The organism is Kitasatospora sp. NPDC001225 (assembly GCF_053597855.1).
The window spans coordinates 1-57671 of record NZ_JBSFJC010000051.1 but is presented as its reverse complement, the minus strand read 5'-3'; the positions used below and the strand labels follow the sequence as shown (position 1 = coordinate 57671).

Below are 57671 nucleotides of genomic sequence, written 5' to 3'. Positions count from 1 at the left end.
AGGATCTCGTCCGCCAGCGCGGAGGCGCTCGGGTGGTCGAAGATCACCGTGGACGGCAGCCGCAGGCCGCACGCGGTGTTCAGGCGGTTGCGGAGCTCGACGGCGGTCAGCGAGTCGAAGCCCAGCTCCCGGAACGCCCGGCTCGCCACGATCTCGTCCACCGACTCGTGGCCCAGCACCGCGGCCGCGTGCGTCCGCACCAGTTCGGTGACCGTCCGGCGCCGCTCGGCCGCCGACAGCCCGGCCAGCTGGAGCTCGAAGTCACCGCGCCCGTCCTCGTCACGACGGACCGTCGTGTCCTCCTGGGCCTCGGGAATGGTGTCCAGCAGCGGGCGAGGCCGCGCGGCCGTGAAGACCGGCGCGAACTTCTCCCACTCGACGTCCGCGAGGGCGATGAAGGTCTCGTCGTCGGCCAGGATCTCGCCGAGCGCGGTCAGCGCCCGCTGGGTGTCGAGGAAGTTCATGCCCTGCCGCAGCAGGCGGTGCGGGGTGACGCGACCGGGCGCCTGGTCCATCGCCGCGTCCACGGCGTCCCAGTCGCGGGTGTTCCACACGCCCCACGCGATCGACGTCCCGGGCAGGCCACGGGCGCGACGGTCCTCGGCGAGCCCGTCCAGGAAGGAGTTGCCGGCCGCGTAGGCGGCGTGGTCGTTGCTGCCCCAGGTCGCCGAGATCGACGAGAAGAGGACGAACTCGTCGATGCCCAGGTGCGCCGTCGCCTCGTCCAGGTGGACGGCGCCGGCCGCCTTCGCGCCGACCGCGACGGCCAGCTCCTCCCGGCTGGTGTCCTCCACCCGGGCCAGGATCGGCGCGTTGGCGGAGTGCAGGACGGTGGAGAGGCCGGGGCCGGAGGCCTCGATCCACGCGACCATCGCCGTGACCTGCGCACGCTCCGTCAGGTCGCAGCTGACGACCTCGACGGCCGAACCGCCGTTCGCCACGGCGGCGGCCAGCGCCGCCACACCGTGCGCCGACGGGCCGGACCGGGAGGTCAGAACAACCCTCGGCGCGCGGTGCTCGGCAAGCCAGGGGCCGATGCAGACGCCGATCGAGCCGGTGCCACCGGTCAGCAGGACGGTGCCGCGCGGCGACCAGCCCGCCGACTCCACGCGCCGGGCCTCCGCCCGCACCAGACGGCGCAGGAACACACCCGACGGCCGTACGGCGACCTGGTCCTCACTGCCGTCCGCGAGGACGCCGACCAGACGAGCGGCCGCATCGGCGTCCACCACCGGCGGCAGGTCGACCAGACCGCCCCAACGGTCCGCGTGCTCCAGGCCCACGGCCCGGCCCAGACCCCAGACCTGCGTCTGCACCGGGCTCGTCGTCACCTCGCCGGCGGCGACCTGCACCGCGCCACGGGTCAGCACCCACAGCGGAGCGGTGACCCCGGCCCGACCCAACCTCTGGACCAGGTCGAGGGTGTCGGCGCTGCCCCGGGACAGCCACGCGAACTCGGCGTCCGGCGACTCGTCGAGCGCCAGGAGCGACACCACACCGCGCACGTCCCCGCCCGCTCCTGCGATGGCCTCGTCGAGGCCCGCGAGCGTCGTCCGCACCGCCTCGGCGCCACGCGCCGTCAGCGCCTCGGCGATCGTGGCCGCGTCGGGGGCGTCGCCGACCAGCAGCCAGGCGCCGGACAGGTCCGCCGGGCCGCTCGCGGCAGAGGGCTGCCAGGTGATGCGGTAGCGCCAGTCGTCCACCGACGGCTTCGCGCGCTCCACCGCCGGGGCCTCGGGCCAGTAGCGGCGCCGCTGGAACGCGTAGGTCGGCAGCGCGACGGTCGTACCGCCGCCGAGCACCGCCGCCCAGTCGACGGGGGCGCCCTGGACGTACGCCTCGGCGAGCGAGGTCAGCAGGCGCTGCGCGCCGCCCTCGTCGCGCCGCAAGGTGCCTGCGACCACCGGGGAACGGTCCTCCAGGCTGTCGGCGATCGCCGGGGTCAGCACCGGGTGCGGGGAGACCTCCAGGAACACGCCGTGGCCCGCGTCGCCGAGGATCCGCACGGCGCGGTCGAACTCCACCGTCTCGCGGAGCGACGCGTACCAGTAGGCGGGGTCCAGTTCGGGGCCCGCGAGCCATGCACCGGTCAGCGCGGAGATCATCGGGACCTGCGCCTCACGAGGCCGGATCCCGTCGAGGACGGTCAGGATCTCCTCCCGCAGCTCGTCCACGTGGGCGCTGTGGGACGCGTAGTCCACCGGGATCATCCGGGCACGCGGCGAATCCCCGCACGCCTCGGCGAGTTCACGCAGCGCGTCGGCGTCACCGGAGACGACCGTCGCCGACGGGCCGTTCACCGCCGCGATGGAAAGGCGGGTGCCGTACGGGGCGATCCGGGCGCGGACACCGTCCACCGGCTCCGCGATCGACAGCATCCCGCCACGACCGGCCAGCACCTTCAGGGTCTTGCTCCGCAGAGCCACCACCTTGGCGGCGTCATCGAGGGAGAGGATCCCCGCGACGGCCGCAGCGGCGATCTCGCCCTGCGAGTGACCCAGCACCGCGTCCGGAGCGACACCCGCCGCCTGCCATACCGCAGCGAGCGAGACCATCACGGCCCACAGCGCCGGCTGCACCACATCAGCGGCTTCGAAACCGTGCCGCCCCGCCAGCACATCGTCCAACTTCCAGTCCACGTACGGCGCGAGAGCCTCGGCACACTCCGCCAGCCGGGCCGCGAACACCGGCGAGGCCTCCGCCAGCTCACGCCCCATGCCGACCCACTGGCTGCCCTGACCGGGGAAGACGAACACCGTCCGCCCCACCCCGGCGGCAGCCACCGACCCCGTGACCACACCCGCCGCCGGCTGCCCGGTGGCGACAGCCGTCAGCCCCGCCGCCAGTTCATCCCGGTCCGCGCCGAGCACGACCGCCCGGTGCTCCAGCGCCGCACGCGTCGTCGCGAGCGACCACGCCACATCGCGGACCGACAACTCCGGCCGCTCCGCCACGTGTTCACGCAGCCGACCCGCCTGACCGGCCAGCGCCGCCACGCTGCGACCGGAGACCGGCCAGGCCACACCCGCCGCCCCGGTGAGCACCGGGCTCTCCTGGCCCGCCGGCTCAGCCGCCGCCTCGACGGCCGCCGGGGCCTCCTCCACGATCAGGTGGACGTTCGTCCCGCTCACGCCGAACGCCGACACACCCGCCCGACGCGGCCGCTCGCCCACCGGCCACGCCACCGGTTCGCTCAGCAGCCGCACGTTCCCGGACGTCCAGTCCACGTGCGAGGACGGCTCCTCGGCGAACAGCGTCCTCGGCAGCACCTCGTGCCGCAGCGCCATCACCATCTTGATCACACCCGCCACACCGGCCGCGCACTGCGAATGCCCGATGTTGGACTTCACCGACCCCAGCCACAACGGCCGGTCCTCGAACCGCTCCTGGCCGTACGTCGCCAGCAGCGCGCCCGCCTCGATCGGGTCGCCGAGCGAGGTGCCGGTGCCGTGGGCCTCCACCGCGTCGACGTCGGAGGGCGACAGCTGGGCGTTGGCCAGCGCCGCGCGGATCACCCGCCGCTGCGAGGGACCGTTCGGCGCGGACAGACCGTTGGACGCGCCGTCCTGGTTGGCCGCGCTGCCACGGATCACCGCCAGCACCTGGTGCCCGTTGCGCCGGGCGTCCGACAGGCGCTCCAACAGCACCATGCCCGCGCCCTCGCCCCAGCCGATCCCGTCGGCCTCCTCCGAGAACGCCTTCGACCGACCGCTGGACGCCATACCGCCCTGACGCCCGAACTCCATGAACGCACCCGGCGAGACCATCACCGCGACACCGCCGGCCAGCGCCATCGAGCACTCGCCCGACCGCAGCGCCAGGATCGCCTGGTGCATCGCCACCAGCGACGACGAGCACGCCGTGTCCACCGTCACCGCCGGACCGGTCAGACCCAGGCAGTACGAGATCCGGCCCGACGCCACGGACGACACCGTACCGATCAGCCGGTAGCCGTCCAGGCTGGCGTCCTCGACGGGCAGGCTGGCCTCGTAACCGGCGTGGCTCGCACCGACGAAGACGCCGGTCGCCGAGCCGTGCAGCGACCGCGGGTCGATCCCCGCACGCTCGATCGCCTCCCACGAGGTCTCCAGCAGCAGCCGCTGCTGCGGGTCCATCGCCAGCGCCTCACGCGGACTGATCCCGAAGAACCCCGCGTCGAAGTCGGCCACGTCGTAGACGAATCCGCCCTGCCGGCGGTATCCGCCCTGGTTGTCGAACGCCTCCCAGCCGCGGTCGGACGGGAACCCGCCCACCGCGTCGACGCCGTCGGCCACCAGGTTCCAGAACTCCTCGGGACCGACCGCCCCGCCCGGGTACCGGCACCCCATGCCCACGATCGCGATCGGCTCGCGGGCGCCGGACTCCAGCTCCTTGACCCGCTCACGGGTTTCGAAGTGCTCGGCGGCCAGCTTCCTCAAAGCGTCGAGCAGCTGCTTCTCATCGGCCATCGTGGGTCCTCCTCGACGTCGTCTTGATCTGAGCACCGGAGATCATCACGACGCCCCCAGTTCCTTGTTGATGAAGTCCAGAACCTCGTCGGCCGAGGCTTCGTTGAGCTGTCCGGCCACGGTCTGCCGGGTGGCTGCGGCGCCACCGTCCTCCACGCCGGCGCCGGGGGCGCCGCGCCGCATCCACCGGGACAGCAGGGTCTGCATGCGCTCGGTGATGTCCTGGCGCGCGTCGGCTCCCCCGTCGACGGAGTCCAGTTCGGCGGCCAGCCGCTCCAGGGTCTCCAGCACCGGATCGCCGTCGTCCGCTCCGCCGGTGCCGACCAGCTCACCTCGTACGTAGTCCGCCAGGGCGGTGGCGTTCGGGTGGTCGAAGACCATCGTGGAGGCCAGCTTGACACCGACCTCCTTGGAGAGGCGGTTCCGCAGCTCGACGGCTCCGACGGAGTCGAAACCCAGCTCCTTGAACGCGCGTTGCGGCAGCACGTCGTCCGCCGAGTCGTGGCCGAGGACCGCGGCCGCGTGGCCTCGCACCAGGTCGGTCAGGACCTGGCGCTGCTCAGCGGCCGGCATCCCGGCCAACCGGCTTGCCCACGCGCCGACTTCCTCGGTCGTCGTGGTGACGGCGGCCTCGGCGGCCAGGACCGCGCGGACCTCGGGAAGGTCCGCCAGCAGCCGGCTGGCCCGATGAAGGGTGTAGGTCGGCACGAACTGCGGCCAGTCGAAGCCGGCCACCACCATCGCGCCCTCACCGGCGTCCAGGACCTGGCCCAAGGCCAGCATGCCCCGACGTCCGTCGATGCCCTCCATGCCGAACTCGCGCAACCGCTCGCCACCCGAGCCGGCCGCCATGCCGACGCCGGCCCACAGGCCCCAGGCGACCGACGAAGCCACCAGACCACGGGAACGACGGTCCTCCACCAACGCGTCCAGATGCGCGTTCGCCGCCGCATAGCCAGCCAGAGCGCCGCTGCCCCACACACCCGCGCCCGACGAGAACAGCACGAACGCGTCCAGGTCCCGACCCGCCGTCAACTCGTCCAGCACCATGGCGCCGCCGACCTTCGCCGACAGCAGCCGCGACAGCTCGGCCACCGACAGCTGCTCCACCGGTGTCCGCCCGCCCGTCCCGGCCGAGTGGACCACCGACGACAGCGCCGGACCCGTCGCATCGATACGGTCCAGGACCTCCGCCACGGAGGCGCGGTCGGCGATGTCACACGACACCACCTCGACTGCCGCACCGCGAGCCGCGATCGAGGCCGCCAGCTCCGCCACACCGGCGGCACCAGGACCCGAACGGGACGTCAGCACGACCCGCGAGGCGCCGCGATCCGCCACCCACTGGGCGGTGATCGCACCGACGCCGCTCGTGCCACCCGTCACCAGGACCGAGCCGCGCGGCGACCACGCCTCACGGACGACCGGACGGCCTGCGCGCACCAACCGCCGCGCCACCACACCGCCCGCACGCACCGCCACCTGGTCCTCATCCCCGACCAGGACGGACGCCAGCCGCGCACCCGTACGCGCATCCACGGCAGCCGGCAAGTCGATCAGGCCGCCCCAGCGGCCCGCCAACTCCAGCGCCGCGACAGCGCCCAGACCCCAGACCTGCGCCTGCACCGGCCGCACCGCATCACCCGCGACGGCCCGCACCGCGCCCTGCGTGACCACCCACAGCGGGGCGGATATACCGAGCCGCCCAAGCTCCTGGACCAGCGCGAGCGTGTCAGCGCCACCACGCGACACCCACGGACCCGCCTCCTCCGGCGACTCGTCCAGCGCCAGCAGCGACACCACACCCCGCAGATCACCGAGCGCGGACACGGTCTGACCGATCCGGTCAGGACGATCCGCAGTGACGACATCGGCACCGTGATCCGCCAACGCCTGTGCCACGACGCCCGCGTCGGTGCCGTCCCCGACCAGCAGCCACGTCCCGGTCAGCACCCCGCCGGACTCGCCCACCGGCGCCCACGACACCCGGTACCGCCAGTCCGCGACCGCCGACCCGGCCAGGCCACGGCGCCGGTAGTCGGCCAGCGCCGGCAACACCTCGCCCAGCCGCTCACCGTCGATGTTCAACGCGGCCGCAAGGCCGTCGGCGTCCCCGCCCTCGACCGCCGCCCAGAACTCGGCGTCGACAGCGGAGACCTCGGCAACCTCGGCCACCGCCTCGGGCCAGTAGTGACGGTGCTGGAACGCGTACGTCGGCAGGTCCACCATCGAACCACCGCCCAGGAGCCCGGCCCAGTCGACGGGGAGCCCCCGCACATAGGCCTCGGCGAGCGAGGTCAGCAGGCGCTGGGCGCCGCCCTCGTCGCGCCGCAGGGTGCCCACGACGACCGGGGAGCGGTCCTCCAGGCTGTCGCCGATCGCCGGGGTCAGCACCGGGTGCGGCGAGACCTCCAGGAACACGCCGTGGCCCGCGTCGCCGAGGATCCGCACGGCGCGGTCGAACTCGACGGTCTCGCGGAGCGACGCGTACCAGTACGCCGGGTCCAGCTCGGGGCCCGCGAGCCACTCGCCGGTCAGCGCCGACACCATCGGGATACGAGCCTCGGTCGGAACGATGCCCTGGAGAACCGAGAGGATCTCCTCGCGCAGCTCGTCCACATGGGCGCTGTGCGACGCGTAGTCGACCGGGATCATCCGGGCACGCGGCGAATCCCCGCACGCCTCGGCGAGTTCACGCAGCGCGTCGGCGTCACCGGAGACGACCGTCGCCGACGGGCCGTTCACGGCCGCGATGGAAAGGCGGGTGCCGTACGAAGCGATTCGGGTACGGACGCCGTCCACCGGCTCGGCGATCGACAGCATCCCGCCGCGACCAGCCAGCGCCTTCAGGGTCTTGCTCCGCAGAGCCACGACCTTCGCGGCGTCATCGAGGGACAGGATCCCCGCGACGGCCGCAGCGGCGATCTCACCCTGCGAGTGACCGACCACAGCGTCCGGTGCGACACCGGCCGCCTCCCAGACGGCGGCGAGCGAGACCATCACGGCCCACAGCGCCGGCTGCACGACGTCAGCGGCCTCAAAGCCGTGCCGGCCCGCCAGCACATCGTCCAACTGCCAGTCCACATAGGGCGCCAGGGCCGCAGCACACTCGGCCAGCCGCGCCGCGAAGACCGGGGACGACTCCGCCAACTCGCGACCCATGCCGACCCACTGGCTCCCCTGGCCGGGGAAGACGAACACCGTCCGGTCCACCCCCGTGGCAGCCACCGAACCGGTCACCACACCCGCCGCCGGCTGCCCGGTGGCCACCGCCGCGAGACCCGCCGCGAGCTCACCCCGCTCGCCGCCGAGCACGACGGCCCGGTGCTCCAGCGCCGCACGCGTCGTCGCCAACGACCACGCGACGTCGCCGACCGACAACTCCGGCCGCGCCAGCACGTGTTCACGCAGTCGACCGGCCTGACCGGACAGCGCGGTCGCGCTACGACCGGATACCACCCACGCCTGGACCCCACTCTCCACCGCCGGGGCGGGAGCCGGGTCGCTCGCGTCGGTCGCGGCCGGGGCCTCTTCGATGATCACGTGCGCGTTGGTGCCGCTGATGCCGAAGGCCGAAACACCCGCCCGGCGCGGCCGCTCGCCCGCCGGCCACTGCACCGCGTCCCGCAGCAGCCGGACGTTGCCCGTCTCCCAATCGACGTGCGAGGACGGCTCGTCCGCGTGCAGGGTCTTCGGCAGCACACCGGCCCGCAACGCCAGCACCATCTTGATCACACCGGCCACACCGGCAGCCTGCTGGGCGTGCCCGATGTTGGACTTCACCGACCCCAGCCACAACGGCCGGTCCTCGAACCGCTCCTGGCCGTACGTCGCCAGCAGCGCACCGGCCTCGATCGGGTCACCCAGCTCCGTACCCGTCCCGTGCGCCTCGACCACGTCGACATCCGCTGCCGAGATCCGGGCGTTGGCCAACGCCGCACGGATCACCCGCCGTTGGGCAGGACCGTTCGGCGCCGTGAGACCGTTCGACGCGCCGTCCTGGTTGATCGCGCAGCCGCGCACCAGGCCCAGGACCCGACGGCCCTTGCGCTGCGCCTCGGAGAGCCGCTCCAGCACGAGCATGCCGGCGCCTTCACCGATGCCCATGCCGTCCGCGCCCTCGCCGAAGGCCTTGCAGCGGCCGTCGGAGGCGAGCGCCCGCAGGCGCGAGAAGCCGACGAACTCGCCGGGGTCGGCCATCACCGTCACACCGCCGGCGAGGGCGACGTCGCACTCGCCCGACCGCAGCGACTGCACCGCCTGGTGCAGCGCGACCAGGGACGAGGAGCACGCCGTGTCGACCGTCACCGCCGGGCCCACCAGGCCCAGGGAGTACGAGATCCGGCCGGAGAGCACGCTCAGCGCGTTGCCGGTGATCAGGTGGGCCTGGGCTCCCGCCTCGCCGCTCGCGGCGCCGATGTAGCCGGAGGAAGCCGCGCCGACGAAGACGCCGGTCGCGGAGCCGTGCAGCGACTTCGGGTCGATGCCGGCCCGCTCGACGGCCTCCCAGGAGGTCTCCAGCAGGAGGCGCTGCTGCGGGTCCATGGCGAGGGCCTCGCGCGGGCTGATGCCGAAGAACCCGGCGTCGAACTCCGCTGCCCCGCTGAGGAATCCGCCCTCGACCACGTAGGTCGAGCCCTCGGCGTCCGGGTCCGGGTCGAAGAGCGCGTCGACGTCCCAGCCGCGGTCGGCCGGGAAGGCGCCGATCGCGTCCCCGCCCGCCGCCAAGAGGTCCCACAGCTCCTCGGGCGTCCGGACACCGCCCGGGTAACGGCAGGCCATGCCGACGATCGCGATCGGGTCGGTCGACACCGCCGCCGCCGTCACGGTCTGGCCCTCGTCCGCGTCCGTGCCGAACAGCGCGGCCAGGATCTCGTCCGCCAGCGCCGAGGCGCTCGGGTGGTCGAAGATCACCGTGGACGGCAGCCGGACGCCCACGGCCGCGTTGAGACGGTTGCGGAGCTCGACGGCGGTCAGCGAGTCGAAGCCCAGCTCCCGGAACGCCCGGCTGGCCACGATCTCGTCCACGGAGTCGTGCCCCAGCACCGCGGCGGCCTGGGCCCGGACCAGTTCCACGACGGTCCGGCGCCGCTCGGCCACCGACAGGCCCGCCAGGCGCGCGGCGAACTCGCCGCGCTGCTCGTCGACCGTACGAGGGGCGGTGTCCTCCTGGGCCTCGGGGATGGTGTCCAGCAGCGGGCGCGGGCGGGCGGCCGTGAACACCGGCGCGAACTTCTCCCACTCGACGTCCGCGACCGCGATGAAGGTCTCGTCGTCCGCGAGGACCTCGGCGAGCGCGGTCAGCGCCCGCTGGGTGTCCAGGAAGTTCATGCCCTGCCGCAGCAGGCGGTGCGGGGTGACGCGGCCGGGAGCCTGGTCCATCGCCGCGTCCACGGCGTCCCAGTCGCGGGTGTTCCAGACACCCCAGGCGATCGAGGTCCCGGGCAGGCCACGGGCGCGACGGTCCTCGGCGAGCCCGTCCAGGAAGGAGTTGCCCGCCGCGTACGCGGCGTGGTCGTTGCTGCCCCAGGTCGCCGAGATCGACGAGAACATCACGAACTCGTCGATGCCCAGGTCCGCCGTCGCCTCGTCCAGGTGGACGGCGCCGGCCGCCTTCGCGCCGACCGCCAGGGCGAGCCCGTCGCGGTCGGTGTCCTCCAGCCGTGCGAGGAACGGGGTGTTCGCCGAGTGCAGGACGGTGGAGAGGCCGGGGCCGGAGGCCTCGATCCACGTCACCATGCCGGTCACCTGCTCGCGCACCGACAGGTCGCACGACACGACCTCGACGGCCGAACCAGCCTGCGCCAGCGTGGCCGCGAGCGCCGCCACCCCGGGCGCCGACGGGCCGGAGCGGGAGGTCAGAACCACCCTCGGCGCACCGTGCTCGGCCAGCCACGGACCGAGGACGACGCCGATCGCACCCGAGCCGCCGGTCAGCAGGACGGTGCCGCGCGGCGACCAGTCCTCCGACTCGACGCGCCGGGCCTCAGCGCGTACCAGCCGGCGCAGGAACACCCCGGACGGCCGCACCGCGACCTGGTCCTCACTGCCATCGGCGAACACGCTGACCAGACGAGCGGCGGCATCGGCGTCCAGCGCCGGCGGCAGGTCGACCAGACCGCCCCAACGGTCCGCGTGCTCCAGACCGACCGTACGGCCGAGACCCCAGACCTGCGTCTGCACCGGGCTCGTCGTCACCTCGTCCGGGCCGACGGCCACCGCGCCGCGGGTCAGCACCCACAGCGGAGCCGCGACCCCGGCCCGGCCCAACGCCTGCACCAGCTCGACGGTCTCCGCCAGCCCGCGCTGAACCAACGGGTGGTCGGCGAGCGGCGTCTCGTCCAGGGCCAGCAGCGACACCACACCGGCCACGCCCTCGGCCGGCACCGCGCCAAGCTGCTCCGGGCCGGCGGCCGTCACGACCTCGGCACCCTGACCGGCCAACGCCTCGGTGACCGTCGCCGCCTCGGGGCCGTCGCCGACGACCAACCAGATGCCGGACAGGTCCGCCGGGCCGCTCGCGGCGGCCGGCTGCCAGGTGATGCGGTAACGCCAGTCGTCCACCGACAGCTTCGCCCGCTCCAGCACCGGGGCCTCGGGCCAGTAGCGGCGCCGCTGGAACGCGTAGGTCGGCAGCGCGACAGCCGTCCCGGCGCCGAGCACCGCCGCCCAGTCGACGGGGGCGCCCTGGACATAGGCCTCGGCGAGCGAGGTCAGCAGGCGCTCGGCGCCGCCCTCCTCGCGCCGCAGCGTGCCGACCACGACCGGGGAGCGCTCCTCCAGGCTGTCACCGATCGCCGGGGTCAGCACCGGGTGCGGCGAGACCTCCAGGAACACACCGTGGCCTGCGTCGCCGAGAATCCGCACGGCGCGGTCGAACTCCACGGTCTCGCGGAGCGACGCGTACCAGTACGCCGGGTCCAGCTCCGGGCCGGACAGCCACGCGCCGGTCAGCGCCGAGACCATGGGGATGCGGGCCTCGGTCGGCGCGATGCCCTGGAGAACCGAGAGGATCTCCTCGCGCAGCTCGTCCACATGGGCGCTGTGCGACGCGTAGTCCACCGGGATCATCCGGGCACGCGGCGAATCCCCGCACGCGTCGGCGAGTTCACGCAGCGCGTCGGCGTCACCGGAGACGACCGTCGCCGACGGGCCGTTCACCGCCGCCACCGACAGGCGAGAGCCGTACGGAGCGATCCGCGCGCGGACACCCGCCACTGGCTCGGCGATCGACAGCATCCCACCACGACCAGCAAGGGCCTTCAGGGTCTTGCTCCGCAGAGCGACGACCTTGGCGGCGTCGTCCAAGGAGAGAATCCCCGCGACGGCCGCAGCGGCAATCTCACCCTGCGAGTGGCCGACCACGGCGTCAGGAGCGACACCGGCCGCCTCCCATACGGCGGCGAGCGAGACCATCACGGCCCACAGCGCCGGCTGCACGACGTCAGCAGCCTCGAAGCCGTGCCGGCCCGCCAGCACATCGTCCAACTGCCAGTCCACGTAAGGCGCGAGAGCCTCGGCGCACTCCGTCAGCTTGGCCGCGAAGACCGGGGACGACTCGGCCAGCTCACGCCCCATCCCGACCCACTGGCTCCCCTGCCCCGGGAAGACGAACACCGTCCGCCCCACACCGGCGGCAGCCACCGACCCCGTGACCACACCCGCCGCCGGCTGCCCGGTGGCAACGGCCATCAACCCCGCCGCCAGTTCATCCCGGTTCGCGCCAAGCACGACGGCCCGGCGCTCCAGCGCCGCACGCGTCGTCGCCAGCGACCACGCCACATCACTGACCGACAAATCCGGCCGCTCCGCCACGTGTTCACGCAGTCGACCGGCCTGACCCGCCAGCGCCGCAGCGCTCTGACCGGAGACCGGCCAGGCCGACGCCCCACCGGCGAACACCGGAAGCACCCGGGCCTCCCGCGCCTCGGGTTCGACGGCCGCCGGGGCCTCCTCCACGATCAGGTGGACGTTCGTCCCGCTCACGCCGAACGCCGACACACCCGCGCGACGCGGCCGCTCGCCCGCCGGCCACGCCACCGGTTCGCTCAGCAGCCGCACGTTCCCGGACGTCCAGTCCACGTGCGAGGACGGCTCCTCGGCGAACAGCGTCTTCGGCAGCACCTCGTGCCGCAGCGCCATCACCATCTTGATCACACCCGCCACACCGGCCGCGCACTGCGAGTGCCCGATGTTGGACTTCACCGACCCCAGCCACAACGGCCGGTCGGCGGCGCGGTCCTCGGCCTGCCCGTAGGTGGCCAGCAGCGCCTGCGCCTCGATCGGGTCACCGAGCGTCGTGCCGGTGCCGTGCGCCTCGACCACGTCCACGTCCGCCGCCGACAGCTGCGCGTTCGCCAGCGCCGCACGGATCACCCGCCGCTGCGACGGACCGTTCGGCGCCGCCAGACCGTTCGACGCACCGTCCTGGTTCGCCGCACTCCCCCGGATCACCGCCAGCACCTGGTGGCCATTGCGGCGGGCATCGGACAGGCGCTCCAACAGCACCATGCCCGCGCCCTCGCCCCAACCGATCCCGTCGGCCTCCTCCGAGAACGCCTTCGACCGACCGCTCGACGCCATACCGCCCTGACGCCCGAACTCCATGAACGCACCCGGCGACACCATCACCGCCACGCCGCCGGCCAGCGCCATCGAGCACTCACCGGCCCGCAGCGCCAGGATCGCCTGGTGCATCGCCACCAGCGACGACGAGCACGCCGTGTCCACCGTCACCGCCGGACCGGTCAGGCCCAGGCAGTACGAGATCCGGCCCGAGGCGACCGCCGACACCGCGCCGATCAGCCGGTAGCCGTCCAGGCTCTCGTCCTCGACGGGCAGCACCGAGCTGTACCCCGACGTGTTCGCTCCGATGAACACACCGGTCATCGACCCGTGCAGCGACTTGGGGTCGATCCCGCCGTGCTCGATGGCCTCCCAGGAGGTCTCCAGCAGCAGCCGCTGCTGCGGGTCCATGGCCAGCGCCTCGCGCGGGCTGATCCCGAAGAACCCCGCGTCGAACTCCGTCGCGTCGTAGACGAATCCGCCCTGTCGCCGGTACGTCTGCCCTCGGCCGAACGCCTCCTCGAAGGCCTCCCAGCCGCGATCGGCGGGGAAGGCGCCCACCGCGTCGACACCGCCGGCCACCAGGTCCCAGAACTCCTCGGGACCCGTCACACCGCCCGGGAACCGGCAGCCCGCACCCACGATCGCGATCGGCTCGCTCGACGCCGCAAGGAGCGCGCTGTTCTGCTGCCGGAGCCGCTCGGCTTCCTTGAGGGAGGTGCGAAGTGCTTCGACGAGCCTGTCGTTGGTCGTTTCCATGATCATGTGCTCCGAATCAACGAGGGCGTCAGGAGTCTTTGCCATCGAGGGCTATGCGAATGAGGTCTTCGGCGTCCATGCCGTCGATGGACTCCGTATCCGTTCGACTGTCCGCGCCGTTGTCCTGGGCCGGGTCGGCGAGTTGCAGCAGCAGGTCCAGCAGGCCGGCCTGCCGGATGCGGGCCAGCGGGATCGCCGAGATGGCCTCCCTGAGGGCCGGCTCGTCCGCGTCACCCTCCGGAGCGGCCTGCTCCGGCATGAACTCGCGCAGGATCTGCTCCGCGAGGGCGGTGGCGTTCGGGTGGTCGAAGACCATCGTGGAGGGCAGCCGGATACCGAGCGCCTTCGAGAGGCGGTTCCGCAGCTCGACCGCTCCGACGGAGTCGAAGCCCAGCTCCTTGAAGGCGCGTTGCGGCAGCACGTCGTCCGCCGAGTCGTAGCCGAGGACGACGGCCGCGTGACCGCGCACCAGGTCGGTCAGGACCTGGCGCTGTTCAGCGGCCGGCATTCCGGCCAACCGGCCCGCCCACTCGCTGACTTCCTCGGTCGTGGTGGTGCCGGCCTCGGCGGCCAGCACCTCCCGAACCTCGGGGAGGTCCGTCAGCAGACGGCTGGCCCGGTGAAGGGTATAGGTCGGCACGAACTGCGGCCAGTCGAAGCCGGCCACCACCATCGCACCCTCGCCCGCGTCCAGGACCTGGCCCAGCGCCAGCATGCCCCGGCGCCCGTCGATGCCCTCCATGCCGAACTCGCGCAACCGCTCACCACCGGAGCTCGCGGCCATGCCGACGCCGGCCCACAGGCCCCACGCGACCGAGGAGGCCACCAGGCCCCGGGAGCGGCGGTCCTCGACCAACGCGTCCAGGTGCGCGTTCGCCGCCGCGTAACCGCCCAGGCCACCGCTGCCCCACACACCCGCACCCGACGAGAACAGCACGAACGCGTCGAGATCCCGACCCGCCGTCAACTCGTCCAGCACCATGGCACCGCCGACCTTCGCCGACAGCAGCCAGGACAGGTCCGAAGGCTCGATCTCCTCGACCGGCCTACGGTCACCGACACCCGCCGAGTGGACCACCGACGACAACACCGGGCCCGCCGCATCGATACGGTCCAGGACCTCCGCCACAGAAGCGCGGTCGGCGATGTCACACGCCACCACGTCGACTGCCGCACCGCGAGCCGCGATCGAGGCCGCCAGCTCCGCCACACCGGCGGCACCAGGACCCGAACGGGACGTCAGCACGACCCGTGAGGCACCACGATCCGCCACCCACTGGGCGGTGATCGCACCGACACCGCTCGTACCGCCCGTCACCAGGACCGACCCACGTGGCGACCACGCCTCGCGGACGACCGGACGGCCGGCACGCACCAACCGCCGCGCCACCACCCCGCCCGCACGCACCGCCACCTGGTCCTCATCGCCGACCAGGACAGACGCCAGCCGCGCACCCGTACGCGCATCCACGGCAGCCGGAAGGTCGATCAGGCCGCCCCAGCGGCCCGCCAACTCCAGTGCCGCCACGGCTCCCAGACCCCACACCTGCGCCTGCACCGGCCGCACCACATCACCCGCGACCGCACCCACCGCACCCCGCGTGACCACCCACAGCGGAGCGGACACACCGAGCTGGCCAAGCTCCTGAACCAGCGCGACCGTCGCGGCCAGACCGCCGGGAACCAGCGGGAACGCTTCCTCCGGAGACTCGTCCAGCGCCAGCAGCGAGACCACACCCCGCAGGTCGGAGTGCGCGGCCACCGCAGCGGCGACACCGTCCGGAGTCGAGCGGACGACCCGCGCACCCGGAAGGTCCAGCGCCTCCGCGACCGCAGCCGCGTCGGTGCCGTCCCCGACCAGCAGCCAGGTCCCGGTCAGCACCGCGCCGGACTCGCCCACCGGCGCCCACGACACCCGGTACCGCCAGTCCGCGACCGCCGAGCCGGCCCGCTCACGGCGCCGCCAGTCGGTCAGCGCACCCAGCGCGGCATCCGCCGGGTCCACCCCGAGCAGATCGGCGAGCGCGGTGACATCACCACTCTCCACGGCGGTCCAGAAGCCCGCCTCCGCACCGGTGGCCACCGTGACGTCCGCGCGCTTGCGGTCCGCCTCCGGCCAGTAGTGGCGGTGGCGGAAGGCGTAGGTGGGCAGGTCCACCGTCGAACCGCGGCCGAGTACGGCGGCCCAGTCGACCGGGAGACCCTGCGCGTACACCTCGGCGAACGACGTCAGCAGACGCTGGGCGCCGCCTTCCTCCCGTCGCAGCGTGCCCGCGACGACCGGGGACAGCGCCTCCAGGGCGTCACCGATCGCCGGCGTCAGCACCGGATGCGGCGACACCTCCAGGAACACGCCGTGCCCGGACTCACCCAGCAGACGAACCGCCCGCTCGAACTCGACGGTCTCCCGCAGCGACGCGTACCAGTACGCCGGGTCCAGCTCGGAGCCGGCCAGCCACTCGCCCGTCAGCGCGGAGACCATGGGGATCCGGGCCTCACTCGGAGCGATGCCCTGGAGAACCGAGAGGATCTCCTCCCGCAGCTCGTCCACGTGCGCGCTGTGGGACGCGTAGTCCACCGGAATCATCCGCGCGCGCGGCGAATCCCCACAGGAGTCCGCCAGTTCACGCAGCGCGTCCGCATCACCGGAAACCACCGTCGCCGAGGGACCGTTCACGGCCGCCACCGACAGGCGGGAACCGTACGGGGCGATCCGCGCGCGGACGCCGTCCACCGGCTCCGCGATCGACAGCATCCCACCGCGACCAGCAAGGGCCTTCAGGGTCTTGCTCCGCAGAGCCACCACCTTGGCGGCGTCATCGAGGGACAGGATCCCCGCGACGGCGGCCGCCGCGATCTCGCCCTGCGAGTGACCGACCACGGCATCGGGAGCGACACCGGCCGCCTCCCAGACGGCGGCCAGCGAGACCATCACAGCCCACAGCGCGGGCTGCACCACGTCGGCGGCCTCGAAACCATGACGACCGGCCAGCACATCATCCAACTGCCAGTCCACATAAGGCGCCAGAGCCGCAGCACACTCCACCAGCCGCGCCGCGAACACCGGCGAAGACTCCGCCAGCTCACGCCCCATCCCGACCCACTGGCTCCCCTGCCCCGGGAAGACGAACACCGTCCGCCCCACCCCGGCAGCAGCCACCGAACCGGTCACCACGCCCGCCGCCGGCTGCCCCGTGGCCACCGCCGCCAGACGCTCCGCGAACTCGCCCCGCTCGCCGCCGAGCACGACGGCCCGGTGCTCCAGCGCCGCACGCGTCGTCGCCAGCGACCACGCCACATCACCGACCGACAACTCCGGCCGCGCCAGCACGTGTTCACGCAGCCGACCGGCCTGACCGGCCAGCGCCTCGGTGTCCCGTCCGGACAGCACCCACGCCGGGACACCGCCCGACAGCACCGGCACCACGCTCCCGCCGTCACTGTCGACGGGCGTCTCCGCCTCGGCCGGCGCCTCTTCGATGATCACGTGGGCGTTGGTGCCGCTGATCCCGAAGGCGGACACACCCGCCCGGCGCGGCCGCTCGCCCGCCGGCCACGCCACCTCGTCCTGCAGCAGCCGGACGTTGCCCGTCTCCCAATCCACGTGCGAGGACGGCTCATCCGCGTGCAGCGTCTTCGGCAGCACACCGGCTTGCAGCGCCAGCACCATCTTGATCACACCGGCCACGCCCGCGGCCTGCTGGGCGTGCCCGATGTTGGACTTCACCGAACCCAGCCACAACGGCCGGTCCTCGAACCGCTCCTGGCCATAGGTCGCCAGCAGCGCACCCGCCTCGATCGGGTCGCCCAGCTCCGTACCCGTCCCGTGCGCCTCGACCACGTCCACGTCCGCCGCCGACAGCTGCGCACTCGCCAACGCCGCCCGGATGACCCGCCGTTGGGCCGGGCCGTTCGGCGCCGTGAGACCGTTCGACGCACCGTCCTGGTTGATCGCGCTGCCGCGCACCACACCGAGCACCCGGTGCCCGTTGCGGCGGGCGTCCGACAGCCGCTCCAGTACCAGCATTCCGACGCCCTCGCCCATGCCCATGCCGTCCGCGCCCTCACCGAAGGCCTTGCAGCGGCCGTCGGCCGACAGCGCGCGCAGCCGCGAGAAGCTCACGAACTCGCCCGGGTCGGCCATCACCGTCACACCGCCGGCCAGCGCCACCGTGCACTCGCCCGACCGCAGCGCCTGCACCGCCTGGTGCATCGCCACCAGCGAGGAGGAGCACGCCGTGTCGACGGTCACCGCGGGCCCGTTCAGGCCCAGCGTGTACGACACCCGGCCGGACAGCACGCTGAGCGCGTTCCCGGTGATCAGGTGCGCCTGGGCCTCCGCTTCGTCGCCCAGCACCCCGATGTAGCCGGAGGCGGCCGCACCGATGAACACGCCGGTCGCGGAGCCGTGCAGCGACTTCGGGTCGATGCCGGCCCGCTCGACGGCCTCCCAGGAGGTCTCCAGCAGCAGCCGCTGCTGCGGGTCCATCGCCATCGCCTCGCGCGGGCTGATCCCGAAGAACCCCGCGTCGAACTCCCCGGCGCCGCCGAGGAATCCGCCCTCGATCACATAGGTCGAGCCCTCGGCGTCCGGGTCCGGGTCGAACAGGCCCTCGACGTCCCAGCCGCGGTCCGCCGGGAAGCCGCTGATCGCGTCCCCACCCGCGACCAGGAGGTCCCACAGCTCCTCGGGCGTCCGGACACCGCCCGGGTAACGGCAGGCCATGCCGACGATCGCGATCGAATCGGTCGAGGCCGGTTGCACCACCACCGGGGCGGTCTCCTCCGAGACGCTCCCGAACAGCGCGGCCAGGATCTCGTCGGCCAGCGCGGACGCGCTCGGGTGGTCGAAGATCACCGTGGACGGCAGCCGGACGCCCACGGCCGCGTTCAGGCGGTTGCGCAGGTCCACGGCGGTCAGCGAGTCGAAGCCCAGCTCCCGGAACGCCCTGCTGGCGACGATCTCGTCCGCCGACTCGTGGCCCAGCACCGCGGCCGCCTGCGTCCGCACCAGCTCCACGACGGTCCGGCGCCGCTCGGCGACCGACAGGCCCGCCAGGCGCGCGGCGAACTCGCTGCGCTGGTCGTCGACCGGACGGCCGGGGGCGGTGTCCTCCTGCGCCTCCGGAATGGTGTCCAGCAGCGGACGGGGACGCGCGGCCGTGAACACCGGCGCGAACTTCTCCCACTCGACGTCCGCGACCGCGATGAAGGTCTCGTCGTCGGCCAGGACCTCACCCAGCGCGGTCAACGCCCGCTGGGTGTCCAGGAAGTTCATGCCCTGCCGCAGCAGCCGGTGCGGGGTCACCCGGCCCGGCGCCTGGTCCATCACCGCGTCCACGGCGTCCCAGTCGCGGGTGTTCCACACACCCCACGCGATCGAGGTCCCCGGCAGGCCCCGACCGCGCCGGTCCTCCGCGAGCCCGTCCAGGAAGGAGTTCCCGGCGGCGTACGCGGCGTGGTCGTTGCTGCCCCAGGTCGCCGAGATCGACGAGAACATCACGAACTCGTCGATGCCCAGGTCGGCCGTGGCCTCGTCCAGATAGGTGGCGCCGGCCGCCTTCGCGCCCAGTGCCGCCGCCAGGCCTTCGTGATCCGTGTGCTCGACCCGCGAGAGGTACGGGGTGTTCGCCGAGTGCAGGACGGTCGACAGGCCGGGACCGGTGTTCTCGATCCACGCCACCATCGCCGCAACCTGCGTACGCTCCGTCAGGTCGCAGCTGACGACCTCGACGGCCGAACCGCCGTTCGCCACGGCGGCGGCCAGCGCCGCCACACCGTGCGCCGACGGGCCGGACCGGGAGGTCAGAACCACCCTCGGCGCGCGGTGCTCGGCAAGCCAGGGGCCGATGCAGACGCCGATCGAGCCGGTGCCACCGGTCAGCAGGACGGTGCCATGCGGCGACCAGCCCGCCGACTCGACGCGACGGGCCTCCGCCCGCACCAGACGGCGCAGGAGGACACCCGACGGCCGCACCGCGACCTGGTCCTCGCTGCCATCGGCGAACACGCCGACCAGCCGGGCCGCGGCATCGGCGTCCACCACCGGCGGCAGGTCGACCAGACCGCCCCAGCGGTCCGCGTGCTCCAGGCCCACGGCCCGGCCCAGACCCCAGACCTGCGTCTGGGTGGGGCTGGTCGTCACCTCGCCGGCCGCGGCCTGCACCGCACCGCGGGTCAGCACCCACAGCGGAGCGGTGACCCCGGCCCGGCCCAGCGCCTGGACCAGGTCGAGGGTGTCGGCGCTGCCGCGCGGGACCCACCCGAACTCGGCGTCCAGCGACTCGTCCAGCGCCAGCAGCGACACCACGCCCTGGACATCCGCACCGGCGACAGCCTCGTCGAGGCCCGCCAACGTCGTCCGCACCACCTCGGCGCCACAACTCGCCAGCGCCTCGGCCACCACACCGGCGTCCGCCGCGTCCCCGACCAGCAGCCAGGTACCGGACAGGACCGCCGGGCCGCTCCCGGTCGCCGGCTGCCAGGTGATCCGGTAGCGCCAGTCGTCCACCGACGCCCTGGCCCGCTGCGGGGTGCGCGGCTCCGGCCAGAACCGCTGGCGCTGGAAGGCGTACGTCGGCAGGCCGACGCTCTCGCCACCACCGAGCACCGTCGCCCAGTCCACCGGAGCGCCCTGGACGTAGGCCTCGGCGAAGGACGACAGCAGGCGCTCGGCCCCGCCGTCCTCGCGGCGCAGGGTGCCGACCACCACCGAGCCGTCGACGTCCTCGACCACGTCGCCCACCGCGCCGGTCAGCACCGCGTGCGGGGACACCTCCACGAACACCCCGTGCCCGGAGGCGCCCAGGATCCGGACCGCCCGCTCGAACTCGACGGTCTCGCGGAGCGAGGCGTACCAGTAGTCGGGGTCCATCTCCGGGCCCGACAACCATGCGCCCGTCAGCGCGGACACCATGGGGATCCGGGCGTCGGTCGGCGTGATGCCCTGGAGAACCGAGAGGATCTCCTCGCGCAGCTCGTCCACGTGCGCGCTGTGCGACGCGTAGTCCACCGGGATCATCCGGGCGCGCGGGGACTCCCCACAGGAGTCCGCGAGTTCACGCAGCGCGTCGGCGTCACCGGAGACGACCGTCGCCGACGGACCGTTCACTGCCGCCACCGACAGGCGGGCGCCGTACGGAGCGATCCTCGCCCGAACACCCTCCACCGGCTCGGCAATCGACAGCATCCCACCACGACCAGCAAGGGCCTTCAGGGTCTTGCTCCGCAGAGCGACGACCTTGGCGGCGTCGTCCAAGGAGAGAATCCCCGCGACGGCCGCAGCAGCGATCTCACCCTGCGAGTGGCCGACCACGGCGTCAGGAGCGACACCGGCCGCCTCCCATACGGCGGCGAGCGAGACCATCACGGCCCACAGCGCCGGCTGCACCACATCAGCAGCCTCAAAGCCGTGCCGGCCCGCCAGCACATCGTCCAACTGCCATTCCACGTAAGGCGCGAGAGCCTCGGCGCACTCCGCCAACTTCGCGGCGAAGACCGGCGAGGCCTCCGCCAACTCGCACCCCATGCCGACCCACTGGCTGCCCTGACCGGGGAAGACGAACACCGTCCGCCCCACCCCGCCAGGAGCCACCGAACCGGTCACCACACCGGACGCCGGCTGCCCCGTGGCCACCGCCACGAGACCCGCCGCGAGCTCACTCCGCTCGCCACCGAGCACGACCGCCCGGTGCTCCAGCGCCGCACGCGCCGTCGCCAGCGACCACGCCACATCGCCGACCGACAACTCCGGCCGCGCCAGGACGTGTTCACGCAGCCGACCGGCCTGACCGGCCAGCGCCGCGACGCTCTGGCCCGACACCGTCCACACCGAAGGCGCGGTCCCGAGGACCTCCGGCGCCGGCTGCTCCGCCGGGCGCTCGGCCTCGACCGCCGCGACCGGTGCTTCCTCGACGATCAGGTGGACGTTGGTGCCGCTCACGCCGAACGCCGACACACCCGCCCGGCGCGGGCGCCCACCCGCCGGCCACTCCACCGCCTCCTGGAGCAGACGGACGTTGCCCGTCTCCCAGTCCACGTGCGAGGACGGCTCGTCCGCGTGCAGCGTCTTCGGCAGCACCTCGTGCCGCAGCGCCATCACCATCTTGATCACACCCGCCACACCGGCGGCGCACTGCGAGTGCCCGATGTTGGACTTCACCGACCCCAGCCAGAGCGGCCGGTCGGCGGCACGGTCCTCGGCCTGCCCGTAGGTGGCCAGCAACGCCTGCGCCTCGATCGGGTCACCGAGCGTCGTGCCCGTCCCGTGCGCCTCGACCACGTCCACGTCCGCCGCCGACAGCTGCGCGTTCGCCAGCGCCGCACGGATCACCCGCCGCTGCGACGGACCGTTCGGCGCCGCCAGACCGTTCGACGCACCGTCCTGGTTCGCCGCACTGCCACGGATCACCGCCAGCACCTGGTGGCCGTTGCGCCGGGCGTCCGAGAGACGCTCCAGCAGCACCATGCCCGCGCCCTCGCCCCAGCCGATGCCGTCGGCCTCGTCCGAGAACGCCTTCGACCGGCCGCTGGAGGCCATGCCGCCCTGCTGGGCGAACTCCATGAAGGCGGCCGGGGAGACCATCACCGCCACGCCGCCGGCCAGCGCCATCGAGCATTCGCCGGCCCGCAGCGCCTGCACCGCCTGGTGCATCGCCACCAGCGAGGACGAGCAGGCCGTGTCCACCGTCAGAGCAGGACCGGTCAGGCCCAGGCAGTACGAGATCCGGCCGGAGTGGACAGCGGTCACGTTCCCGATCAGCCGGTAGCCGTCCAGGCTGGTGTCCTCGACGGGCAGGACCGAGCTGTACCCCGAGAAGTTGGCGCCGACGAAGACGCCGGTCGCGGAGCCGTGCAGCGACTTCGGGTCGATCCCGCCGTGCTCGATGGCCTCCCAGGAGGTCTCCAGCAGCAGCCGCTGCTGCGGGTCCATCGACAGGGCCTCGCGCGGGCTGATCCCGAAGAACCCGGCGTCGAACTCGGCCGCGTCATGGACGAATCCGCCCTGTCGCCGGTACTCCTGGCCCTTGCCGAACTCCTCCTCGTAGGCGTCCCACCCACGGTCGGTCGGGAAGCCGCCGATGGTGTCGGTGCCGGAGGCCACCATGCTCCAGAACTGCTCGGGGCCGACCGCCCCGCCCGGGTACCGGCATCCCATGCCGACGATCGCGATCGGCTCGCCGATCGCCGCGGCCACGACCTGGACCGCGCCGTCCCGCTGGACCGTCTGCTCGTCCGCGCCGACGAGTTCGCCGCGTACGTAGTCCGCGACGGCGGCGGCGTTCGGGTGGTCGAAGACCATCGTGGAGACGAGCCGGACACCGAGCACCTTCGACAGGCGGTTCCGCAGCTCGACCGCTCCGACGGAGTCGAAGCCCAGCTCCTTGAAGGCCCGTTGCGGCAGCACGTCGTCCGCCGACTCGTGGCCGAGGACGGCCGCCGCGTGACCGCGCACCAGGTCGGTCAGGACCTGGCGCTGCTCCGCGACCGGCATCCCGGCCAACCGGCTTGCCCACTCGCCGACTTCCTCGACGGTGGACTCGACGGCGGCCTCGGCGGCGGCCTCGGCGGCGAGGACCGCACGGACCTCGGGGAGGTCCGTCAGCAGACGGCTGGCCCGGTGAAGGGTGTAGGTCGGCACGAACTGCGGCCAGTCGAAGCCGGCCACCACCATCGCGCCCTCACCGGCGTCCAGGACCTGGCCCAGCGCCAGCATGCCCCGACGTCCGTCGATGCCCTCCATACCGAACTCGCGCAACCGCTCACCACCGGAGCTCGCGGCCATCCCGACGCCCGCCCACAGGCCCCAAGCGACCGAGGAGGCCACCAGACCACGGGAACGACGATCCTCCACCAACGCGTCCAGGTGCGCGTTCGCCGCCGCGTAACCACCCAGGCCACCGCTGCCCCACACACCCGCACCCGACGAGAACAGCACGAACGCGTCCAGGTCCCGGCCGGCCGTCAACTCGTCCAGCACCACAGCACCGCCGACCTTCGCCGACAGCAGCCAGGACAGGTCCGAAGGCTCGATCTCCTCGACCGGCCTACGGTCACCGACACCCGCCGAGTGGACCACCGACGACAACACCGGGCCCGCCGCATCGATACGGTCCAGGACCTCCGCCACAGAAGCGCGGTCGGCGATGTCACACGCCACCACCTCCACTGCCGATCCACGAGCCGCGATCGAGGCCGCCAACTCCGCCACACCGGCGGCACCCGGACCCGAACGGGACGTCAGCACGACCCGCGAAGCGCCACGATCCGCCACCCACTGGGCGGTGATCGCACCCACGCCACTCGTACCACCCGTCACCAGCACGGAACCACGCGGCGACCACGCCTCACGGACAACCGGACGGCCGGCGCGCACCAACCGCCGCGCCACCACCCCGCCCGCACGCACCGCGACCTGATCCTCGACACCCGCGAGAACCGACACCAGCCGCGCACCCGTACGTGCGTCCACGGAAGCCGGAAGGTCGATCAGCCCGCCCCAGCGGCCCGCCAACTCCAGCCCCGCCACGGCACCCAGACCCCAGACCTGCGCCTGGACCGGCCGCACCACATCACCCGAGACCGCACCCACCGCACCCTGCGTGACCACCCACAGCGGGGCCACAACCCCGGCACGATCGAGCGTCCGGATCAGCGCGAGCGTGTCAGCACCACCACGCGACACCCACGGGAACGCCTCCTGCGGCGACTCGTCCAGCGCCAGCAGCGACAGCACTCCGCTCAGGTCGGAGCACGCGGCCACCGCCTCACCCACGGTATCCACCGCAGTACGGACCACGGTTGCCCCGTGGGACTCCAGCGCCGCCGCGACCGCAGCGGCATCCGGGGACTCCCCCACCAGCAGCCACGTCCCGGTCAGCACCCCGCCGGACTCGCTCACCGGCGCCCACGACACCCGGTACCGCCAGTCCGCGACCGCCGCATCGGCCTGGCCCCGGCGCCGGTAGTCGGCCAGCGCCGGCAACACCTCGCCCAACCGGTCGCCGTCGATGTTCAACGCCGCCGCCAGGCCGTCGGCGTCCCCGCCCTCGACCGCCGCCCAGAACTCGGCATCGATGACGGAGCCCTCGGCAACCTCGGCCACCGCCTCGGGCCAGTAGTGACGGTGCTGGAACGCGTACGTCGGCAGATCCACCGTCGAACCACCGGCGAGGACCGACACCCAGTCCACCGTGGCGCCCTGGACATAGGCCTCGGCGAACGACGTCAGCAGGCGCTGCGCGCCGCCCTCGTCGCGCCGCAAGGTGCCCACCACGACCGGGGACAGCGTCTCCAGGGCGTCACCGATCGCCGGCGTCAGCACCGGATGCGGCGACACCTCCAGGAACACACCGTGCCCGGACTCACCCAGCAGACGAACCGCCCGCTCGAACTCGACGGTCTCCCGCAGCGACGCGTACCAGTAGGCCGGGTCCAGCTCGGAGCCCGCCAGCCACTCACCGGTCAGCGCGGAGATCATCGGGACCTGCGCCTCACGAGGCCGGATCCCCTCAAGGACGGAGAGGATCTCCTCGCGCAGCTCGTCCACATGGGCGCTGTGCGAGGCGTAGTCCACCGGAATCATCCGGGCGCGCGGCGAATCCCCGCACGCCTCGGCGAGTTCGCGCAGCGCATCGGCGTCACCGGAAACCACCGTCGCCGACGGACCGTTCACCGCCGCCACCGACAACCGGGCACCATACGGGGCGATCCGCGCGCGGACACCCGCCACCGGCTCCGCGATCGACAGCATCCCACCGCGACCGGCCAGAGCCTTCAGGGTCCGGCTGCGAAGAGCAACAACCTTCGCCGCATCCTCCAGCGAAAGAATCCCCGCGACAGCAGCCGCCGCGATCTCACCCTGCGAGTGACCGACCACAGCGTCCGGAGCGACACCAGCCGCCTCCCACACCGCAGCCAGCGAGACCATCACCGCCCACAACGCCGGCTGCACCACATCGGCGGCCTCGAACCCATGAAGCCCGGCCAGCACATCGTCCAACTGCCAGTCCACATAAGGCGCCAGAGCCACAGCACACTCCGCCAGCCGCGCCGCGAACACCGGCGAAGACTCCGCCAGCTCACGCCCCATCCCGACCCACTGGCTCCCCTGACCGGGGAAGACGAACACCGTCCGCCCCACCCCACCGGGAGCGAGTCCGCCGGTCACGACACCGGGCGCGGGCTGCCCCGTGGCCACCGCCGCGAGACCCGCCGCGAGCTCACTCCGCTCGCCGCCCAGCACCACCGCACGCTGCTCGAACACCGATCGCGTCGTCGCGAGCGACCACGCCACATCGCCGACCGACAACTCCGGCCGCGCCAGCACGTGTTCACGCAGTCGACCGGCCTGACCGGCCAGCGCCACCGCACTACGACCGGAGACCCGCCACACCGACGTCCCGCCGGTCAGCACCGGAAGCTCCGGGAGCTCCGGAAGCGCCGGGAGCTCCGGCCCAGGCTCGGGCGCCGCCTCGACGGCCGCCGGGGCCTCCTCCACGATCACGTGGACGTTGGTGCCGCTGATCCCGAAGGCCGACACGCCCGCCCGGCGCGGCCGCTCGCCCACCGGCCACTCCACCTGCTCCTGGAGCAGCCGGACGTTGCCCAGGTCCCAGTCCACGTGCGAGGACGGCTGCTCGGCGTGCAGGGTCTTCGGCAGTACGCCGTGCCGCAGCGCCATCACCATCTTGATCACACCGGCCACACCGGCAGCCTGCTGGGCGTGCCCGATGTTGGACTTCACCGACCCCAGCCACAGCGGCCGGTCCCCGGCGCGTCCCTGGCCGTAGGTGGCCAGCAGCGCGCCGGCCTCGATCGGGTCGCCGAGCGTGGTGCCGGTGCCGTGCGCCTCGACCGCGTCGACGTCGGACGCCGACAGCTGGGCATTGGCCAGCGCGGAGAGGATCACGCGCTGCTGCGAGGGGCCGTTGGGCGCGGACAGGCCGTTGGAGGCGCCGTCCTGGTTGACGGCGCTCCCGCGGAGCACGCCGAGCACCTGGTGCCCGTTGCGGCGGGCGTCCGACAGCCGTTCCAGCACCAGCATGCCGACGCCTTCGCCGATGCCCATGCCGTCCGCGCCCTCGCCGAAGGCCTTGCAGCGGCCGTCGGAGGAGAGCGCGCGCAGCCGCGAGAAGCCGACGAACTCGCCGGGGTCGGCCATCACGGTCACACCGCCGGCCAGTGCCACCGTGCACTCGCCCGACCGCAGCGCCTGGGTCGCCTGGTGCAGCGCGACCAGCGAGGAGGAGCACGCGGTGTCCACGGTCATCGCCGGGCCCACCAGGCCCAGCGCGTAGGCGATCCGGCCGGAGAGCACGCTCAGCGCGTTCCCGGTGATCAGGTGGGCCTGTACGCCGGCCTCGTCCCCGACCGCGCCGAAGTAGCCGGACGGGGCCGCGCCGATGAAGACGCCGGTCGCCGAGCCGTGCAGCGTCTGCGGGTCGATGCCCGCGCGCTCGACGGCCTCCCAGGAGGTCTCCAGCAGCAGGCGCTGCTGCGGGTCCATGGCGAGGGCCTCGCGCGGGCTGATGCCGAAGAACCCGGCGTCGAACTCCCCGGCGCCGCTGAGGAATCCGCCCTCCACGACGTAGGTCGAGCCCTCGGCGTCGGCGTCCGCGTCGAACAGCGCCTCGGCGTCCCAGCCGCGGTCGGCCGGGAAGCCGCTGATCGCGTCCCCGCCGGCGGCGATCAGGTCCCACAGCTCCTCGGGCGAGCGCACGCCGCCCGGGTAGCGGCAGGCCATGCCGACGATCGCGATCGGCTCCGAGGGCGCGGCGGCCACCGCGACCACCTGGCCGGGGCCCTCCGCCCCGAACAGCGCGCTCAGGATCTCCTCGGCCAGTACGGACGCGCTCGGGTGGTCGAAGACGACGGTGGACGGCAGGCGCAGGCCGCAGGCGGTGTTCAGGCGGTTGCGGAGCTCGACGGCGGTCAGCGAGTCGAAGCCCAGCTCGCGGAAGGCCCGCGTCGCGACGATCTCGTCCGCCGAGTCGTGGCCGAGGACCGCGGCGGCGTGCGAGCGCACCAGCTCCACGACGCTCCGGCGCCGCTCGGCCGCCGACAGGCCGGCCAGCCGCGAGGCGAACTCGCCGCGCTCGTCGGCGGCCGTCGTGGCGGCCGTCTCGGCCCGGGCCTCGGGGATGGTGTCCAGCAGCGGGCGCGGGCGCGCGGCCGTGAAGACCGGCGCGAACTTCTGCCACTCGACGTCCGCGAGGGCGATGAAGGTCTCGTCGTCGGCGAGGACCTCGCCGAGCGCCGTCAACGCCCGCTGGGTGTCGAGGAAGTTCATGCCCTGCCGCAGCAGGCGCTGGGGCGTCACCCGGCCGGGTGCCTGGTCCATCACCGCGTCGACGGCGTCCCAGTCGCGGGTGTTCCAGACGCCCCACGCGATCGAGGTGCCGGGCAGGCCGCGGGCCCGGCGGTCCTCCGCCAGCGCGTCGAGGAAGGCGTTGCCGGCGGCGTAGGCGCCGTGGTCGTTGCTGCCCCAGGTCGCCGAGATCGACGAGAAGAGCACGAACTCGTCGATGCCCAGGCCGGCCGTGGCCTCGTCCAGGTGGACGGCGCCGGCCGCCTTCGCGCCGAGCGCGGCGACCAGGCCTTCGCGGCTGGTGTCCTCCACCCGGGCCAGGTAGGGCGCGTTGGCGGAGTGCAGGACGGTGGACAGGCCGGGGCCGGAGGCCTCGATCCAGGCCACCAGGCCGGTCGCCTGGCCCCGGTCCGCCAGGTCGCAGCTGACGACCTCGACGGCCGATCCGCCGTTCGCCACGGCGGCGGCCAGTGCCGCCACCCCGGGCGCCGACGGGCCGGAGCGGGAGGTCAGAACGACCCTCGGCGCGCCGTGCTCGGCAAGCCACGGGCCGATGCAGACACCGATCGAGCCGGTGCCGCCGGTCAGCAGGACGGTGCCGCGCGGAGACCAGGCAGCCGACTCGACGCGACGGGCCTCGGCCCGCACCAGACGGCGCAGGAACACACCCGACGGCCGCACCGCGACCTGGTCCTCCCGGCCGTCCGCGAACACACCGACCAGACGAGCGGCGGCCTCGGCGTCCAGCACCGGCGGCAGGTCGACCAGGCCGCCCCAGCGGTCCGCGTGCTCCAGGCCCACGGCCCGGCCCAGACCCCAGACCTGGGCCTGCACCGGACTGGTCGTCACCTCGTCGGCGCCGACCGCCACCGCACCGCGGGTCAGCACCCACAGCGGGGCCGTGACACCGGTCTCGACCAGCACCCGGACCAGGTCGACCGTCCCGGCCAGACCGCCCGGAACCGACGGGTGCTCCGCCAGCGGCGTCTCGTCCAGGGCCAGCAGCGACACCACACCGGCCACGCCCTCGGCCAGTGCGGCGTCGACGTCCTCCGGTCCCGCGACGGTGGCGACGCTCGCACCGCGGGCCGTCAGCGCGTTCGCGACCGCCTCCCGGCCGGGACCGTCGCCGACCAGCAGCCAGGTGCCCGACGGCGTGGCGGCCCGCTTCGCGTCGGCCGCCTGCCAGACGATCCGGTAGCGCCAGTCGTCCACCGAGGTGTCCGGGCCGGCGGCCTGGACGGAGGCCACGGCGCCGAGCCAGTAGCGCCGGCGCTGGAAGGCGTAGGTGGGCAGGTCCACGACCGTGCCGCCGCCCAGGAGCGCGGCCCAGTCGACGGGGAGGCCCCGCACGTAGGCCTCGGCGAGCGAGGCCAGAAGACGCCCGGCGCCGCCCTCCTCGCGCCGCAGGGTGCCGACCACGGCCGAGCCCTCGACGTCCTCGACGACGTCGCCCACCGCGCCGGTCAGCACCGCGTGCGGGGAGACCTCCACGAACGCCCCGTGCCCGGACTCGGCGAGGATGCGGACCGCCCGCTCGAACTCGACGGTCTCGCGGAGCGAGGCGTACCAGTAGGTCGGGTCCAGCTCCGGACCGGACAGCCACGCGCCGGTCAGCGCGGAGACCATGGGGATGCGGGCCTCGGTCGGCGTGATGCCCTGGAGGACCGAGAGGATCTCCTCGCGCAGCTCGTCCACGTGGGCGCTGTGGGACGCGTAGTCCACCGGGATCATCCGAGCGCGCGGCGAATCCCCACAGGAGTCAGCCAGTTCACGCAGCGCGTCCGCGTCACCGGACACCACCGTCGCCGACGGGCCGTTCACGGCCGCGACCGACAGACGGGAACCGTACGGGGCGATCCGCGCCCGCACACCCGCCACCGGCTCCGCGATCGACAGCATCCCACCGCGACCGGCCAGGGCCTTCAGAGTCTTGCTCCGCAGAGCCACGACCTTCGCGGCATCGTCGAGGGAGAGAATCCCGGCCACAGCGGCGGCGGCAATCTCGCCCTGCGAGTGACCGACCACGGCGTCCGGAGCGACACCCGCCGCCTCCCAGACCGCAGCCAGCGAGACCATCACCGCCCACAGCGCCGGCTGCACCACATCAGCGGCCTCGAAACCATGACGCCCGGCCAGGACATCGTCCAACTGCCAGTCCACATAAGGCGCCAGAGCCTCGGCACACTCCGCCAGCCGGGCCGCGAACACCGGCGAAACCTCCGCCAGCTCACGCCCCATCCCGACCCACTGACTCCCCTGCCCCGGGAAGACGAACACCGTCCGCCCCACACCCGCGGCGTCCACCGAGCCCGTGACCACGCCGGGCGCGGGCTGCCCGGCGGCGACGGCCGTCAGCCCCGCGGCGAGTCCGTCCCGGTCCGCGCCGAGCACGACGGCCCGGTGCTCCAGCGCCGACCGCGTCGTGGCCAGCGACCACGCGACGTCGCCGACCGACAACTCCGGCCGCTCCGCCACGTGTTCACGCAGCCGACCCGCCTGACCGGCCAGCGCCGCGGCGCTCTGCCCCGACACCACCCACGCGGGAAGCCCCTCGCCGGACAGGACGCGCGGCGCGGCGCCCGCCACGACCTCCGGACGGCCCGAGCCCGCCGGCGCCTCCTCCAGGATCAGGTGCGCGTTGGTGCCGCTGACGCCGAACGCGGACACGCCCGCGCGGCGCGGCTGCTCGCCCGCCGGCCACGCCACCGCTTCGCTCAGCAGCCGGACGTTGCCCGAGGCCCAGTCCACGTGCGGCGACGGGTTCCCGACGAAGAGGGTCTTCGGCAGCACGCCGTGCTGCAGCGCCAGCACCATCTTGATCACACCGGCGACGCCGCTCGCGCAGCCGGAGTGGCCGATGTTGGACTTCACCGAGCCCAACCAGAGCGGCCGGTCGGCGGCGCGGTCCTCGGCCTGCCCGTAGGTGGCGAGCAGCGCCTGCGCCTCGATCGGGTCGCCCAGCGTGGTGCCCGTCCCGTGTGCCTCGACCACGTCCACGTCGGCCGCGGTCAGGCCGGCGTCGGCCAGCGCCGAGTGGATGACGCGGTACTGCGAGGGCCCGTTGGGGGCGGTGATGCCGTTGGAGGCGCCGTCCTGGTTGACGGCGCTGCCGCGGATCACGCCGAGCACCTGGTGGCCGTTGCGGCGGGCGTCGGAGAGGCGCTCCAGCGCGATGATGCCGGCGCCCTCGCCCCAGCCGATGCCGTCGGCCTCGGCGGCGAAGGACTTGCACCGGCCGTCGGCGGCCATGCCGCCCTGCTGGGAGAACTCGATGTACGCGTCGGGCATGACCAGCACCTCGACGCCGCCCGCCAGGGCGAGGGAGCACTCGCCCGAGCGCAGCGAGCGCACCGCGAGGTGGAGTGCCACGAGCGAGGAGGAGCAGGCGGTGTCGATCGTCACGGCGGGGCCGGTCAGGCCCAGCGTGTAGGAGATGCGTCCGGAGACGACGGCGGTCAGGCCGCCGGTCATCTTGTAGCCCTCGGCGCCGCTGCCGTTGCCGCCCACGCCCGAGCCGTACGCGGTGCCGCTGGCGCCGACGAACACGCCGGTGTCGGAGCCCTTCAGGGACATCGGGTCGATGCCGGCCCGCTCGACCGCCTCCCAGGCGGTCTCCAGCAGGATCCGCTGCTGCGGGTCCATCGCCAGGGCCTCGCGCGGGCTGATCCCGAAGAACCCGGGGTCGAAGTCGGCCACGTCGTAGAGGAATCCGCCGACCCGGGCGTACTCCTCGCCGGCGCGCGCGTCCGGGTTGCCGTAGGCGCGCTCCCACTCCGCCCAGCCGCGGTCGGTGGGGAAGCCGCCCATGGCGTCCGTCCCGGCGGAGAGCAGGTCCCAGAACCGGTCGGGGCCGGTGATGCCCCCGGCGTAGCGGCAGCCGAGGCCGACGACGGCGATCGGCTCGCGCTCGCCGGCTTCCAGTTCCTTGACGCGCTCGCGGGTCCGATACAGGTCGGCGGCGAGCTTCTTCAGAGTGTCGAGCAGCTGCTTGTCGCCGCCCGCCGCCTGCGCACCACCGGTCATCACGAAAGCCCCAATTCCTTGTTGATGAAGTCCAGGACCTCGCCGGCGTCGGCGTCGTCCAGTCGCCCGGCCAGCGTCTGCTGCTCCTGCTCGTCCTGCCGTGGTTGCTCGGTGTCGCCCAGCCAGCGGGAGAGCACGTTCCTCAGCCGCAGGGTCACGTCGCGCCGGGCGCCGCTGCCGCCGGGCACCGCCGCGAGCGCGGCCTCCAGGCGGTCGAGCCCGTCGAGCACCGGGTCGGTGCCGGGGGCGGCCCGGGTGTCGTCGGCGGGCGCGGCTCGCAGGCCGAGTTCGCCGTGCAGGTACTCGGCGAGTTCGGCGGGGGTCGGGTGGTCGAAGACGAGGGTGGCGGGCAGCCGCCGCCCGGTGGTGTCGGTGATCCGGTTGCGCAGGTCGACGGCCATCACGGAGTCGAAGCCGAGGTGGCGGAACGGCCGGCCCTTGGGCAGTGCTCCGGCGGTGTGGCCGAGGACGGCGGCGGCCTGGTCGCAGACGATCTCCACGAGTCGGCGCAGCTGCTCCGCGTGGGGCAGGCCGGCGAGTCGGTCGGCCAGGCCGGTGCCGTCCGGTGCGCCGCTCCCGGTGCCGGGGCCGGAGTCCGCGGGTTCCGGTCGGGTCCCGGCGTCGGGCAGGTCGGCGAGGAGGCGGCTGGGACGGCGCAGGGTGAACGTCGGGCCGAACACCGACCAGTCGATGTCCGCGACGGTGACGGCGTCCTCTCCCCCGTCCAGGGCCTGGCCGAGGGCGCGGACGGCGAGTTCGGGCGCCATGGCCCGGACGCCGTAGCGGGTCAGCCGGGTGGTCACGCTGCCGCCGCCCATGCCGCCGCCGTCCCACAGGCCCCAGGAGAGCGTGGTGGCGGGGCGGCCGGCGGCGCGGCGTTCGGCGGCGAGGCCGTCGAGGTAGCCGTTGGCGGCGGCGTAGCCGGCCTGGTCGCTGCCGCCCCAGACGGCGGCGCCGGAGGAGAACAGCACGAAGTCGTCGAGGCCGCGGTCGGCGGTCAGCTCGTCGAGCCAGCGGGCGCCGCCCGCCTTGGGGGCGCACACCTCGGCCAGCCCGGCCGCGGTGGTCTCGCCGACGGTGCCGCCCTGGCCGACGCCCGCGGTGTGCAGCACCGTGGACAGGGCCGGGCCGCCGGTGGCGTCGATCCGGGCCAGCAGGGCGGCGACCTCGGCGCGCTCGGCGACGTCGCAGGCGACGACGTCGACGCCGGTGCCGCGGGCGGCGAGTTCGGCGGCGCGGGCGGCGACGCCCTCGGTGGCCGGGCCGCGACGGCCGGTCAGCACGACGCGCCGCGTGCCGCGGTCGGCGAGCCAGCGCGCGACGTGCTCGCCGATGGCGCCGGTCCCACCGGTGACCAGGACGGTGCCACGCGGGGTCCACGCGGCGCCGTTCGCCGGGGCCTGCGGCTGCGCGGCGCGCACCAGCCGTCGCCCGTACGCGCCGGACGGGCGCAGCGCCACCTGGTCCTCGCCGTCGCCACCCGTGAGGACGGCGGCCAGGCGCCGCAGGGCGGGGCCGGTGTCCTCGGGACGCTGCGGCAGGTCGATCAGGCCGCCCCACAGGTCGGGGTGGGCGAGGGCGGCCGTCCGGCCGAGGGCCCAGATCTGGGCGTGGACGGGCGGGCCGGCCGGCTCGCCGTCGGTGGCGGCGGCCGCGCCCCGGGTCAGCACCCACAGCGGGGCGGCGGGCGTGTCGTCCCCGTCCCCGCGCCGGTCGGCGACGGCCTGGGCCAGGGCCAGGGTGGCGGCCAGGCCGCGCGGGACGCCGGGGTGGGCGTCGAGCGGCGCGGCCGCCTCCTCGTCGAGGGCGAGGGCGGAGACGATGCCGGAGAGGTCGGCGACACCGGTGGGCAGCGCGGCGGCGAGCGCCTCGCGGTCGGTGGTGTCGATACCGTCCCCGGGCACCGTGAGGACGCGGGCGCCGGCGGCCGTCAGGGCGTCGGCGACGTCCGGCGCGGAGCCGACGAGCAGCCAGGTGCCGGTCAGCGCGGTGCCGTGCTCGGGCAGGGCCGACCAGGCGATGCGGTAGCGCCAGCCGGCGACGGCCGACTCGGCGCGTTCGCGGTGGCGCCAGCCGGTGAGCGCGCCGAGGGCCGGGTCGGCCGGGTCGACACCGAGCAGGTCGGCGAGAGCAGCGGCGTCACCGCGCTCGACGGCGTTCCAGAAGCCCGCCTCGGCGGGCGTGCCCGCGGTGACCGGTACGGTCGGGGCCTCGGTGGGCTCCGGCCAGAACCGGTCCCGCCGGAAGGCGTAGGTGGGCAGGTCCACAACCGTGCCGCCGCCCAGGAGCGCGGTCCAGGCGACGGGCAGGCCCCGGACGTACGCCTCGGCGAGCGAGGCCAGGAGACGCCCGGCGCCGCCGTCCTCGCGGCGCAGGGTGCCGACCACGGCCGGGGTCCGGTCCGCGAAGGCGTCGCTGATCGCCGGGGTGAGCACCGGGTGCGGGGACACCTCGACGTACGCCCCGTGGCCCGCGTCGGCGAGGATCCGCACGGCGCGGTCGAACTCGACGGTCTCGCGGAGGGACGCGTACCAGTAGGCCGGGTCCAGCTCCGGGCCGGACAGCCACGCGCCGGTCATGGCGGAGACCATGGGGATGCGGGCCTCGGTCGGCGTGATGCCCTGGAGGACGGCGAGGATCTCCTCGCGCAGCTCGTCCACGTGCGCGCTGTGCGAGGCGTAGTCCACCGGGATCATCCGGGTGCGCGGGAACTCCCCGCAGGAGTCGGCGAGTTCGCGCAGCGCGTCAGCGTCACCGGAGACGACCGTCGCCGAAGGACCGTTCACGGCCGCGACCGACAGACGGGAACCGTACGGGGCGATCCGGGCGCGGACACCCGCCACCGGCTCCGCGATCGACAGCATCCCGCCACGACCCGCCAGCGCCTTCAGAGTCTTGCTCCGCAGAGCCACGACCTTGGCAGCGTCGTCCAGGGAGAGAATCCCCGCGACGGCAGCCGCCGCGATCTCGCCCTGCGAGTGACCGACCACGGCATCGGGAGCGACACCGGCCGCCTCCCACACAGCGGCGAGCGAGACCATCACGGCCCACAGCGCCGGCTGCACGACATCAGCGGCCTCGAAGCCGTGAAGACCCGCCAGCACATCGTCCAACTGCCAGTCCACGTACGGCGCGAGAGCCTCGGCACACTCGGCCAGCCGCGCCGCGAACACCGGCGAGGCCTCCGCCAGCTCGCGGCCCATACCGACCCACTGGCTGCCCTGGCCGGGGAAGACGAACACTGTCCGCCCCACCCCGTCCGGGGCGACCTCGCCGGTGACCACGCCGGGCGCGGGCTGTCCGGTGGCGACGGCCGAAAGCCCCGCCTCCAGTTCGTCCCGGTCCGCTCCCAGCACCACCGCGCGCTGCTCGAAGGCCGACCGCGTCGTGGCCAGCGACCACGCGACGTCACCGACCGGCAGCTCCGGCCGCTCCGCGACGTGCTCGCGCAGCCGGCCCGCCTGACCGGCGAGCGTCTGCCCGTCACGGCCGGACAGCACCCACGCCGGGAGGGGTCGCGTCAGGACCGGCGCGAGGTCCTCGGCGGCGTCCTCGGGGACGGTCTCCGCCTCGACCGGGGCCTCTTCGATGATCACGTGCGCGTTGGTGCCGCTGATCCCGAACGCCGACACACCCGCTCGGCGCGGCCGCTCGCCCGCCGGCCACTGCACCGCGTCCTGGAGCAGACGGACGTTGCCCGTCTCCCAATCGACGTGCGAGGACGGCTCATCGGCGTGCAGCGTCTTCGGCAGCACACCGGCTTGCAGGGCCAGCACCATCTTGATCACACCGGCCACACCGGCGGCCTGCTGGGCGTGCCCGATGTTGGACTTCACCGAGCCCAGCCACAACGGCCGGTCCTCGAACCGCTCCTGGCCGTACGTCGCCAGCAGCGCACCCGCCTCGATCGGGTCACCCAGCTCCGTACCCGTCCCGTGCGCCTCGACCGCGTCCACGTCCGCCGCCGAGATCCGGGCGTTGGCCAGCGCCGCGCGGATGACGCGCTGCTGCGAGGGGCCGTTGGGGGCGGTGAGGCCGTTGGAGGCGCCGTCCTGGTTGATGGCGCTGCCGCGCACCACGCCGAGCACCCGGTGCCCGTTGCGGCGGGCGTCGGAGAGGCGTTCGAGCACCACGATGCCGACGCCCTCGCCCATGCCCATGCCGTCGGCGCCCTCGCCGAAGGCCTGGCAGCGGCCGTTCGGCGACAGGGCCCGCAGCCGCGAGAAGCCGACGAACTCGCCCGGGTCGGCCATCACCGTCACGCCGCCCGCCAGGGCGACCGAGCACTCGCCCGACCGCAGCGACTGCACGGCCTGGTGCAGCGCGACCAGCGAGGAGGAGCAGGCGGTGTCCACCGTCATCGCCGGGCCCACCAGGCCCAGCGCGTAGGCGATCCGGCCGGACAGCACGCTCATCGCCGTGCCGGTCATGCGGTGTCCTTCGGACCCGGCGGTCTCCTCCACCACGCCGAGGTAGGTCGACCGGGCCGCGCCGACGAACACGCCGGTCGCGGAGCCGTGCAGCGACTTCGGGTCGATGCCCGCGCGCTCGACGGCCTCCCAGGAGGTCTCCAGCAGCAGCCGCTGCTGGGGGTCCATCGACAGGGCCTCGCGCGGGCTGATCCCGAAGAAGGCGGCGTCGAACTCGGCGGCCCCGGTCAGGAAGCCGCCCTCGGCGACGTAGGTCTTGCCCTCGGCGTCCGGGTCGGGGTCGAAGAGGCCCTCGGTGTTCCAGCCGCGGTCGGTCGGGAAGCCGCCGATCGCGTCCCCGTGCTCGGCCAGGAGGGCCCAGAGCTCCTCGGGGGTCCGGATCCCGCCGGGGTAGCGGCAGGCCATGCCGACGATCGCGACCGGTTCGGCGGGGGCCGCGACCACGGCGGGCACCGGCCCGGCGCCGGCCGCCGCCTCGGCCCCGAAGAGCCGGGAGAGGATCTCCTCGGCCAGGGCGGCCGGGTTGGGGTGGTCGAACACGACCGTGGCGGGCAGCCGGACGCCCGCGGCGCCGCCCAGCCGGTTGCGCAGTTCGACGGCGGTCAGCGAGTCGAAGCCGAGCTCCCGGAAGGCGCGCGTGGTCGGGACCTCGGCCGCGGAGCCGTGGCCGAGGACGGCGGCGGCGTGCGCGCGGACCAGCTCGACCACCGCGCGGCGGCGCTCGGCGGCGGTCAGGCCGACGAGGGCGCGGAACAGTTCGCCGGTGGCCTCGGCCGGCCGGTCCGACCCGGCGGCGTCCGGGCCCCGGTCCTCCTGCTCCCGGGCCTCGGGGATGGCGTCCAGCAGCGGGCGCGGGCGCGCCGCGCGGAACACCGGCGCGAACTTCTCCCACGTCACGTCGGCGAGCGCGATGAAGGTCTCGTCGTCCGCGAGGGTCTGGTCCAGCGCCGTCAGCGCCCGTTCGGTCTCGAGGAAGTTCATCCCCTGCCGGCGGAGCCGTCGGGGCGTCACCCGGCCGGGGCTGTGGTCCATCAGGTCGTCGACCGCGTCCCAGTCCCGGGAGTCCCAGACGCCCCAGGCGATCGAGGTGCCCGGCAGGCCCCGGGCCCGGCGGTCCTCGGCCAGGCCGTCGAGGAAGGCGTTCCCCGCCGCGTACGGGCCGTGGTCGTTACTCCCCCAGGTCGCCGAGATCGACGAGAACAGCACGAACTCGTCCACGTCCAGCGCGGCCGTCGCCTCGTCCAGGTAGGTGGCCCCGGCGGCCTTGGCGCTGAGCGCCGCCGCCAGGCCCTCCCTGGTGGTGTCCTCGACCCGGGCCAGGTAGCCGGTGTTGGCCGAGTGCAGGACCGTGGACAGGCCCGGTCCGGTGGCCTCGATCCGGGCGACGAGGTCGGTGACGTCCCGGCGGACGCCGGTGTCGCAGCTGACGATGTCGACGGCCGTCCCGGCGGTCGCCATCGCGGCCGCGAGTTCCACCGCCCCCTCCGCGGACGGGCCGGAACGGCTCGTCAGCACGACGCGCGGGGTGCCCCGCTCGGCGAGCCAGCGCGCGACGCAGGCCCCGATCGAGCCGGTGCCGCCGGTCAGCAGCACGGTGCCGCGCGCCCGCCAGGGGGCGCGGCCGGCCGGCCGCGGCTCGGCCCGCACCAGGCGGCGGGCGAGCGTGCCGGAGGGGCGCAGGGCGACCTGGTCCTCCGTGCGGTCCGCGAGGACCGCGACCAGCCGGGCGCCGGTCCGCGCGTCGAACTCCGGCGGGAGGTCGACCAACCCACCCCAGCTGTCCGGGAGTTCCATACCGATGACACGGCCCATGCCCCACAGCTGGGTCTGCACGGGAGCGGTCGTCACCTCCTCCGGTCCGGTCTGCACCGCGCCCCGGGTCAGCAGCCACAGCGGGGCGTCGACGCCGGTCCGGCGCAGCGCCTGGACGAGGTCGACCGTCGCGGCGGTGCCGCGCGGGATCCACGGGTACGCCGGGTCGTGGCCCTCCTCCAGCGCCAGCAGGGACACCACGCCGGACACGGGGCCGGTGACGGCCTGGTCGAGGGTCTCGACGCCGGTCCGGACGACCTGCGCGCCGTGGTCGGCCAGGGTGCGGGCGCACGCGTCGGCCACGTCCCCCTCGCCGACGAGCAGCCAGGTGCCGGACAGGGCCGGTACGGCGGCCGGGTCCGCGTCCGCGGGCTGCCAGCGGATCCGGTAGCGCCAGTCGTCGACGCCCGCCGCGCCCGCCGGCCGGGCCGGGGCCGCCGGCCAGTACCGCTGGCGCTGGAAGGCGTAGGTCGGCAGCTCGACCGCCGGCCCGCCGCCGAGCACCGCCGCCCAGTCGACGGCCGCGCCGCCCGTGTACGCCTCGGCGAGCGAGGTCAGCAGGCGCTCGGCGCCGCCCTCGTCGCGGCGCAGGGTGCCCACCACGGTCGGGGAGCGGTCCTCCAGGCTGTCGGCGATCGCCGGGGTCAGCACCGGGTGCGGGGAGACCTCCAGGAACACGCCGTGTCCGGCCTCGCCGAGGATGCGTACGGCACGGTCGAACTCGACCGTCTCGCGCAGGGAGGCGTACCAGTACGCCGGGTCCAGCTCCGGGCCCGAGAGCCACTCGCCGGTCAGCGCGGAGATCATCGGGACCTGCACCTCGCGGGGGGCGATGCCCTGGAGCACGGCGAGGATCTCCTCGCGCAGCTCGTCCACGTGCGCGCTGTGCGAGGCGTAGTCGACCGGGATCATCCGGGCACGCGGGAACTCCCCGCAGGAGTCGGCGAGTTCGCGCAGCGCGTCGGCGTCACCGGAAACCACCGTCGCCGACGGGCCGTTCACGGCCGCGATGGAAAGGCGGGTGCCGTACGGGGCGATCCGCGCCCGGACGCCGTCCACCGGCTCGGCGATCGACAGCATCCCGCCACGACCAGCCAGCACCTTCAGGGTCTTGCTCCGCAGAGCCACCACCTTGGCGGCGTCATCGAGGGACAGGATCCCCGCGACGGCCGCAGCGGCAATCTCACCCTGCGAGTGACCCACCACAGCGTCCGGTGCGACACCCGCCGCCTCCCACACCGCAGCCAGCGAGACCATCACGGCCCACAGCGCCGGCTGCACCACATCGGCGGCCTCGAAACCGTGAAGGCCCGCCAGCACATCGTCCAACTGCCAGTCCACATAAGGCGCCAGAGCCGCAGCACACTCCGCCAGCCGCGCCGCGAACACCGGCGACGAAGCGGCCAGCTCACGCCCCATCCCGACCCACTGGCTCCCCTGCCCCGGGAAGACGAAGACCGTCCGCCCGGCGCCGCCGGAGGCCACCGACCCGGTCACCACACCCGCCGCGGGCTGTCCCGTGGCCACCGCCGCGAGACCCGCCGCGAGCTCACTCCGCTCGCCGCCCAGCACCACCGCACGCCGCTCGAAGGCCGACCGCGTCGTGGCCAGCGACCACGCGACGTCGCCCACCGGCAGCTCCGGCCGTGCCACCACGTGCTCGCGCAGCCGGCCCGCCTGACCGGCCAGCGCGGTCGCGTTGCGGCCCGACACCACCCAGGCCGACGCCGCCGTCGGCAGGACGGGCGCCGGGCGCTCCTCGTCCGGCGTCGGCTCCTCGTTCACCGCCGGCTCCCCGGCCGTCGGCGCGGGCGCCTCCTCCAGGATCACGTGGACGTTCGTCCCGCTCGCGCCGAACGCCGACACACCCGCCCGGCGCACCCGCTCGCCCGCCGGCCACTCCACCGGTTCCTGGAGCAGCCGGACGTTCCCCGAGGCCCAGTCGACGTGCGAGGTCGGCTCCCCGGCGTGCAGGGTCCTGGGCAGGGTGCCGTGCCGCAGGGCGAGCACCATCTTCATCACGCCGCCGACGCCGGCGGCCTGCTGGGCGTGGCCGATGTTGGACTTGAGCGAGCCGAGCCACAGCGGCCGGTCCTCGTCGCGGCCCTGTCCGTAGGTGGCCAGCAGGGCGCCGGCCTCGATCGGGTCGCCCAGCTCCGTGCCCGTCCCGTGCGCCTCGACCGCGTCGACCTCGGAGGCCGTCAGGCGGGCGTCGGCGAGGGCGGCCCGGATGACCCGGCGCTGCGCGGGCGCGCTGGGCGCCGTCAGGCCGTTCGACGCGCCGTCCTGGTTCATCGCGCTGCCGCGGATGACCGCCAGGACGCGGTGGCCGTTGCGGCGGGCGTCCGACAGGCGCTCCAGCAGGACGAGTCCGGCGCCCTCGCCCCAGCCGGTGCCGTCGGCGTCCTCCGAGAACGGCTTGCAGCGTCCGTCGGAGGCGAGGCCCTGCTGGCGGGCGAAGTCGGCGAACATCACCGGGGTGGACATCACCATCACGCCGCCGGCGAGGGCGAGCGAGCATTCGCCCGTGCGCAGCGAGCGGGCCGCCAGGTGGACGGCGGCCAGCGAGGAGGAGCAGGCCGTGTCGACGGTCACGGCGGGCCCGTTCAGGCCCAGGGTGTAGGAGACCCGGCCGGAGAGCACGCTGATCGCGCTGCCGGTGACCAGGTGGCCCTCGTCGTGGCCGTGTTCGCGCGCGTACCAGTCGTAGCCGGACGCGCTGGCGCCGACGAACACGCCGGTGTGCGAGCCGCGCAGGGCGCGCGGGTCGAGTCCGGCGTGCTCCAGGGTCTCCCAGGCGACCTCCATCACGAGGCGCTGCTGGGGGTCCATCGCGAGGGCCTCGCGCGGGCTGATGCCGAAGAAGCCGGGGTCGAACTCGGCCGCGTCGGGGAGGAAGCCGCCGCGGGTCTCGTAGCCGTGGGCGGCCGCCTCGCCCGGGTCCCAGCCGCGGTCGGCGGGGAAGTCGCCGACCGCGTCGGTGCCGGTGGCGACCAGGTTCCAGAGCTCGTCCGGCGTGCGCACGCCGCCCGGGTAGCGGCAGCCCATGCCGACGACGGCGATGGGCTCGCCGGTCACGGTCTCCAACTCGCGGACGCGCTCGCGGCTCTCGTGCAGCTCGGCCGTGACGCGCTTCAGGAAGTACCGGAGCTTGTCCTCGCTCACGCGTTCCACCTCGGGGTGCTCGGGCTGTGGGTACTCGGTCTGGGCAGCGCTCGGGCGGCCCGCGGGAGGGTCGGCGGTACGGTCATTCGATGCCGAACTCCTTGCCCAGGAGGTCGAAGACCTCGTCGTCGTCCGCGGCGGCGAGGCGCTCGGAGACGTCCTGGCCGGCGGCGGTGCCGGCGCCGTTGCCGACGCCGGTGGCGGGGCCGCCGGCGCGGCGCTGGAGTCGTTGCCACTTGGCGCTCAGTGCGGCGAGCTGCGCCGCGACGGCCTCCTCGTCCCCGTCCGTCCCGTCGCCGTCCTCGCCGAGCCGGTCCAGCAGGCCCGACAACGAGGCGTCCAGCCGGTCGAGTCGGGTGCGTACGGAGTCCGGGCCGGCGCCGAGCTCGCGCAGCAGGTGCGCGGCGAGGGCGGCGGACGTCGGGTACTCGAAGACGACGGTGGAGGGCAGGGTGACGCCGGTGGCGGCGGCGAGCCGGTCGCGCAGTTCGATGGCGGTCAGGGAGTCGAAGCCGAGGTCCCGGAAGGCGCGTTCGGCGTCGATGTCGGCGGTGCTCCCGTGCGAAAGCACCAGGGCCGCCTGGGCGCGCACCAGGTCCGTCACCGCGGCCGGCCGGCGGGCGGCGGGCAGGGCGAGGACGGTGCGGGCGAACTCGGGTGCCGTGCCGCCGTCGGCCGGGCCGGCCGGTTCGGCCGCCGGGGCGGCCGCTTCCGGCAGGTCGGCGAGCAGCGGGCTCGGGCGGTGCAGGGTGAAGGCGGGCGCGAAGGTCCGCCAGTCCACGTCGGCGATGGTGACGAGCGCGTCGCGCCCGTCCATGGCCTGGCCGAGCGCCCGGACGGCGGTGCCCGGGTCCAGGACGCCCAGGCCGTGCCGGACGGAGGACCGGGCGCCGGCGCCGCCGTCGGCCCAGGGGCCCCAGGCGACCGAGGTGGCGACCTGTCCGCGGGCGCGGCGCTGCTCGGCGAGGGCGTCGACGAAGGCGCTGCCCGTGGCGTAGCCGGGCACCAGGGCGCTGCCCCAGGTCGCGGCGACGGAGGAGAACAGGACGAAGTCGTCCAGGTCGAGGTCGGCGGTCAGTTCGTCGAGCCAGCGGGCGCCGGCCGACCGGGCGCCGGCGACGTCGGCGAGTTCCCGTGCCGTGGTGTCGGCGACGGCGGTGGCCTGTCCGGCGCCGACGGCGTGCACGACGCCGCGCAGGGCGGGGCCGCCGTCGGCGGTGATCTGCCGTAGCAGGCCGCCGAGTTCGGCGCGCCGGGTGGTGTCGCAGGCGGCGATGGACAGGGCGGCGCCGGAGGCGGCGACGTCGGCGGCGAGCCGGGCGACGTCGGCGGTCAGCGGTTCGCCGGCGGCGAGGACGACGCGTTCGGCGCCGCGCCCGGCGAGCCAGCGGCCGACCTCGGCGCCGATGGCGCCGGTGCCGCCGGTGACCAGGACGGTGCCGCGTCCGGGCCGGGGGGTGGCGGCGGCCGCGGCGGCGCGGACCAGGCGGCGGGCCAGGATGCCCTGCGGGCGCAGGGCCGTCTGGTCCTCGGCGACGGCGCCGGACAGCAGGGCGGCGAGCCGGGTGCCGGTGCGGTCGTCCCAGGCGCCGGCGGGCGGCAGGTCGACCAGTCCGCCCCAGTGCCCGGGGTGTTCGAGGCCGGCGACCCGGCCCAGTCCCCAGACCTGGGCCTGGGCGGGGCTGCCGCTCTCGCCGGGGCCGGTGGCCACGGCGCCGGAGGTGAGCACCCACAGCGGGGTGCCGGGGGCGCCGGCGCCGAGCTGCTGGATGAGGTCGAGGGTGGCGGCCACGCCCCGGGTCATGGTCGGGTGCCCCTGGTCCGGGGACTCGTCCAGGGCGAGCAGGGAGACCACGCCGGCGGGCGCCGGGTGGGCGGCGAGGGCGGTGCGGTCGGCGTCCGGCAGGGTGCGGACGTCGGTGGCGCCGTGCTCGGCCAGGGCGCGGGCGACCTTCCGGGCGGTCTCCGGGTCGGCGGCCGCGCCGACCAGCAGCCAGCTGCCGGTCAGTTGCGGGGGCGCGGGGTGCTCGGCGGTCCGGGTCCAGGTGATCCGGTAGCGCAGGCCGGTCAGCGCGTCGTCGGGCGCGGGGGCGGCGGGCCGGGCCGGTTCGGGCCAGTAGCGGCTGCGCTGGAAGGCGTAGGTGGGCAGGTCGACGAGGGTGCCGGGGCCGTGCACGGCCGCCCAGTCGACGGGTGCGCCGGCCACGTAGGCGGTGGCGAGCGAGGTGAGCAGGCGGCGGGCGCCGCCGTCCTGGCGCCGCAGCGTGCCGGTGACGACCGCGGCCTCGCCGAGGGTGTCCCGGACGGCGCCGGTCAGCGCGGGGTGCCCGGACACCTCGACGAACACCCGGTGCCCGCTGTCGCCGAGGGTCCGTACGGCCCGTTCGAACTCGACGGTGCCGCGCAGGCTCGCGTACCAGTAGTGGGCGTCCAGCTCCCGGCCGTCCTGCCACTGCCCGGTGTACGCGGAGACCAGCGGGACGTCGGCCGCGCGGGGCTCGATGCCGGCGAGCACGGCGAGGATCTCCTCGCGCAGCTCCTCCACCTGGGGGCTGTGCGAGGCGTAGGCGATCGGGACGCGGGTGGTGCGGCAGGTGGGCGGGCAGGCGGCGGCGAACTCGTCGAGCGCGTCGGGGTCGCCGGAGACCACGCAGGAGCGGGGGCCGTTGACGGTGGCGAGCGCGAGCCGTCCCTCGAAGCCGGCGAGCCGTTCGCGCACCGTGTCGGCGGGCTCGGCGACGGAGAGCAGGCCGCCGCGTCCGTCCAGGGTGCGCAGGGCCCGGCTGCGCAGGGCGGCGACCTTCGCGCCGTCCTCCAGGGTGAGGGCGCCGGCGACGGTCGCCGCGGCGATCTCGCCCAGGGAGTGGCCGACGACCGCGTCCGGGGAGACCCCGGCGGCCTGCCAGACGGCCGCCAGCGCCACCGAGACCGCCCAGACGGCGGGTTGGAGCACGTCGGCGGCGAGGAAGTCGTGCTCGCCGGCCAGCACGTCCGCGAGGTCCCAGTCGACGTACGGGGCGAGGGCCCGGGCGCACTGGTCCAGCCGGTCGCGGAAGACCGGTGAGACCTCGGCGAGTTCGCGGCCCATGCCGATCCACTGGCTGCCGTGGCCGGGGAAGACGAACACGGTGCGGCCGGTGCCGCCGGGCGCGACGGAGCCGGTGACGGCGTCGGGCGAGGACTGTCCGGTGGCCACCGCCGCGGCGGCGGGCAGCAGTTCGGCGTGGTCGGCGCCCAGCAGCACGGCGCGGTGGTCGTGCGGCGGGCGGGTGGTGGCGAGCGACCAGGCCACGTCGCCGACCGGCAGGTCGGGGCGGGCCAGCGCGGACTCGCGCAGCCGGCCCGCCTGGGCGGCGAGGGCGCGCGGGTCGCGGGCGCCGACCGGCCAGGCGACCGGTCCGCCGGTCAGCACCGGGGCGGGGCCGGCGTCCGTCGCGTCCGGCGTCGCGGGCGCGGGCCGGGCGGGGGCCTCCTCGATGATGACGTGGGCGTTGGTGCCGCTGACGCCGAAGCTGGAGACGCCGGCCCGGCGGGGCCGCTCGCCGTCCGGCGCCCAGGCGACGGGCCGCTGCAGCAGGGCGACGTGCCCGGCGGTCCAGTCGACGTGCGGGGTCGGGGTGTCGGCGTGCAGGGTGCGCGGCAGCTGTCCGTACCGCAGGGCCAGGACGATCTTCATGATCCCGGCGACGCCGGCGGCGGCCTGGGTGTGGCCGATGTTGGACTTCACCGAGCCCAGCCACAGCGGCCGGTCGGCGGGCCGGTCCTGGCCGTAGGTGGCGAGCAGGGCCTGGGCCTCGATCGGGTCGCCGAGTTCGGTGCCGGTGCCGTGCGCCTCGACGGCGTCCACGTCGGCGGCGGTGAGGCCGGCGCCGGCCAGCGCGGCGCGGATCACCCGCTGCTGGGAGGGGCCGCTGGGGGCGGTGAGCCCGTTGGAGGCGCCGTCCTGGTTGACGGCGCTGCCGCGGACCACGCCGAGCACCTGGTGGCCGTTGCGGTGGGCGTCGGAGAGCCGTTCGACCGCGAGGACGCCGACGCCCTCGGCCATGCCCATGCCGTCGGCGCCCTCGCCGAAGGCCTTGCACCGGCCGTCGGCGGCCAGGCCGCGCTGCTGGGAGAAGCCGACCAGGTCGCGCGGGGTGGGCATCACGGTGACGCCGCCGACCAGGGCGAGGTCGCACTCGCCGGCCCGCAGCGCCTGGGCGGCGGAGTGCAGGGCGACCAGCGAGGAGGAGCAGGCCGTGTCGACGGTGAACGCCGGGCCCTCCAGGCCGAGGAGGTAGGAGACCCGGCCGGACAGCACACTGGTGGCGGTGCCGATCATGGCCTGGCCCTCCAGGCGGTGGTCGGCGTGGCCGGCGGCGCGGGCGGTGAGGTGGTCGTAGCCGGAGCCGAAGCCGCCGACGAACACGCCGGTACGGCTGCCGCGCAGGCCGGTGGGGTCGATGCCGCCGCGTTCCAGGGTCTCCCAGACGACCTCCAGCAGCAGCCGCTGCTGCGGGTCCATGGTGACCGCCTCGCGCGGGCTGACGCCGAAGAACCCGGCGTCGAACTCGGCGGCCTCGTGCAGGAACCCGCCCTCGCGGGCGTAGAAGGTGCCGGGCCGTTCGGCGGTGGGGTCGTAGAGCGCGGCGAGGTCCCAGCCCCGGTCGGTGGGCAGGCCGGTGACGGCGTCCTGTCCGGCGTCGAGCAGCTGCCACAGCTGCTCGGGGGTGTGGATGCCGCCGGGCAGGCGGCAGCCCATGGCGACGATCGCGACCGGGTCGGCGAGCGGGTCCGCGCCGGTGGCGCGCGGTGCGGCCGGGGCGGCGGTGTCCGGTCCGCCGCCGACCAGCCGGGTGCGCAGGTGCGCGGCGAGCACCTGCGGGTCCGGGTAGTCGTACAGCAGGGTGGCGGGCAGCGGCAGGCCGGCGGCGGTGCTGAGCCGGTTGCGCAGTTCGACGGAGGTGAGGGAGTCCAGGCCGAGTTCGCTGAAGGCGCGGCCGGGCTCGACGTCGGCGGCCGAGGCGTACCCCATCACGGTGGCGGCCTCGTCCCGGACCAGGTCGCAGAGCAGGCGGTCCTGCGCCTCGGCGGAGGTCAGCGCCGACAGCCGGACGGCCAGCGGGTGCTCCGGCTCGGCGGCGCGCGGCGCCGGGTTCGCGGCGTCGGCCGCGTCGGCGGCCCGGATCTCGGGCAGGTCGCGCATCAGCGGGGCGCGGCGCAGCTGTTCGGGGCCGCGGGCGGTGGCCATCGCGGCGAAGTCGACGGCCATCAGCGACAGTACGGCCAGCCGGGGGTCGGGGTCCTCGACGGCGGCGGCGAGGGCGCGGACCGCGTCCTCGGGCTCCATCAGGACCTCCCACTTGTTGCGGGCGAGCCGTCGGCGGGCGCCTTCGCTGGCCTGGCCGACGCCGCCGCCCGCCCACGGGCCCCAGGCCAGCGAGGTGGCGGGCAGGCCGCGGGCGCGGCGCTGCTCGGCGAGGGCGTCCAGGTAGGCGTTGGCGGCGGCGTAGTTGCCCTGGCCGCCGTTGCCGAAGGTGGCGGAGATGGAGGAGCAGAGGACGAAGGCGTCGAGGTCCAGGTGGGCGGTCAGCTCGTCGAGGTGGGCGGCGCCGCCGGCCTTGCCGTCGAAGGTGCGGGCCAGGCGGGCGGCGTCCAGGCGGTCCAGGACGCCGTCGTCCAGGGCGCCGGCGGCGTGCAGCACGGTGGACAGGGCCGGTCCGGTGGCGGCGACGCGGTCGAGCACGGCGGCGAGCGCGGGGCGGTCGGCGGTGTCGCAGGCGAGGACGTCCACGGCGGCGCCGGCGGCGGCGAGTTCGGCGGCGAGCGCGGCGGTGCCGGCGGTGGCGGGGCCGGAGCGGCTGGTGAGGACGAGGCGGCGGGCGCCGCGCTCGCGGGCGAGCCAGCGGGCGGCGTGGCCGCCGATGTGGCCGGTGCCGCCGGTGACGAGGACGGTGCCGCGGGGGGCGAGCGGCCGCCGGTCGGCGGGGCGGGGCGGCCTGGGGGCGTGGGCGAGGCGGCGGGGCCGCAGGCCGTCGGCGCGCAGCGCGACCTCGTTCTCGTCGCGGGCGGCGAGGACGGCGGCCAGGCGGGCGGCGGCCCGCTCGTCCCACTGCCCGGGCAGGTCGACCAACCCGCCCCAGCGGTCGGGGTGTTCGGCGGCGACGGTGCGGCCCAGGGCCCAGACGGGGGCCTGCTGCGGGTCGGCGGCGCCGGTGCCGGGGTCGGTGGTGACGGCGCCGGCGGTCAGCAGCCACAGCGGGGCGGGGACGGCGGCGTCGCCGAGGGCCTGGACCAGGGCCAGGGTGGCGGCGAGGCCGCGGGCCACGGCGGGGTGGGCGGCGAGCGGGGCGGTGTCGAGGGCGAGCAGGGAGAGCACGCCGGCGGGCCGGGCGCCGTCCAGTGCGGCGGTGAGCCGGCGCGCGTAGTCGGCGCGGTCGGCCTCGGCGGTGTCCAGCTCGACGGTGACGGTCCGGGCGCCGCGCTCGGCGAGGGCCGCGGCGCAGGGGTGGACGGGGTGTCCGGCGGGGGTGGGCACCAGCCAGGTGCCGGTGAGCAGCGCGGGGGCGGGCTCGGGGGCGTGGGCCCACTCGGCGAGGAAGCGCCAGTCGTCGGTGGGGTCGGCGGCCGGGCCGTGGGCGGCGGGGGCGGCCGCGGCCGAGCGGGCCGGCGGCCAGAAGCGGCGGTGCTGGAAGGCGTAGGTCGGCAGTTCGACGCGCCGCGCGGCGTCCCGGACGTCGGCGGGGGCGGGCAGCACGGCGGTCCAGTCGACGGGCAGGCCGTGGACGTAGGCGGTGCCGATCGAGCGCAGCAGCCGGTCCGCGCCGTCGTCGTCGCGGCGCAGCGTGTCGATCACCAGCGGGTCGGGCAGGTCGGTGCGGGCGGCCAGCGTCTCCTGGACGGCCGGCAGCAGCACCGGGTGGGCGGAGACCTCGACGAAGGTGCGGTGGCCGGTGGCGGCGAGGGCTTCGACGGCCTCGGCGAAGCGGACGGTCTGCCGGACGTTGGCGTACCAGTACCGCGGCCCCAGCTCCTCGCCGTCCACCAGCCGTCCGTGGACGGTGGAGAACAGCGGGACGGCGGCTGGGCGCGGCCGGATGTCGGCCAGCAGCCGCGGCAGGGTCTCCGCCAGCGGCTCGCACAGCCGGGAGTGCGCCACGAAGTCGGTGACGGGCACGCGCCAGCGCATCGCCTTGCGCTTGCGCAGCACGCGTTCGAACTCGACGAGCGCGTCGGGTTCGCCGGAGACGACGGTCGTGGCGGGGGCGTTGACGGCCGCGACGGCGAGCCGGTCGCCGAAGGGTTCCAGGAGTTCGCGCACCAGCTCGACGGGCAGCACCACGGAGAGCATGCCGCCCTCGACGCCGAGGCCGGTCAGCGCGGCGGCGCGGACGGCGACGATCCGGGCGGCGTCCTCCAGGGTGAGCGCGCCGGCGACGGTGGCGGCGGCGATCTCGCCCTGGGAGTGGCCCACCACCGCGTCGGGGACGACGCCGGCCGCCTCCCAGACGGCGGCGAGCGAGACCATCACGGCCCACAGCAGCGGCTGCATGACGGCGGCGCCGTCGGGTGCGGGGGCGTCGGGCTCGCCCGCGAGCACGGCGTGCGGGTCCCAGTCGACGTACGGGCGCAGGGCCCGCGCGCACGCGGCGAACCGGGCGGCGAACACCGGCGACTGCGCGGACAGCCGTCGGCCCATGCCCTCCCACTGGCTGCCCTGGCCGGGGAAGACGAACACCGTCCGGTCCTCGCGGGCGGCGCTCTCGCCGGTGAGGGCGTGCTCGGTGTCCTGGCCGGTCATCAGGGCGGCCAGGCCCCGGCCGAGTCCGGCGGGGTCGGCGCCGACGACCACGGCGCGGTGCTCGAAGGGGCTGCGGGTGGTGGCGAGCGCCCGGGCCACGGCGGCGGGCGGCGGGGTGTCGGCGGCGAGGGCGTACGCGTGCAGGCGGCCGGCCTGCGCGGCCAGGGCGTCCCGGCCGCGGGCGCTGACCGGCCAGGCGGTGACGTCCGTACCGGCGGCGAGCAGCGGCGGTCCGGCCGGGGCGGCCGGGTCGTCCTGCGGCGGGTCGGCGGGGGCGGGGAGGTGTTCGGGGGCCTGTTCGATGAGGACGTGCACGTTGGTGCCGCTCATGCCGAACGCGGAGACACCGGCGCGGCGCGGCGCGTCCTGCGGGGTCGTCCAGGGCCGCTGCTCGGTCAGCAGCCGTACGGCGCCGGACTCCCAGTCGATCTCCCGGGACGGCTCGTCCGCGTGCAGGGTGCGCGGCAGCGTGCCGTGCCGCATGCCGAGGACCATCTTGACGAGGCCCGCGAGGCCGGCGGCGGTCTGGGTGTGGCCGATGTTGGACTTGGCGGAGCCGAGCCACAGCGGCCGGTCGGCGGGGCGGTCCCGGCCGTAGGTGGCCAGCAGGGCGTGGGCCTCGACGGGGTCGCCGAGGGGGGTGCCGGTGCCGTGCGCCTCGACCGCGTCGATCTGGTCGGGGGTGAGGCCCGAGGCGTCCAGGGCGGCGCGGATCACGCGCTGCTGGGAGAGTCCGCTGGGGGCGGTGAGGCCGTTGGAGGCGCCGTCCTGGTTGATGGCGGTGCCCCGTACGACGGCCAGCACGGGGTGGCCGAGGCGCCGTGCGTCGGAGAGCCGTTCGACGGCGATGGTCGCGGCGCCCTCGGACAGGCCCATGCCGTCGGCTCCGGCGGCGAAGGGCTTGCAGCGGCCGTCGGGGGCGAGGCCGCGCTGCCGGGAGAAGCCGACCAGCTGGCTGGGGGTGGACATCACCATCACGCCGCCGACCAGGGCGAGTTCGCACTCGCCCGCGCGCAGCGCCCGGCCGGCCAGGTGCAGGGCGACCAGGCCGGAGGAGCAGGCGGTGTCGATGGTGAGGGCGGGGCCCTCCAGGCCGAGGGCGTAGGCGACGCGGCCGGAGATGATGCTGCTGGAGTGGCCGGTGACGAGGTACCCCTCGGCGGCCGGGTCGCCGTCGGCCAGGCCGTCGCCGTAGCCGGTCAGGGTGGCGCCGGCGAAGACGCCGACGGGGGTGCCGCGCAGCGATTCGGGGGCGATGCCGGCGCGTTCGAGGGCTTCCCAGGAGGTCTCCAGCAGCAGGCGCTGCTGGGGGTCCATGGCGAGGGCCTCGCGCGGGTTGATGCCGAAGAAGGCGGCGTCGAAGTCGGGGGCGTCGTGCAGGAAGCCGCCGCGGTGGGTGACGGACTTGCCCTGGCGGGCGGGGTCGGGGTCGTAGAGGTCCGGGTCCCAGCCGCGGTCGGTGGGCAGGCCGCCGATCACGTCGGCGCCGGAGGCCAGCAGGCCCCAGTACTGGTCGGGGGTGGTGACGCCGCCGGGGAACCGGCAGCCGATGCCGACGATGGCGAGCGGCTCGTCGGGGTCGGCGGCGGCGCCGTCCCGGGCGGGCGCGGCGGCGTCGGTGCCGGCGCCGGTGCCGAGGGCCGTCGCGGCGAGGTGGGCGCCGAGCGAGGCCGGGGTGGGGTGGTCGAAGACGATCGTGGACGGCAGCCGCAGGCCGGTGGCCGTGGCCAGCCGCTTGCGCAGTTCGACGGCGGTCAGCGAGTCGAAGCCCAGATCGCGGAAGGCGCGCTGGCCGGCGATGTCGCCCGCGTCGCGGTGGCCGAGGACGGCCGCCGCGTGGGAGCGGACCAGGTCGGTGGCCAGGCGCTCCTGCTCGGGGGTGCCGGCGGCGCCGGCCAGGGCGCGGGCGAAGTCGTTCCCGCTGGTGTCCGCGCCGTCGGCGGCGGCCGTGGGCGCACCGGTGGCGGCCGCGCCGCCGTCGAGGGCCCGGCGGGCGGCGGGGATGCGGTCCAGCAGGGCGCTGCGGCGGGCCGCGGTGAACACCGGCGCGAAGTCGTCCCAGGCCATGTCGGCGAGGGCGAGGTAGGGGCCGGTGGCGCCGGCTCCGTCGGCGAGGACGCGGCCGAGCACGTCCAGCGCGCGGTCCGGGTCCAGGAACCGGGTGCCCTGGCGGCGCAGCACGTCGCCGGTGATGGTGGCCGGCCCGTGCGGGCCGAAGGCGTCCGGTGCCGTCCAGTCGCGGGTGTCCCACACGCCCCAGCCGAGCGAGAGCGCGCCGGCGCCGCGTGCCGCGCGCCGTTCGGCGAGCGCGTCGAGGTGGGCGTTGGCGGCGGCGTAGGCGCCGTGCTCGGCGCTGCCCCAGGCGGCGGCGATCGACGAGAAGAGGACGAACTCGTCGGCGTCGGCGACCAGTTCGTCGAGGTGGTCGGCGCCGGCCGCCTTGCCGGCCAGGGAGGCGGCCAGGCCCTCGGGGTCGGTGTCGTCGAGGCGGGTGAGGTGGAAGGCGTTGGCCGCGTGCAGCACGGTGGACAGCCGCGGGCCGGTGGCGGCGACGCGGTCGAGCAGGGCGGCGAGCGCGGAGCGGTCGGCGAGGTCGCAGGCGAGCACGTCGACGGCGGTGCCGGCCTCGGCGAGGGCGGCGGCGTGGGCCGCGAGCCGCGGGCCCGGCCCGGAGCGGGTGGGCAGCACGAGGCGCGCGGCGCCGCGGCCGGCCAGCCAGGCGGTCAGGTGCGGGCCGATGGAGCCGGTGGCGCCGGTGACGAGCACCGTGCCGCGCGGGGACCAGCCGCCGTCCGGCCCGGCCGGGCCGGGGGCGGTGCGGGGTGCGTGGACCAGCCGCCGGGCGAAGGCCCCGGCGCGGCGCAGCGCCACCTGGTCCTCGGCGCCGTCGGCGAGCACGGCGGCCAGCCGGGCGGCGGCCCGCTCGTCCCACTGCTCGGGCAGGTCGACCAGTCCGCCCCAGCGGTCGGGGTGCTCCAGCGCGGCGACCCGGCCGAGCCCCCAGACCTGGGCCTGGACGGGGGCGGGCGGGGCGTCGTCGGCGGCGACCCGGACGGCGCCGCGGGTGAGCGCCCAGAGCGGGGCGTCGACTGCGGCGTCGCCGAGGGCCTGCACCAGGGCCAGGGTGGCGGCGGTGCCGTGCGGGACGGCGGCGGTTGCGGGCGGGGCAGCGGGTGCGCCGGGCAGCGGCCGGGGGTCCAGCGCGAGCAGCGACAGCACGCCGGCCGGCTTCGCGGGCGCCCCGGGGAGGGCGGCGAGCGCGGCCGTGAGCTCGGCGGCGAGCGCCTCGCGCAGCACCGCGTCGGTGCGCAGCACGACGGCCTCGGCGCCGTGCGCGGTCAGGGCCTCGACGTGCCGGGCCGGGTCGCTGTCCTCGCGGGCGACGACCAGCCAGGTCCCGCTCAGGGCGGGGGCGGTGGGGCCGAGCGGCTCCCAGGCCGTGCGGTAGCGCCAGCCGTCCTCGGCGGCGGTGACCGCCGCCTGCGGCGCGGCCTCGACCCGGCGGGGCCAGTAGCGGCCGCGCTGGAAGGCGTAGGTGGGCAGGTCGGCCCGCTCGGCGCGGGGCAGGACGGCGGTCCAGTCCACGGGCACGCCGTGGGCGTACGCCTCGCCGAGGGAGGCGAGCAGCCGCGCGGCGCCGCCGTCGTCGCGGCGCAGCGTGCCGACGACCACGGGGTCGCGGTCCGCCAGTTCCTCGCCGACGGCCATGGCCAGCACGGGGTGCGGGGACACCTCGACGAAGGTGTCGTAGCCGTCGTCGCCGAGCGTGCGCACGGCGCGGGCGAACTCGACGGTCTCGCGCAGGCTGGCGTACCAGTAGGCGGGGTCGAGCTCCGGCCCGGCGAGCCGGCGGCCGTCCATCGCGGAGACCATCGGGATCCGGGCCGTACGGGGCTCGATCCCCTCCAGGGCGGCGGTGACGTCCTCGCGCAGCTCCTCGACGTGGGCGCTGTGCGAGGCGTAGTCCACCGGCAGGACGCGGGTGCGCACGTCGGGGTGGAGCGCGGCCAGCTCGTGCAGCGCGTCCGGGTCGCCGGCGACCACCGTGGCGGACGGGCCGTTGACGGCCGCGACCGACAGGCGCTCCCCGAACGGCTCCAGCCAGCCGCGGACGGTGTCGGCCGCGCCGTCGACGGCCATCATCCCGCCGCGCCCGGCGAGGGCGGTCAGGGTCCGGCTGCGCAGGGCGACGACCTTGGCGGCGTCCGCCAGGGACAGGCTCCCGGCGACGACGGCGGCGGCGATCTCGCCCTGGGAGTGGCCCACCACCGCGTCGGGGACGACGCCGGCCGCCTCCCAGACCGCGGCCAGCGAGACCATCACGGCCCACAGCGCGGGCTGCACGACGTCGGCGGCCTCGAAGCCGTGAAGGCCCGCCAGCACATCGTCCAACTGCCAGTCCACGTACGGCGCGAGGGCCTCGGCGCACTCGGCCAGCCGGGCCGCGAACACCGGCGAGGCCTCGGCCAGCTCGCGGCCCATGCCGACCCACTGGCTGCCCTGGCCTGGCAGGACGAAGACCGTCCGGCCGGTGCCCTCGGCGCGGGTCTGCCCGGTCACGACGTCCGCGGCGGGCTCCCCGGCGGCGAGCGCGGCCAGGCCCCCGGCCGACTCCGGGTCCAGCAGCACGGCGCGGTGCTCGAAGGCGGTCCGGGTGGTGGCGAGCGACCAGGCCACCTCGGCGGCCCGCGCCCCGGGGCAGGTGGCGAGGTGGGCGGAGAGCTTGCGGGCCTGCGCGGCCAGCGCCTGCGGGGTGCGCCCGGACAGCACCCAGGCGCTCGACCCGGGCAGGACGGCCGGGGCGGCGGCCCGCGCCGGCTCCGCGGCCGGGGCCTGCGGCTCGGGCGCGTCCTCCAGCACCAGGTGGGCGTTGGTGCCGCTGATGCCGAACGCCGAGACGGCCGCGCGCCGGGGGGTGTCGTCCGCGGGCCGGGGCCAGTCCACCGGCCGCTGCAGCAGCCGCATCCGGCCGGCCGTCCAGTCGACGTACTCCGAGGGCCGCTCGGAGTGCAGGGTGCGGGGCAGCACGCCGTGCCGCAGCGCCATCACCATCTTGATCACACCGGCGACACCGGCCGCGGCCTGGGTGTGGCCGATGTTGGACTTCACCGAGCCCAGCCACAGCGGCCGGTCGTCGGCGCGGCCCGCCGCCTGCCCGTAGGTCTCCAGCAGGGCCTGGGCCTCGATCGGGTCGCCGAGCCGGGTGCCCGTCCCGTGCGCCTCCACGGCGTCCACGTCGGCCGCCGTCAGCTGGGCGTTGTCCAGGGCGGCCCGGATGACGACGCGCTGCGAGCTGCCGTTGGGCGCGGTCAGCCCGTTGGAGGCGCCGTCCTGGTTGACCGCGCTGCCGCTGATCACCGCCAGGACGGGGTGCCCGTAGCGGCGCGCGTCCGACAGCCGCTCCAGGACGACCATGCCGGCGCCCTCGCCCCAGCCCGTGCCGTCGGCGTCCGCCGAGAAGGGCTTGCAGCGGCCGTCGGCGGCCAGGCCCTGCTGGCGGGAGAACTCGCGGAACAGCACCGGCGAGGACATCAGGGTCGCGCCGCCCGCCAGGGCCAGATCGCACTCCTCGGCGCGCAGCGCCTGCACCGCCAGGTGCAGGGCGACCAGGGAGGAGGAGCAGGCGGTGTCCACCGTCACGGCGGGGCCGACCAGGCCGAGGGTGAAGGAGATCCGGCCGGAGAGCACGCTGTTGGCGGTGCCGGTCAGCAGGTGGCCGGTGGCCTCCGCGAAGTCCAGGCCGGCGTCGCTCCCGTAGGCCGCGGCGGAGGAGTAGACGCCCGTGAACACGCCGGTGCGGGAGCCGTGCAGGGTGGCCGGATCGATGCCGGCGCGCTCGACGGCCTCCCAGGAGGTCTCCAGCAGCAGCCGCTGCTGCGGGTCCATGGCGAGGGCCTCGCGCGGGCTGATCCCGAAGAAGGCGGCGTCGAACTCGGCCGCCTCGTACAGGAAGGCGCCCTCACGGGTGGTGGAGCCCGGCAGGTCGGGCGAGTCGTAGAGCCCCGCGGTGTCCCAGCCCCGGTCGGCGGGGAAGCCGGCGACGGCGTCGGCGCCGTCCGCGACCAGCCGCCACAGCGCCTCGGGGCTGTCGACGCCGCCGGCGTAGCGGCAGCCCATGCCGACGACGGCGATGGGCTCGTGCCTGAGCCGGTCCAGTTCCGTCCGGGTGCTGCGCAGTTTGGCCGTCACGACCTTGAGGTAGTCGCGAAGCTGCTGTTCGTCGGCCATGGCGGCCCTGCTCCCCCCGTAGTGAACTGCGAGTCGACGTGCTGACCGCGCGCGTGCACGACGAGCGCGGCCCTGCCACTGGAGTACGTGTTCTTCACGGTGCTGCCACCGCACCGCTCCCGCCGGGCGGGCGGGCACGCGGAAGACCGCGGCCGACCGCTCCTCGCGGCGGCCGCGCTCCTCCCCCGGTGCCCGGCGGTGCTGCGGCGCGGATCCCGCGCGCTTGCCGCGGGATCACTGCCCGGCTCCCGCGCGCCTGCCGCGGGAACGGCGCCCGGCTCCCGCGCGGTTGCTGCTCGGCCTCCGCGCAGGAGTCGGCCTCAGTCCCCGCGGGGCGGGGACGTGCGTGCCGTCAGGAGACGGCCTCGGCCGCCTCGTTGACGGCCTCCTCGCCGCCCTCGGCCGCGGCCGGCTGGGCGGGCACGCTCAGGCCCGGGACGGACAGGTCCGGGACGGCCTTGACGGCCTCGAAGCCGGCCTCGATGGCCTCGGCGAGCGTGGCCGTGACCCCGTCCTCGAATTCGATCCGGGTGACCGGGACGTCGGCGTTCGTCGGGAGGGTGTCGTCGACGAACGCGATGTCGGCGCGGCTCGCCTCCTTCAGGGTGACCTTCTCCTGATCGTTCACTTCTCGGTTCAGGACAAGCGAGAATCGGTGCGTCATGATTGGCCGCTCCTCTGGTGGATGCGAGATTATATTTCAGGCAAGGCGCAGGAATACTGCAGGCCGACTTCGACTTTATCGGCGGTCCGACAAAGGCACAAGATCCGACCGGAATTACGGCGGGGATTAGAAATCGATTAACGCCGACGGGAAATCAGCCGGTCCGGCCGAAACCCCCCGCGAAGCCATTCCCCCCGGCCGGCGCGGCACCCTTCGGGGAAACCCCCGGCGCAATGGCGGCCCGCTTCACCGGGACGGGCTCCTCACCGCGCTCCAGCCGCCGCCGCACATCGAGCGCCGTCGCGGGCGACACCCCGGCCGTCCTGGCCAACTGGCGCAGCGAGGCCTTCGGGTTCTCCCCGAGGAGCTCCGCCACGCGCAGCCGGCCGGCCGCGCCGTTCAACGGGCGGGACTTGCCGTCCCGGCCGATCCGGAATCCGGATTCCGCCACGGATTCCGACAGGCGCCGCAGCTCGGCAACGGTTCGCGCGCCAAGGCCGGTCGACTCCGCGACCGCCCGGTCGGACAGCGAGGGATGGGCCTGGAGGATCCGCAACGCCGCCTCGGCGCGCGCGGCCCGCTCCGCCGGCCGGCCGCCCCCGGAGGCCGTTTCGGATGCTCCGACCGGACCTCCCGGACCCCGGCCGCCATCCGCACCGACCGGAGTCGGAGCGGTGCGCAGGCGCTCCCCCATGCTGAACTCCCCCTTCAGAACACGCCGACCCAAGTCCCCATCGCGCCGGTACGACACCACCCGCGGAATCACCGGCAAATTGATTGCTTCATTCGCGGAACCCGGCAGCGGGATTCAGAGCCCAATCCTTCCGCCCCTACCCCCGCCCACCCCTCCGCGGCCGACCGGTGTTCAACTGCGACGCGACATCAGTTGAACACCCGACTGGCCCTCGCTGTCCAAACACCCCCCCGGGGTTCGATCAATATCGAAGCTTTCCGTTGATCATAGGCGCGGCTGTCACGGAAACGCAACACTTTCCTGACCCACCAATTCACGCCATTCCCTGCACCCACATCCATCACAACAGTCACGTCAGTCACATGAGTCACAGAAGCGGAATGCAACATGTCGAATTCCGTTTTCGCACGGTTCGGCCGGATGGTGCCGCCGGGCGCTTCTCCGCAGCTGGGGAGGTGTGGGACGGGCGCCGCGGGCCCGGGGGCCTGGAAACGCGCGCTGCCTCCCGCGCACGACGGGAGGCAGGCGGAAGGCGACGGGGCGGCAGGCGAGGGCAGGCAGGCGGTGACGGGGTGTGACGGGCAGGGCCGCCGGGGAAGGGCGGCCGTAGGCAAAGGCATTACCCGACGGCGGCCGGGCAACGGCCGATCGGCACACGTGGGGAGAGCGCCCGCTCGGCGGCGGGCCCGGTCGGGGGCGCGCAGGCCGAACCGGGCCGCGGGGGAAGGGCGGCCGGAGCGAGGGCGGTGGTGAGCAGGGGCTTGTAGGCGAAGGGGGTTCCGCGGGTGGCGG

At 75.1% G+C, this 57671-nt stretch carries 7 protein-coding genes (1 of these 7 running past the window's edge); all 7 read right to left on the bottom strand.

What is annotated here, in order from left to right; all coding sequences use genetic code 11:
• Positions 1-4448 carry part of the coding region annotated (locus tag ACWDCZ_RS19390; protein WP_449816489.1) for an SDR family oxidoreductase on the bottom strand (this coding region is incomplete at its 3' end). The annotated region extends 368 nt beyond the left edge of the window, so 4448 of the 4816 annotated nt are shown.
• Positions 4449-4493: 45 nt separating this feature from the next.
• Entirely contained in the window at positions 4494-13772 is a 9279-nt protein-coding gene (locus ACWDCZ_RS19385; RefSeq protein WP_449816488.1) for a type I polyketide synthase, read from the bottom strand.
• Positions 13773-13800: 28 nt separating this feature from the next.
• Positions 13801-32106, bottom strand: a complete 18306-nt coding sequence (locus tag ACWDCZ_RS19380; protein ID WP_449816490.1) for a type I polyketide synthase — start codon at positions 32104-32106, stop codon at positions 13801-13803.
• Positions 32106-41513, bottom strand: a complete 9408-nt coding sequence (locus ACWDCZ_RS19375; protein WP_449816487.1) for a type I polyketide synthase — start codon at positions 41511-41513, stop codon at positions 32106-32108. The genes ACWDCZ_RS19380 and ACWDCZ_RS19375 overlap by 1 nt, the downstream gene beginning before the upstream one ends.
• Positions 41514-41595: 82 nt before the next feature.
• Positions 41596-55521, bottom strand: a complete 13926-nt coding sequence (locus ACWDCZ_RS19370; RefSeq protein WP_449816486.1) for an SDR family NAD(P)-dependent oxidoreductase — start codon at positions 55519-55521, stop codon at positions 41596-41598.
• A gap of 352 nt (positions 55522-55873) precedes the next feature.
• Positions 55874-56185, bottom strand: a complete 312-nt coding sequence (locus ACWDCZ_RS19365) for a hypothetical protein (RefSeq protein ID WP_049659805.1) — start codon at positions 56183-56185, stop codon at positions 55874-55876.
• Positions 56186-56339: 154 nt separating this feature from the next.
• Complete coding sequence (locus ACWDCZ_RS19360; RefSeq protein ID WP_143204652.1) at positions 56340-56879, bottom strand: hypothetical protein; 540 nt, start codon at positions 56877-56879, stop codon at positions 56340-56342.
• Between the last annotated feature and the right edge of the window lie 792 nt (positions 56880-57671).

What these genes read in the sequence shown, in the direction of transcription:
- ACWDCZ_RS19380 (WP_449816490.1), bottom strand. Translation starts at nt 32,106, where the DNA reads ATGACCGGTGGTGCGCAGGCGGCGGGCGGCGACAAGCAGCTGCTCGAC.
- ACWDCZ_RS19360 (WP_143204652.1), bottom strand. Translation starts at nt 56,879, where the DNA reads ATGGGGGAGCGCCTGCGCACCGCTCCGACTCCGGTCGGTGCGGATGGC.
- ACWDCZ_RS19365 (WP_049659805.1), bottom strand. Translation starts at nt 56,185, where the DNA reads ATGACGCACCGATTCTCGCTTGTCCTGAACCGAGAAGTGAACGATCAG.
- ACWDCZ_RS19385 (WP_449816488.1), bottom strand. Translation starts at nt 13,772, where the DNA reads ATGGAAACGACCAACGACAGGCTCGTCGAAGCACTTCGCACCTCCCTC.
- ACWDCZ_RS19370 (WP_449816486.1), bottom strand. Translation starts at nt 55,521, where the DNA reads ATGGCCGACGAACAGCAGCTTCGCGACTACCTCAAGGTCGTGACGGCC.